The sequence below is a fragment of the Streptomyces sp. NPDC028298 genome, assembly GCF_055565895.1.
In genome coordinates this window covers 510,808-568,478 of the sequence record NZ_JBVHTL010000006.1, presented here as the reverse complement: position 1 = coordinate 568,478, position 57,671 = coordinate 510,808, and the positions used below count along the sequence as shown (strand labels likewise).

The 57,671-nt window shown below is 70.2% G+C and carries 46 protein-coding genes, 1 tRNA gene and 1 riboswitch (1 of these 48 running past the window's edge); of the genes, 16 read left to right on the top strand and 31 right to left on the bottom strand.

The genetic code is table 11. The annotated features are described in order from the left end of the window. The 3 genes from ACZ4TO_RS28130 to ACZ4TO_RS28120 all read left to right on the top strand — a co-directional run. Positions 1–485, top strand: the 3' portion of a protein-coding gene (locus ACZ4TO_RS28130) for an SGNH/GDSL hydrolase family protein (RefSeq protein WP_382791883.1). It extends 544 nt beyond the left edge of the window; only the last 485 of its 1,029 coding nucleotides appear in the window; its start codon lies beyond the left edge, outside the window; its stop codon occupies positions 483–485. A 557-nt stretch (positions 486–1,042) separates the two neighbouring features. Then, on the top strand, positions 1,043–2,263 hold the full coding sequence (locus ACZ4TO_RS28125) for an acetyl-CoA C-acetyltransferase (protein ID WP_382791880.1): 1,221 nt from the start codon (positions 1,043–1,045) through the stop codon (positions 2,261–2,263). Between the two features lie 292 nt (positions 2,264–2,555). Then, a complete protein-coding gene (locus ACZ4TO_RS28120; protein ID WP_382791878.1) occupies positions 2,556–3,353 on the top strand; it encodes a hypothetical protein in 798 nt (265 codons plus the stop codon). Positions 3,354–3,408: 55 nt separating this feature from the next. On the opposite strand, the gene ACZ4TO_RS28115 is transcribed toward ACZ4TO_RS28120, so the two are convergent. Then, positions 3,409–3,720 carry a hypothetical protein gene (locus ACZ4TO_RS28115; RefSeq protein WP_382791875.1) on the bottom strand — a complete coding sequence of 104 codons (312 nt, stop codon included), beginning with the start codon at positions 3,718–3,720 and terminating at the stop codon, positions 3,409–3,411. A gap of 104 nt (positions 3,721–3,824) precedes the next feature. On the opposite strand from ACZ4TO_RS28115, the gene ACZ4TO_RS28110 reads away from it, so the two are divergent. Beyond that, positions 3,825–4,055, top strand: a complete 231-nt coding sequence (locus tag ACZ4TO_RS28110) for a DUF4287 domain-containing protein (protein WP_363106326.1) — start codon at positions 3,825–3,827, stop codon at positions 4,053–4,055. Positions 4,056–4,204: 149 nt separating this feature from the next. On the opposite strand, the gene ACZ4TO_RS28105 is transcribed toward ACZ4TO_RS28110, so the two are convergent. Continuing rightward, positions 4,205–5,101 (bottom strand): Bax inhibitor-1/YccA family protein, encoded by an 897-nt coding sequence (locus ACZ4TO_RS28105; RefSeq protein WP_382791872.1) that lies wholly within the window; start codon positions 5,099–5,101, stop codon positions 4,205–4,207. A 278-nt stretch (positions 5,102–5,379) separates the two neighbouring features. After that, positions 5,380–5,462: transfer RNA gene (locus tag ACZ4TO_RS28100), tRNA-Leu, on the bottom strand. 449 nt (positions 5,463–5,911) lie between these two features. On the opposite strand from ACZ4TO_RS28100, the gene ACZ4TO_RS28095 reads away from it, so the two are divergent. Next, entirely contained in the window at positions 5,912–6,712 is an 801-nt protein-coding gene (locus ACZ4TO_RS28095; protein ID WP_385044481.1) for an ABC transporter ATP-binding protein, read from the top strand. Positions 6,713–6,775: 63 nt separating this feature from the next. Further along, the gene (locus tag ACZ4TO_RS28090) at positions 6,776–9,304 is read left to right on the top strand and encodes an ABC transporter permease (RefSeq protein ID WP_468025528.1); all 2,529 of its coding nucleotides are present in this window, start codon (positions 6,776–6,778) and stop codon (positions 9,302–9,304) included. 152 nt (positions 9,305–9,456) lie between these two features. Here ACZ4TO_RS28090 and ACZ4TO_RS28085 read toward each other — a convergent pair whose 3' ends face one another. The 9 genes from ACZ4TO_RS28085 to ACZ4TO_RS28045 all read right to left on the bottom strand — a co-directional run bounded on the left by ACZ4TO_RS28085 (position 9,457) and on the right by ACZ4TO_RS28045 (position 20,305). Beyond that, the gene (locus ACZ4TO_RS28085) at positions 9,457–10,746 is read right to left on the bottom strand and encodes a class I SAM-dependent methyltransferase (protein ID WP_382791863.1); all 1,290 of its coding nucleotides are present in this window, start codon (positions 10,744–10,746) and stop codon (positions 9,457–9,459) included. A gap of 265 nt (positions 10,747–11,011) precedes the next feature. Continuing rightward, positions 11,012–12,400: an NAD(P)/FAD-dependent oxidoreductase gene (locus ACZ4TO_RS28080; protein WP_326787331.1), complete on the bottom strand. Its 1,389-nt coding sequence runs from the start codon at positions 12,398–12,400 to the stop codon at positions 11,012–11,014. A 581-nt stretch (positions 12,401–12,981) separates the two neighbouring features. Then, complete coding sequence (locus tag ACZ4TO_RS28075; RefSeq protein WP_382791859.1) at positions 12,982–13,953, bottom strand: Ppx/GppA phosphatase family protein; 972 nt, start codon at positions 13,951–13,953, stop codon at positions 12,982–12,984. Then, positions 13,950–14,504: a DUF501 domain-containing protein gene (locus ACZ4TO_RS28070; protein WP_382791856.1), complete on the bottom strand. Its 555-nt coding sequence runs from the start codon at positions 14,502–14,504 to the stop codon at positions 13,950–13,952. Before ACZ4TO_RS28070 ends, ACZ4TO_RS28075 begins: the two co-directional genes overlap by 4 nt. A gap of 39 nt (positions 14,505–14,543) precedes the next feature. Then, positions 14,544–15,020: an FtsB family cell division protein gene (locus ACZ4TO_RS28065; RefSeq protein WP_382791853.1), complete on the bottom strand. Its 477-nt coding sequence runs from the start codon at positions 15,018–15,020 to the stop codon at positions 14,544–14,546. 119 nt (positions 15,021–15,139) lie between these two features. Beyond that, positions 15,140–16,426, bottom strand: a complete 1,287-nt coding sequence (eno, locus tag ACZ4TO_RS28060; protein WP_385044489.1) for a phosphopyruvate hydratase — start codon at positions 16,424–16,426, stop codon at positions 15,140–15,142. A 341-nt stretch (positions 16,427–16,767) separates the two neighbouring features. Next, positions 16,768–17,463, bottom strand: coding sequence for a transglycosylase family protein (locus ACZ4TO_RS28055; protein WP_468025527.1), 696 nt, complete (start codon positions 17,461–17,463; stop codon positions 16,768–16,770). Between the two features lie 4 nt (positions 17,464–17,467). After that, positions 17,468–17,661: riboswitch (cyclic di-AMP (ydaO/yuaA leader) on the bottom strand. 183 nt (positions 17,662–17,844) lie between these two features. Then, positions 17,845–18,717 (bottom strand): transglycosylase family protein, encoded by an 873-nt coding sequence (locus ACZ4TO_RS28050; RefSeq protein WP_468025526.1) that lies wholly within the window; start codon positions 18,715–18,717, stop codon positions 17,845–17,847. 316 nt (positions 18,718–19,033) lie between these two features. After that, positions 19,034–20,305, bottom strand: a complete 1,272-nt coding sequence (locus ACZ4TO_RS28045) for a cytochrome P450 family protein (protein ID WP_468025525.1) — start codon at positions 20,303–20,305, stop codon at positions 19,034–19,036. A gap of 218 nt (positions 20,306–20,523) precedes the next feature. Between ACZ4TO_RS28045 and ACZ4TO_RS28040 the strand changes: the two genes are divergently transcribed. Then, positions 20,524–21,735 carry a globin domain-containing protein gene (locus tag ACZ4TO_RS28040; protein ID WP_468025524.1) on the top strand — a complete coding sequence of 404 codons (1,212 nt, stop codon included), beginning with the start codon at positions 20,524–20,526 and terminating at the stop codon, positions 21,733–21,735. A gap of 10 nt (positions 21,736–21,745) precedes the next feature. Here ACZ4TO_RS28040 and ACZ4TO_RS28035 read toward each other — a convergent pair whose 3' ends face one another. The 5 genes from ACZ4TO_RS28035 to ACZ4TO_RS28015 all read right to left on the bottom strand — a co-directional run bounded on the left by ACZ4TO_RS28035 (position 21,746) and on the right by ACZ4TO_RS28015 (position 25,881). Beyond that, positions 21,746–22,747, bottom strand: a complete 1,002-nt coding sequence (locus ACZ4TO_RS28035) for a nucleoside triphosphate pyrophosphohydrolase (RefSeq protein WP_385044613.1) — start codon at positions 22,745–22,747, stop codon at positions 21,746–21,748. A gap of 177 nt (positions 22,748–22,924) precedes the next feature. Further along, entirely contained in the window at positions 22,925–23,584 is a 660-nt protein-coding gene (locus ACZ4TO_RS28030; RefSeq protein ID WP_382791836.1) for a SurA N-terminal domain-containing protein, read from the bottom strand. Positions 23,585–23,875: 291 nt separating this feature from the next. Continuing rightward, positions 23,876–24,538, bottom strand: a complete 663-nt coding sequence (locus tag ACZ4TO_RS28025; protein WP_468025523.1) for a hypothetical protein — start codon at positions 24,536–24,538, stop codon at positions 23,876–23,878. A 156-nt stretch (positions 24,539–24,694) separates the two neighbouring features. Then, on the bottom strand, positions 24,695–25,012 hold the full coding sequence (locus tag ACZ4TO_RS28020; protein WP_382791831.1) for a hypothetical protein: 318 nt from the start codon (positions 25,010–25,012) through the stop codon (positions 24,695–24,697). 41 nt (positions 25,013–25,053) lie between these two features. Further along, on the bottom strand, positions 25,054–25,881 hold the full coding sequence (locus tag ACZ4TO_RS28015) for a glycoside hydrolase domain-containing protein (protein ID WP_382791828.1): 828 nt from the start codon (positions 25,879–25,881) through the stop codon (positions 25,054–25,056). Positions 25,882–26,301: 420 nt separating this feature from the next. Here ACZ4TO_RS28015 and ACZ4TO_RS28010 point away from each other — a divergent pair, with 420 nt between their 5' ends. Both ACZ4TO_RS28010 and ACZ4TO_RS28005 read left to right on the top strand, forming a co-directional pair. After that, positions 26,302–27,021 (top strand): hypothetical protein, encoded by a 720-nt coding sequence (locus ACZ4TO_RS28010; RefSeq protein WP_468025522.1) that lies wholly within the window; start codon positions 26,302–26,304, stop codon positions 27,019–27,021. Positions 27,022–27,113: 92 nt separating this feature from the next. Further along, positions 27,114–27,491 carry a hypothetical protein gene (locus ACZ4TO_RS28005; protein WP_382791823.1) on the top strand — a complete coding sequence of 126 codons (378 nt, stop codon included), beginning with the start codon at positions 27,114–27,116 and terminating at the stop codon, positions 27,489–27,491. Positions 27,492–27,576: 85 nt separating this feature from the next. Here ACZ4TO_RS28005 and ACZ4TO_RS28000 read toward each other — a convergent pair whose 3' ends face one another. Beyond that, positions 27,577–29,304 (bottom strand): peptidase M16 family protein, encoded by a 1,728-nt coding sequence (locus ACZ4TO_RS28000; RefSeq protein ID WP_468025521.1) that lies wholly within the window; start codon positions 29,302–29,304, stop codon positions 27,577–27,579. Beyond that, positions 29,304–30,266 (bottom strand): hypothetical protein, encoded by a 963-nt coding sequence (locus ACZ4TO_RS27995; RefSeq protein ID WP_382791817.1) that lies wholly within the window; start codon positions 30,264–30,266, stop codon positions 29,304–29,306. Before ACZ4TO_RS27995 ends, ACZ4TO_RS28000 begins: the two co-directional genes overlap by 1 nt. Before the next feature lie 319 nt (positions 30,267–30,585). Here ACZ4TO_RS27995 and ACZ4TO_RS27990 point away from each other — a divergent pair, with 319 nt between their 5' ends. Next, a complete protein-coding gene (locus ACZ4TO_RS27990; protein WP_468025520.1) occupies positions 30,586–31,029 on the top strand; it encodes a hypothetical protein in 444 nt (147 codons plus the stop codon). On the opposite strand, the gene ACZ4TO_RS27985 is transcribed toward ACZ4TO_RS27990, so the two are convergent. Then, positions 31,019–31,504 (bottom strand): ATP-binding protein, encoded by a 486-nt coding sequence (locus ACZ4TO_RS27985; protein ID WP_382791812.1) that lies wholly within the window; start codon positions 31,502–31,504, stop codon positions 31,019–31,021. The genes ACZ4TO_RS27990 and ACZ4TO_RS27985 overlap by 11 nt on opposite strands. Before the next feature lie 241 nt (positions 31,505–31,745). On the opposite strand from ACZ4TO_RS27985, the gene ACZ4TO_RS27980 reads away from it, so the two are divergent. From ACZ4TO_RS27980 to ACZ4TO_RS27965, 4 genes are all read left to right on the top strand, one after another. Then, entirely contained in the window at positions 31,746–32,597 is an 852-nt protein-coding gene (locus ACZ4TO_RS27980) for a helix-turn-helix domain-containing protein (protein ID WP_382791810.1), read from the top strand. Positions 32,598–32,600: 3 nt separating this feature from the next. Then, a complete protein-coding gene (locus tag ACZ4TO_RS27975) occupies positions 32,601–32,813 on the top strand; it encodes a DUF397 domain-containing protein (protein WP_382791807.1) in 213 nt (70 codons plus the stop codon). Between the two features lie 34 nt (positions 32,814–32,847). Continuing rightward, positions 32,848–34,713 (top strand): hypothetical protein, encoded by a 1,866-nt coding sequence (locus ACZ4TO_RS27970; protein ID WP_468025519.1) that lies wholly within the window; start codon positions 32,848–32,850, stop codon positions 34,711–34,713. Between the two features lie 145 nt (positions 34,714–34,858). Continuing rightward, complete coding sequence (locus ACZ4TO_RS27965) at positions 34,859–35,410, top strand: hypothetical protein (protein WP_385044527.1); 552 nt, start codon at positions 34,859–34,861, stop codon at positions 35,408–35,410. A 71-nt stretch (positions 35,411–35,481) separates the two neighbouring features. Here the strand turns inward: ACZ4TO_RS27965 and ACZ4TO_RS27960 are convergent, their stop codons facing one another. From ACZ4TO_RS27960 to ACZ4TO_RS27920, 9 genes are all read right to left on the bottom strand, one after another. After that, positions 35,482–35,916 carry an Imm1 family immunity protein gene (locus ACZ4TO_RS27960; protein ID WP_468025518.1) on the bottom strand — a complete coding sequence of 145 codons (435 nt, stop codon included), beginning with the start codon at positions 35,914–35,916 and terminating at the stop codon, positions 35,482–35,484. A 150-nt stretch (positions 35,917–36,066) separates the two neighbouring features. Further along, positions 36,067–36,357 carry a hypothetical protein gene (locus tag ACZ4TO_RS27955; protein ID WP_385044533.1) on the bottom strand — a complete coding sequence of 97 codons (291 nt, stop codon included), beginning with the start codon at positions 36,355–36,357 and terminating at the stop codon, positions 36,067–36,069. Positions 36,358–36,390: 33 nt separating this feature from the next. Beyond that, on the bottom strand, positions 36,391–36,678 hold the full coding sequence (locus tag ACZ4TO_RS27950; protein WP_468025517.1) for a hypothetical protein: 288 nt from the start codon (positions 36,676–36,678) through the stop codon (positions 36,391–36,393). A 150-nt stretch (positions 36,679–36,828) separates the two neighbouring features. Further along, complete coding sequence (locus tag ACZ4TO_RS27945) at positions 36,829–37,272, bottom strand: Imm1 family immunity protein (RefSeq protein ID WP_468025562.1); 444 nt, start codon at positions 37,270–37,272, stop codon at positions 36,829–36,831. A 177-nt stretch (positions 37,273–37,449) separates the two neighbouring features. Then, a complete protein-coding gene (locus tag ACZ4TO_RS27940; protein ID WP_468025516.1) occupies positions 37,450–38,400 on the bottom strand; it encodes a DUF6881 domain-containing protein in 951 nt (316 codons plus the stop codon). Positions 38,401–38,633: 233 nt separating this feature from the next. After that, positions 38,634–38,756 carry a hypothetical protein gene (locus ACZ4TO_RS27935; RefSeq protein WP_468025515.1) on the bottom strand — a complete coding sequence of 41 codons (123 nt, stop codon included), beginning with the start codon at positions 38,754–38,756 and terminating at the stop codon, positions 38,634–38,636. A 358-nt stretch (positions 38,757–39,114) separates the two neighbouring features. Then, positions 39,115–39,339 (bottom strand): hypothetical protein, encoded by a 225-nt coding sequence (locus tag ACZ4TO_RS27930; RefSeq protein ID WP_385044548.1) that lies wholly within the window; start codon positions 39,337–39,339, stop codon positions 39,115–39,117. A 14-nt stretch (positions 39,340–39,353) separates the two neighbouring features. Further along, positions 39,354–50,438 (bottom strand): LamG-like jellyroll fold domain-containing protein, encoded by an 11,085-nt coding sequence (locus tag ACZ4TO_RS27925; RefSeq protein WP_468025514.1) that lies wholly within the window; start codon positions 50,436–50,438, stop codon positions 39,354–39,356. Positions 50,439–50,819: 381 nt separating this feature from the next. Continuing rightward, positions 50,820–51,554 (bottom strand): HNH endonuclease family protein, encoded by a 735-nt coding sequence (locus ACZ4TO_RS27920; RefSeq protein ID WP_382791784.1) that lies wholly within the window; start codon positions 51,552–51,554, stop codon positions 50,820–50,822. A gap of 161 nt (positions 51,555–51,715) precedes the next feature. Here ACZ4TO_RS27920 and ACZ4TO_RS27915 point away from each other — a divergent pair, with 161 nt between their 5' ends. Further along, positions 51,716–51,907, top strand: a complete 192-nt coding sequence (locus ACZ4TO_RS27915) for an antitoxin (RefSeq protein ID WP_361683983.1) — start codon at positions 51,716–51,718, stop codon at positions 51,905–51,907. 90 nt (positions 51,908–51,997) lie between these two features. On the opposite strand, the gene ACZ4TO_RS27910 is transcribed toward ACZ4TO_RS27915, so the two are convergent. Further along, positions 51,998–52,933 (bottom strand): SCO6745 family protein, encoded by a 936-nt coding sequence (locus ACZ4TO_RS27910; protein WP_468025561.1) that lies wholly within the window; start codon positions 52,931–52,933, stop codon positions 51,998–52,000. Between the two features lie 126 nt (positions 52,934–53,059). On the opposite strand from ACZ4TO_RS27910, the gene ACZ4TO_RS27905 reads away from it, so the two are divergent. Then, positions 53,060–53,650, top strand: coding sequence for a TetR/AcrR family transcriptional regulator (locus ACZ4TO_RS27905; protein ID WP_385044557.1), 591 nt, complete (start codon positions 53,060–53,062; stop codon positions 53,648–53,650). Positions 53,651–53,843: 193 nt separating this feature from the next. Here ACZ4TO_RS27905 and mfd read toward each other — a convergent pair whose 3' ends face one another. Further along, entirely contained in the window at positions 53,844–57,395 is a 3,552-nt protein-coding gene (mfd, locus tag ACZ4TO_RS27900; RefSeq protein WP_382791775.1) for a transcription-repair coupling factor, read from the bottom strand. Positions 57,396–57,671: the final 276 nt, after the last annotated feature.

Here is a 57,671-nt window from a genome sequence, read left to right as displayed (position 1 = left end):
TGGTCGTCGGCACGTGTCCCGACCTGGGCACGGTGGAGCAGGTCCAGCAGCCGCTGCGGTGGCTGGCGCGGCGCGCGTCCCGTCAGCTCGCCGCCGCCCAGACGATCGGGACGGTCGAGCAGGGCGGCCGTACGGTGTCGCTGGGCGACCTGCTGGGCCCCGAGTTCGAGGCGAACCCGCGTGAGCTGTTCGGGCCGGACCACTACCACCCCTCGGCCGAGGGGTACGCGACGGCCGCCATGGCGCTGCTGCCCACCGTCTGCGCGGCGCTCGGCCTGTGGCCGGCGGACGAGGAGCGGCCCGACGTCTCGCGTCACGAGGGGTTCCTGCCGGTCGCCCGTGCCGCCGCGGAGGCCGCGTCCGAGCCCGGCACCGAGGTCGCCGCCGCGATGCCCACCGGGCCCCGTGGCCCCTGGGCCCTCCTGAAACGCCGCCGCCGCCAACGCCTCCCGGCAACAGACCCGACCCCGACCCCCTCGAATTGACCCAGGTGCGGGCGCGCGGGGGCCGGCCGCGCAGTTCCCCGCGCCCCTAGGTCTCTCACCCCCGCCCGGCACCGAAATCCGAACCCGCTCCGGGCCGGACGCGACCGTACCCGGCTGCGGGCGCGTGGGGGCTAGCCGCGCAGTTCCCCGCGCCCCTGACCTTCTCGACCCCGGCCGGCACCGAAATTCGGACCCGGTCCGGGCCGGGCGCGACCGTAGTCGGCTGCGGGTGCGTGGGGGTCGGCCGCGCAGTTCCTCGCGCCCCTGGGGCCGTCGCCCTGGCCCGTGTCTGAAAGGTGCGGCGCGAATTTTCAGCCCCTCCGGCGATTGAGGAGCGGGGTCCGGGGCGGAGCCCCGGGGCGGTCACCGGAACGGGGGGTCACCTCCTCAGAGCGAGCCCCGTGCAGCGGACCACCCCCAAGGCGCCCCCGCCAGCAAAAAGCAAGCGCTTAGAAAAGTGCGGCCGGTGTCACACCCCCACACCGGTGACCCCGACGGTACGTACGGGTAACTTCCCAAGCAGCCCTGCACACTTCCCGTACGCCAATGGAGCCGTGATGCCCGAAGCCGTGATCGTCTCAGCCGCCCGCTCCCCGATCGGCCGCGCCTTCAAGGGCTCTCTGAAGGACGTGCGCCCCGACGACCTGACCGCCACGATCATCCAGGCCGCCCTCGCCAAGGTCCCCGAGCTCGACCCGAAGCTCATCGACGACCTGATGCTCGGCTGCGGCCTCCCCGGCGGCGAGCAGGGCCACAACCTCGGCCGCATCGTGGCCGTGCAGATGGGCATGGACCACCTCCCGGGCTGCACCATCACCCGCTACTGTTCCTCGTCCCTGCAGACCTCCCGCATGGCCCTGCACGCCATCAAGGCGGGCGAGGGCGACGTCTTCATCTCGGCGGGCGTCGAGATGGTCTCGCGGTCCGTCAAGGGCACCTCCGACGGCATGCCCGACACCCACAACCCCCTCTTCGCCGACGCCGAGGCCCGTACGGTCGAGGTCGCGCAGTCGGAGGGTTCGACCTGGCACGACCCGCGCGAGGACGGCCTGATCCCGGACGCTTACATCGCGATGGGCCAGACCGCCGAGAACCTGGCCCGCCTCAAGGGCGTCACCCGCCAGGACATGGACGAGTTCGGCGTGCGCTCGCAGAACCTCGCCGAGGAAGCCATCAAGAACGGCTTCTGGGAGCGCGAGATCACCCCGATCACGACCCCGGACGGAACGGTCGTCAGCAAGGACGACGGCCCGCGCGCGGGTGTGACGCTGGAGGCCGTCCAGGGCCTCAAGCCGGTCTTCCGCCCCGACGGCCTGGTCACCGCCGGCAACTGCTGCCCGCTGAACGACGGCGCCGCCGCCCTGGTGATCATGTCCGACACGAAGGCCCGCGAGCTCGGCCTGACCCCGCTCGCCCGCATCGTCTCGACCGGCGTCACCGGCCTGTCCCCCGAGATCATGGGCCTCGGCCCGGTGGAGGCCAGCAAGCAGGCGCTCAGCCGCGCCGGTCTCACCGTCGACGACATCGACCTGTTCGAGATCAACGAGGCCTTCGCCGCCCAGGTGATCCCGAGCGCCCGCGACCTGAACATCCCGCTGGAGAAGCTGAACGTGAACGGCGGCGCCATCGCCGTCGGCCACCCCTTCGGCATGACCGGCGCCCGCATCACCGGCACGCTCATCAACGGCCTCCAGTTCCACGACAAGCAGTTCGGCCTGGAGACGATGTGCGTCGGCGGCGGCCAGGGCATGGCGATGGTCATCGAGCGTCTGAGCTGACCGCGACGACCCGTTCCTGTGACGGGAATTGAACCCAGCGTGAACGAATCGGCCCAGAAGCCCGGAACCACCGGGCCTCTGGGCCGATTTGTGATCCAATCCCATCCAAGATGTGACCTATGTCCCTCTGGAGGGGTGTTTCCGCAGGTCAAGTGCACTGCGCAGCTAAACCTGAGGCCCAAAGTCCTGTCCTATTCGTGACGTTACGCACTGACAGTTTGATGGTTCGCCCTTCAAGCTGATGTAGGAAGTCGGGGGCCGACTTTGAACCGGGAGTACGTCAGTGAGCGCCATGCCGATTGCTCTGCTGCTCGCCACCGCCGCAAGCGCGGCCGTGGGCGTCGCCGTTCTGCGCACCCTGTGGGGTGTGCGTCGGCAGGTCGCAGCCCTGCACAGCGAACTCGTCGCGAGCCGCGCCGTCGCGGCGAGGGCCCTTGTGCCCGCGGCGCGAGGGTCCGCCGACGCGGACGAGATACGCACGGCCGTGGCCGACGCGCTGGCCGAGGAGCGCGAGCGGGAGCTCGCCGAGGCGCGGGCCTTCTGGGCCGCCCAGGAGGCGCGTGACGCCTCCGACGCGCCGTCGCTGCTCGGACTGCCGGACACCGAGCTGTTCCTGCCGCGCCACTCCGACTTCGTGGGCCTGGATCACCTGGAGCCGGTGGCCGAGACGGGCACGGAGCTGGAGGACCTCCAGCCGAGCGGCACCGCCGCCGACTCCCCCGAGCTCGCCGCGGCCCGCCGCCGCCACCCCTCGCACCCGGACTTCGTCCCGGTGCAGTCACCGGTGGTCGGCGACCACGAACGCACGGTGGCCCGCCTGGAGGAGCTCGCCGAGTCCCGTACGGAACTGGCGGACGTCCGCCCCGGCCCGCTCGGCACTCTCGACGTCTACGTCTTCGCCGACGGCACGACCCTGTGCATGACCCCCGGCCACCGCGAGACCGCGCAGCGGCTCGCCGCCGCGCTGACGGCGGGCGAGGCCCCGGTCCTGCTCGGCGGCTCCGGCGTCTCGGGCGCGTACGCGCTGACCTTCTCCTTCGGCGAGGAGAGCGTCTACATCCTGGCGGACCGCGTCATAGCGTCGCTGTAGCGGCCGCCCCGGGCGGACCGCGGGACCGCCCGCGCGCCGGAGTCGACCGACCAGGTCAGACCCCGGCGCGTTTCTGTGCCTCGGCCACGAGCGTCACCGCTTCGGCCAGTTCCTCCTCGTTCTTCAGTACGAGGGCCAAGTCGTGCGCGGCGACCGTGATTTGGTCGGCGGCGGCGAACATCCCGGCGTCGGGCATCTCCCGGGGCTCCCCCGACGGGTCCTCGACCCGCTGGGCGCGCAGGGCGAACTCCCTGGCCAGCCCCAGTGCCTCGGCCGCGGCACCGCGTTGCAGGCGGCTCTGCGGGGCGGCCCGCAACCGGTCGGCAAAGTGGTCCACGGCTCGGGTCAACGGCGTCGTATCCAGCACGCCGCGAGACTACGCGCAGCGGCGGGACTGTTGCCAACAACCCAACCCTCAGGCACGGTGGCGTGAAGGACCGGCTTACATCCCCTTTGCGTTCGGAGGCGCCGATGTCCCAAGTCTTCTCCGAGGAGACCCATCGCAACCTGCTCGCCCGCATCCCCCATTGCACCGGTCGTGAGATCTCCGACTGGCTGCGCACCGTCGACGAAGGTCCCTCCCTCTTCCGCTTCGAGGAGAAGGTGAGCTGGCTCCGCGCCGAACACGACCTCGCGTACGGCCACGCGAAAGCGATCATCCACGAGTACGACCTGAGGAGGGCCGCGCGCAAACTGCTGTGAGCGCGCACCACCGAGACGACCGCCAACCGACGACACGCACGTGCCTCACATCGCACGCGCTGACACCGGCACCCATGCCGAAGGGCCCGCGAACTGGTGGTTCGCGGGCCCTTCGTCTCACCTGACGGCCTGTCCGGCCGTCGTCGTGACTAGTCCCTGCCGCTGAAGATGGCGACCAGTCGCAGCATCTCGACGTAGATCCACACGAGGGTCATGGTCAGGCCGAACGCGGCCAGCCATGCCTCTTCCTTCGGCGCACCGTAGGTGATGCCGTCCTCGATCTGCTTGAAGTCGAGGGTCAGGAAGAACGCGCCGATCAGGATCGCCAGGATGCCGACGGCGATGCCCAGCGGGCCGCTGCTGCGCAGTCCGCCGTCGGGGGCGACCCCGAAGGCGACCAGCAGGAGGTTCACCGCCATGACGGCGACGAAGGCGATGGCGATGGTGATGCCGATGCGCGCGTACCGGGCGGTGACGCGGATCCAGCCCGCCTTGTAGACGAGGAGGGTGGCGCCGGCGACCGCCATGGTGCCGAGCACGGCCTGGAAGGGCGCGCCGTGCCACTGCGAGTTGTACATCTCGCTGATGACACCGAGGAAGACGCCCTCGAAGGCGGCGTACCCGATGATCAGCGCGGGCGAGGCGGCGCGCTTGAAGGACTGCACCATCGCGAGGACGAAGGCGACCAGGCCGGAGCCGATGGCCAGGCCGTAGCTCGTGCTGGAGACCGGCAGCAGCGCCCAGGCCAGGATGGCGCCGACGACGACCGTGCCGAGCGTCATCGCCGAGCGCACGACGACGTCGTCCATCGTCATACGGCCGGTGGTGACCGGGGCCTGCGGCGGAGCACCCTGCTGGAGGCCCTGCTGTGCGTAGGGGTTCTGCGCGTACGGGTTCTGCGCGTAGGGGTTGCCGCCCTGCTGGGCGTACGGGTTCCCCTGCGTGCCGACAGCGGGTCCCCCGGCCTGCGGCGCCGCGTTGAAGCCCGCGTAGCCGTTGTCGCGGCTGAACCCCCGTCGCGAGAAGACCGGGTTGCTGCTCCTCATCTCACTCCTCCATGGCCACACTGCGTGGCCTTGGCTCAAGGGTAATGGGTAGGCAAAGGAATGACCCTAGTGCTTGAGTAGGATCTTTCCCTCGTTGTGCCACCGTACGCGTGTGCCCCCTGGTGTGCCCGCACTGGTACGAAGCCGTGACACCGCTCTCCGCGGCGGCGGCCCGCGCCGCGGCCGGAGGGGGAGGAACGAGCGGAGGAACGGAGCCTGCGGGCCACTCCCGGAGAGGTCCGACCGTGGCCCGCGTCCTGCTTCACAGGGGCGGGAAGTGCCCGGAACCGGACTTGAACCGGTACGCCCGCGAGGGGCAGCGAGGTTTAAGCTCGCCGTGTCTGCATTCCACCATCCGGGCAGACCATGGGCTCCGCATCGAGGTTCCGAGCCTATCGGGGCGCATCCCCCGAACAGCGGGCGTGCGGACCGATGTTGTCTTATTTTATTGACGTCTGAGGGTGCATCAGTACGCCGCACAGGCCGTCAGCACTTGCCAACAGCCTCCCGGACCCGCGCGGCCCGCGTACGGGGATTGACGGAATTTCACCGTCCGAACGCGATCACGCCGAGCCCCGGGCCGGCTCCCGGGCCGGCTCCCGGGAGTGCGGCCGCCCGCCGCGCGCTCCCCGGCGGCGACCCGGACGGCTCTCAGGGCGTTCCGTCATCCCCAGGTATGACACGCCCGCTCGCGGTCCGACCCGAGACTGCCCCCGGAACCGGAACAGCGGGTGACTACAGGCCGCGGATCGGCACGGACGATGGAACACGTCCTCAGAAACGTCCTCGTCCCGACAGGAGCACCCTCCCGTGACCACCACTCCCCTCGCCGGCACAAGCACCGCGGTCGCAGCCCGCGCCACGGAACTGTCGAAGGTCTACGGGCAGGGCGAGACCCAGGTGGTCGCGCTCGACCGGGTCAGCGTCGACTTCCGGCGGGCCGAGTTCACCGCGATCATGGGCCCCTCGGGGTCGGGCAAGTCCACGCTGATGCACTGCGTGGCCGGCCTCGACACCTTCTCCTCCGGCTCGGTGCGCATCGGCGACACCGAACTCGGCTCCCTGAAGGACAAGCAGCTCACCAAGCTGCGCCGGGACAAGATCGGCTTCATCTTCCAGGCGTTCAACCTGCTGCCGACCCTGAGCGCCCTGGAGAACATCACGCTCCCCATGGACATCGCGGGCCGCAAGCCCGACAAGGAGTGGCTGGACCGCGTCATCAAGATGATCGGCCTCGCGGACCGGCTGAGCCACCGCCCCTCCCAGCTCTCCGGCGGCCAGCAGCAGCGCGTCGCCGTCGCCCGCGCCCTCGCCTCCCGCCCCGAGATCATCTTCGGCGACGAGCCGACCGGGAACCTCGACTCGCGCTCGGGCGCGGAGGTCCTCGGCTTCCTGCGCAACTCCGTGCGCGAGCTCGGCCAGACCGTGGTGATGGTGACGCACGACCCGGTGGCCGCCGCCTACGCGGACCGGGTCGTCTTCCTCGCGGACGGACGGATCGTCGACGAGGTGCACGAGCCGACCGCCGACTCGGTCCTCGACCTCATGCGGAACCTTCCCGGGGGAAACCCCCGGACCCCCGCACTCGACGGCGAGAACCGCACGAGCTGACGCGGGCCGAACCCTCCTGACGCGCCCCCACCCTCTCCTCGTACACCTGGACTGAGAAGACCCATGTTCCGTACCGCCTTGCGCAACGTGTTCGCGCACAAGGCCAGACTCCTGATGACCGTGCTCGCCGTCCTCCTCGGCGTCGCCTTCGTCTCGGGGACCCTGGTCTTCACCAACACCATCTCGGACGCCTACCAGAAGAGCTCCGCCAAGGGCTTCGACCAGGTCGACGTCGCGATCCGCCCGGAGAGCGCGGCCGACTCGGGCGACACCGTCGGCAGGACGCACAAGCTGACGCGGCCCCTGCTCGACAAGGCCGCCCGGGTGCCCGGAGCCGCCTCCGCGATCGGGGTCGTGAACGGCTTCACCGCCATCGCCGACAAGGACGGCAAGCTCATCGGCGGCGGCTTCCAGTCGCAGGGCGGCAACTTCTGGGGCGACAAGGACCCCCGCTACCCCCTGACGGCCGGGCACGCCCCGCACGGCACCGGCGAGATCGCGATCGACACCGAGACCGCGCGGCGGACCGGCTACAAGGTCGGCGACACCGTACGCCTGTCCGTCGACGGCCCCGTCCTCGAACCCGTCGTCGCCGGCATCTTCAGCACCGACGACGGCAACGTGGCCGCGGGCGGCAGCCTCGCCCTGTTCGACACGGCGACCGCGCAGCGGCTGTTCCACTCGACCGGCGCCTACGACGAGATCGACGTGAAGGCCGCGCCCGGCACCAGCCAGAGCGCGCTGCGCGAGGCCCTCGACGCCGTCGTACCGAAGGACACCGCCTCCACCGTCACCGGCCGGCAGCTCGCCGACGACCAGGCCGAGCAGATCTCCGCCGCGATGAGCGGCATGAAGACGGGCCTGCTCGTCTTCGCCGGCATCGCCCTGTTCGTCGGCACGTTCATCATCGCCAACACCTTCACCATGCTGGTCGCCCAGCGCACCAAGGAACTGGCGCTGCTGCGCGCCGTCGGCGCCTCCCGCCGCCAGGTCACCCGCTCGGTGCTGATCGAGGCGTTCGTGGTCGGCGCGGTGGCGGCCGTCGGCGGGCTCGCCGCGGGCATCGGCATCGGTGCCGCGATGCGCTCCCTGATGGGCACGCTCGGCGCCACGGTGCCGGACGGCCCGCTGGTCGTCTCGCCCGGCACCGTCGCCACGGCGCTGCTCGTCGGCGTCCTCGTCACCATGCTGGCCGCGTGGCTGCCCGGCCGGCGCGCCGCGAAGATCCCCCCGGTGGCCGCGATGAGCAGCCTCCACGCGAAGGCGACGACGAAGTCCCTGGTCCTGCGCAACACGATCGGCGCCCTGCTCGCGGCGGCGGGTGTCGCCGTGGTCCTGTACGCGACGACGATGGACGGCTCGGACGGCCAGGCCCCGATGGGTCTGGGCGCCGTGCTCCTCATCCTCGGCGTCTTCGTCCTCACCCCCCTGCTGTCCCGGCCGCTGATCGCCGCGGCGGCTCCGGTCCTGCGGGTCTTCGGGATCTCCGGCAAGCTGGCCCGGCAGAACTCGGTGCGCAATCCGCGCCGCACCGCCGCCACCGCCTCGGCGCTGATGATCGGTCTCACGCTGATCACCGGCATGACGGTGATGGCGGGCAGCCTGCAGAAGTCGATCGACAAGATGGCCAGTTCGGCGATCAAGGCGGACTACCTCGTGTCGATGGCGAACGGCAACTCGCTGTCCCCGGACGTCGAGAAGAAGCTCGCCGCGGTCGACGGGGTCACCGACACCAGTCCGCTGCGCAACGCGCCCTCCCGCATCGACCGGCAGACGGAGAACCTGACCGGTGTCAACGGCCCGGCCATCGGCAAGCTCACCGACCTCGACGTCACCGACGGCGCCTTCCAGGTCGGCGGCACCCGGGTCGTGGTCGACTCGGACACGGCGAAGTCCCACGGCTGGAAGGCCGGTTCGCGCTTCCAGGTCGCCTACGAGGACGGCGCGAAGCAGCGACTGTCCGTCGCCGGGGTCTACGAGGCCAACGAGATGATCCAGGGCATCATCCTGGACGACACCACCCTCTCCCCGCACCAGCGGGACGTCTCCGACATGCAGGTCATGGTGAAGACGGCGGGCGGCGCCTCGGCCGCGGCCAAGGACAGTCTGGAGAAGGCCCTCGGCGACAACCCCGCCGTCAAGGTCCAGGACAAGCACGACATCTCCGAGGGCATCGCCCAGATGTTCACGCTGATGCTGAACATGCTCTACGGCCTCCTGGCGATGGCGGTGATCGTCGCCGTCCTCGGGGTCATCAACACCCTCGCGATGTCGGTCTTCGAGCGCTCGCAGGAGATCGGGATGCTCCGCGCGATCGGCCTGGACCGCAAGGGGGTCAAGCGGATGGTCCGTCTGGAGTCCCTGGTCATCTCGCTCTTCGGCGGCGTCCTCGGCATCGGTCTCGGCGTGTTCTTCGGCTGGGCGGCCGGCGAGTTGCTGGGCAGCAGGATGTCGACGTACGAACTGGTCCTGCCCTGGGGCCGGATGGCGCTCTTCCTCCTGCTCGCGGCCACCGTCGGAGTCCTGGCGGCGCTCTGGCCGGCCCGCCGGGCGGCCCGGCTGAACATGCTGGGGGCGATCAAGTCCGAGTGACCGGGCACGGCGCCCGGGCCGCGGCGGCGGCCCGGGAAGCCAGGTGAGCCAGGCGGGCCCGGGAAGCCAGGTGAACCCGGAAGACGACCGAGGGGGTCCTGTTCCGTCCGGAACGGGACCCCCTCCGCGTGCGCGCCCGCGCTCCGGACGCCTCAGTTCCAGGTTCTCGCCCGCAGCGGCATCCCGGACGCGCCGGACGCGCCCGGAGTCTTCACCGCCAGCACCTGGTTGACGCCGATCTGGTTGCGCTCGAAGGCGACCGCGCTCGCCGCCATGTACAGCCGCCAGACGCGCGCCCGGCCGACACCGGTGAGCCGGACGGCACGGGACCAGCCCGCCTCCAGATTGGCGACCCAGCGGCGCAGGGTGAGCGCGTAGTGCTCGCGCAGGGCCTCGACGTCACGCACCTCGAACCCGGCCCGCTCCAGCAGCGCCACGGTCGTCCCGACGGGGGCGAGTTCGCCGTCGGGGAACACATAGGCGTCGATGAACGCGTCCACGGTGTACGACGACTCGTCGCGCTGCGGGCGCCGGCCGATCTGGTGGTTGAGCAGCCGCCCTCCGGGGGCGAGGAGGCGGCCGAGCACCTCGGCGTACTCCAGGTAGCGCTCGGCGCCGACGTGTTCGGCCATCCCGATGGAGGAGATCGCGTCGTAGGGCCCGTCGGTGACGTCCCGGTAGTCCTGCACCCTGATCTCGACCCGGTCCGTCAGGCCCTCCTCCGCGACCCGTTTACGGGCGTACGCGGCCTGTTCCTGCGACAGCGTCACCCCGACCACCCTCACGCCGTGGTCCCGGGCGGCGTGCACGGCCATCGAGCCCCAGCCGCAGCCGACGTCCAGGAGTCGCTGACCGGGCTTCAGGGCCAGCTTCCGGGCGACGAGTTCGAGCTTGTCGCGCTGCGCCTCCTCCAGGGTGCCGTCCTCCCGCCAGTAGGCGCACGAGTAGACCATGGACGGGCCGAGGACGAGCTCGTAGAAGTCGTTGCCGACGTCGTAGTGGTGGCTGATCGCGCTCCGGTCGGTGCGCCTGGTGTGCAGGTGGCGGCGCCTGCGCACCTCCTCGGGGGGCGGGGCGGGCGGCAGCGGCAGTCCCGCCATCCCCACCAGCCCGCGGACCGCGGCGCGCACCTCGGGATCACGCAGCGCCGCCCCGAGCCCGCGCGCGTCCTCGCCGCGCTCCCAGACGAGCCCGGACAGCAGGTCCAGGGCGGTGTACAGGTCTCCCTCGATGCCCAGGTCGCCGGAGACCCAGGCGCGGGCCAGTCCCAACTCGCCCGGCTTCCACAACAGTCGGCGCACGGCCCGCCGGTTGCGGACGACGAGCGCCGGCGCCGCGGGCGGACCGGCTTCCGAACCGTCCCAGGCGCGCACGCGCAAAGGGAGAGGGGCTCCCAGCAACTGTTCGACAAGGCCTTTGAGCCGCGGCGCGGCGTCCTGCATGGCGTACACCTCCGAGACAACACTCCCGAACGCTCCGACACCACGTAAACATCTACCCCCTCGCCGGGCAGTCCCCCCTTCACGACACAGATTCGCAAAATGTGTGTACGCACCATGCTTTACGTGGCGCCCCGGCGCCGCTTCGAACGGCGCCCAGGGCGCACCGGGCCGCCCCGGGGCGGGGAACGCCGAAGGGGCCGCCCGCACCACGGATGGCGGGCGGCCCCTTCGGGGCGTTCGGTGACCGGAGGTCAGGAGGCCTCGGTCAGGAGGCCTTGGCCTTCTCCTCGGTCTTGACGGCGGGCGCCGGGGCGGCCGGAGCCGGCTTGGCGGCCTCGTAGAACTCCTCGCGCGGAGTCTCCATGGCACCCAGGGAGACGACCTCGCGCTTGAGGAACATCGCGAGCGTCCAGTCCGCGAAGACGCGGATCTTGCGGTTCCAGGTCGGCATGGCCAGACCGTGGTAGCCACGGTGCATGTACCAGGCGAGGCGGCCCTTGAGCTTGATCTTCATCTTGCCCATGACGATCATCGCGACGCCCTTGTGCAGGCCGAGACCGGCCACGGCGCCCTTGTTGGCGTGCGCGTACTCCTTCTGCGGGAAGCCCCGCATGCCGGAGATCACGTTGTCGCCGAGGATCTTGGCCTGACGCAGCGCGTGCTGCGCGTTCGGCGGGCACCAGGCGTTCTCGACACCGGCCTTGCGGGCGGCGACGTCCGGCACCTGGGCGTTGTCGCCCGCGGCCCAGATGTAGTCCGTGCCCTGCACCTGGAGCGTGGTCTGGGTGTCCACGTGGCCACGCGGGCCGAGCGGCAGACCGAAGCGGGAGAGAACGGGGTTCGGCTTGACGCCGGCCGTCCAGACGATCGTGTTGGAGTCGACCTCGAGGCCGTTCTTCAGCACGACGTGGCCGTCGACGCAGGAGTCCATGGAGGTGGAGAGGTAGATCTCCACACCGCGGCTCTCCAGGTGCTCCTTGCCGTACTGGCCGAGCTTGGGGCCGACCTCGGGAAGGATCTTGTCCGCGGCGTCGACGAGGATGAAGCGCATGTCCTCGCGGGACACGCTGCTGTAGTACTTGGCCGCGTCACGGGCCATGTCCTCGACTTCACCGATGGTCTCGGCGCCGGCGAAGCCGCCACCCACGAAGACGAAGGTCAGCGCCTTGCGGCGGACGTCCTCGTCCGTGGTGGAGTCGGCCTTGTCGAGCTGCTCGAGAACGTGGTTGCGCAGGCCGATGGCCTCCTCGATGCCCTTCATGCCGATGCCCTGCTCGGCGAGGCCGGGGATCGGGAAGGTGCGGGAGACCGCGCCCATCGCGATGACGAGGTAGTCGAAAGGCAGCTCGTACGCCTCGCCCACGAGGGGGGCGACCGTGGCGACCTTGCGGTCCTGGTCGATGGTGGTGACCCGGCCGGTGAGGACCTCCGCCTTGGGAAGTACACGCCGCAGCGGGACGACGACGTGCCGCGGCGAGATGCTGCCGGCGGCTGCTTCGGGGAGGAAGGGCTGGTAGGTCATGTACGACCGGGGGTCGACGACCGTGACGGTCGCCTCTCCGTAGCGCATCTGCTTGAGGATGCGCCGAGCTGCGTACAGGCCTACGTACCCACCGCCTACTACGAGGATCCTGGGACGCTCCGTGGTGCTCATGCCATCGAGTATCCACCTGGTTCAGGGGGGTCGCTCGTGCGCCCCTTCACAAGCTCGGACAGGGGCTCTGCTACACTCCGCCGCCCTCGTGACCGGGGTCATGGCGGCAGGGGTGGACCGCCGTACGGTTCGTACCGTTGTCAACACCGCGTGAGCTGCGGCCCAACCCGTTCGGCCGAGCGGACCACACCTGTGTTTCACCGTCCTGAAACGCGGTCGCAACGCTTCACCGAGCATGCTTCCGGACCCGCCCGGCCCCGCGGAAGGGCCCAAGTGGCCCCTTCGTGGCCCGTTCGTCGCTCAGCAGGGCCATTTTCCTTGTGAAGAACTTCACGAACTTTCTCGACGGAGTCGCACGAGAGGGCGTCCAGGACCCCCTCCGGCACGCTCATACGCTATCCGACCCGCTCAGCCGAGGCTACCGACGAGTAGCAAAGGAGACCCGTGCCACGCCGTGCGCCACGGCCGCACACGGCGCTCCTGAGCCCTGTCCGGCCGCCCGGGGACGCCGACGGCCCCGGTTCCCTGGAAGGGGACCCGGGGCCGTGTCACACCCGCTCTCGACGCGTCGACGGATGGCGTCAGTCGCCCTGCCGGGCCGCTTCGGCTTCCTCCGCCACCTTGAAGGCGATGCCGTCGAGGATGTCGTGCTCGCTGACCACGACCTCCCCGGCCCCGGTCCGCTCCATGATCGAGAGCAGGACGAGGGCGCCGGCCCCGATCACGTCCACGCGGCCCGGGTGCATGGAGGGGACGGCCGCGCGCTCGGCGTGGGTGGAGCGCAGCAGCCACTCGGTGATCTCGCGGACGCGCGCGATCGGGACGCGGGAGTGGTGGATCCGCTCGGAGTCGTACTCGGCGAGGTCCAGCGCGATCGCCGCGATCGTGGTGACCGAGCCGGCCAGCCCCACCAGGGTGCGCGCCTCGCGCAGCGGGACCGTCTCCTCGGCGAGGTCGAGGGCGGCCTCGATGTCGGCGCGCATCGCCGCGACCTGCTCGGCGGTGGGCGGGTCGGTCACGACGCCGTCGCGCACGAGGTGACGTTCCGTCATCCGTACGCAGCCGACGTCCACGGAGCGTGCCGCGCGCACCCGGTCGGCGCCGACGACGAACTCCGTGGAGCCGCCGCCGATGTCCACGACCAGGTAGGGCGTGGCGAGGTCGTCGCGCCCGGCCAGTTCCCTGGTCGCGCCGGTGAAGGAGAACTCGGCCTCCTGGTCGCCGGTGACGACCTCCGGCTCGACGCCGAGGATGTCCAGCACCCCGCGCACGAACTCGTCCCGGTTCTCCGCGTCCCGGGAGGCGGAGGTGGCGACGAAGCGCAGCCGCTCGGCGCCGTGCTCCTTGATGGCCTCGGCGTAGGCGTGGCAGGCGGCGAAGGTCCGCTCCAGCGCCTCGGGGGCGAGCCGCCCGGTGCGGTCGACGCCCTGGCCCAGCCGGACGATGGTCATCCGCCGGTCCAGGTCGGTGAGTTCGCCCGTCCGCGGGTCCGCGTCGGCCACCAGGAGCCGGATGGAGTTCGTACCGCAGTCGACGGCGGCGACGCGGGTCACCGGCCGTCCTCGGCGGACTCGTCGCCGGCCGGCGCTCCGGCCCGGGTGACGCAGGCGCCCTTGCGCCACCACTCGGGCAGCATGGCGATGGCCTCGTCGCCGAGCGGGTTGACGCCGGGGCCGGCGGCCAGCGAGTGCGCCACCAGAACGTGCAGGCACTTCACCCGGTCCGGCATGCCGCCCGCGCTCGGGAAGCCCTCCAGGACCTCGATCGCGTCACGGCGCGCGATGTAGTCCTCGTGGGCGGCGCGGTAGGCCGCGGCCAGCTCGGGGTCGGTGGCCAGTCGTTCGGTCATCTCCTTCATGACCCCGTTGGCCTCCAGCGTCCCGATCGCGGACGCGGCCCGCGGGCACGTCAGGTAGTACGTGGTCGGGAACGGCGTGCCGTCGGGGAGGCGGGGCGCCGTCTCCACCACGTCCGGCTGGCCGCAGGGGCAGCGGTGCACGATCGCGCGCAGCCCGCGCGGCGGCCGGCCGAGCTGCTGCTTGAAGGCCTCGACGTCGGCGTCGGTGGGCTCGGTGCGCGGGGTGGTGGGCGGTGGCGTTTCCATGCCGTGAGTCACGTGTCTTTCTGGTCAGTTCATGGGGCGTCAGCGGTCGGCGGCGTCGGATTTGTCCACGCCGTCCCAGACATTGGTGTACCAGGGGCGGTCGGCGGTGCCCCGATCGGCACGGGACTGCTTCGCGGCGTCCGGGTCGATCACGACGTAGCCGGTCTCGCCCGGCATCACGTAGTGCAGCCGCTGCCGGATCTGCTGCTTCGCGTACGCGTCGTCCTGCCAGCGCGCCTTGAGGTCGCGAAGCTGCTCGACCCGCTGCCGGGCCTGCTCCCGCTGCCGCTCCAGATCGCCGATCTGGGCCCGCTGGGAGACGTACTGCCGCATCGGGTACGCGAGGGCGACGATCAGGGTGCACAGGACCATGGCGAGGAGCGCGGCCCGGCCGGTGAGCCGGGAGCGGCGCGCCTGCCGCTTGGTCTGGGAGCGGTAGACCCTGGCCGCCGTCTGCTCGCCGAGCAGCTTCAGCCTGGTCGAGGTGGAGAACCGGTCCCGGTCCTTCACGGCCATGAGTCCCGCCTCCCCAGTACCGGCCCGCCGTACGGGCCCGTCACGTGCGTACGTCCCCGCACACGGTACGGGACCGGGTACGGGGACGTACGGATGACGCTTCCTGAGACGCGCGGGGGTCAGCCCTTGAAGCGCGGGAAGGCGCTGCGGCCGGCGTAGACCGCGGCGTCGTCGAGGATCTCCTCGATGCGCAGGAGCTGGTTGTACTTGGCGACACGGTCCGAGCGGGCCGGGGCGCCGGTCTTGATCTGACCGCAGTTCACGGCGACCGCGAGGTCGGCGATGGTGACGTCCTCGGTCTCGCCGGAACGGTGGGACATCATGCACTTGAAGCCGTTGCGCTGGGCCAGCTCGACGGCGTCCAGCGTCTCGGTCAGCGAACCGATCTGGTTGACCTTGACGAGCAGGGCGTTGGCGGAGCCCTCCTCGATGCCGCGGGCCAGGCGCTCCGGGTTGGTGACGAAGAGGTCGTCGCCGACGATCTGGACCTTGTCGCCCAGCTTGTCGGTGATGACCTTCCAGCCGGCCCAGTCGTCCTCGAACAGCGGGTCCTCGATGGAGACGAGCGGGTACGCCGCGACGAGCTCGGCGTAGTACTCGGTCATCTCGGCGGCGGAGCGCTCCTTGCCCTCGAAGAGGTACTTGCCGTCCTTGTAGAACTCGGAGGCGGCGACGTCGAGGGCGAGGGCGATCTGCTCGCCGGGGGTGTAGCCGGCCTCCTTGATGGCCTCGAGGATGAGGTCGAGGGCGGCGCGGTTGGACTCCAGGTTCGGGGCGAAGCCGCCCTCGTCGCCGAGGCCGGTGGACAGGCCCTTGGTCTTCAGCACCTTCTTGAGGGTGTGGTAGACCTCGGCGCCCCAGCGCAGGGCCTCGGAGAAGGACTCCGCGCCGATCGGGGCGATCATGAACTCCTGGATGTCCACGTTGGAGTCGGCGTGCGAGCCGCCGTTCAGGATGTTCATCATCGGAACGGGCAGCAGGTGCGCGTTCGGTCCGCCCAGGTAGCGGAAGAGCGGCAGGTCGGACGCCTCGGAGGCGGCGTGCGCGACGGCGAGCGAGACGCCGAGGATGGCGTTGGCGCCGAGCGAGCCCTTGTTGTCGGTGGCGTCCAGGTCGAACATCGCCTGGTCGATCAGGCGCTGCTCGGTGGCGTCGTAGCCGACGAGCTCCGGGCCGATCTGCTCGATGACGGCGAGGACGGCCTTCTCGACACCCTTGCCCTGGTAGCGGTTCGGGTCACCGTCGCGAAGCTCGATGGCCTCGAACGCTCCGGTGGAGGCGCCGGACGGAACGGCGGCACGACCCGTGCTGCCGTCGTCGAGGCCGACCTCGACCTCGACCGTGGGGTTGCCTCGGGAGTCCAGGATTTCCCGGGCTACGACGACGTCGATGGACGGCACGAGCATCTCCTTATGGGATGTGACGCGGGTACGCGGGGCTCAGCAGTCCCGCGGGATGAGCCTAACCGGCTCAGGGGGATCGGCCGGCGATCGACCACCCCTTGAGCGGACTGAGCCTACATATTGTTCCTGAACGGAACAAAAAAAGAAATGAAAAACCCCGCTCCGGCGCGTGCGGGGGAACACGCGCCGGAGCGGGGAGCCCGTGGGGACGGGGAACCTCGGCGGGTCTCCGGTGCGTGCGAAGACCCCACGAGGGGCTGTTGCCTGCCGGGTGTCGCGGCGCGGTGCCGGAATCACCGCCGCCCTCCGCCGAAAGCGGCCGGTGGACCGGCGTGCCGCGCTGCTCAGCTCAGGTGGAGCTGCTGGCCCGGGTAGATGAAGTCGGCGTCGGCGACGATGTCCTTGTTCAGCTTGAACAGCTTCTGCCAGCCGCCCTTGACGTGCTTCTTCTCGGCGATCGAGCTGAGGGTGTCACCCTTGACGACCTTGTACTCGCCGTCGCCCTTCTTGACCTTCTTGCCGGTCGGGGTGGTGACGGTCTTCTGGGCGGGGCGCTCCGAGGAACGGGAGGCGGGCTGCTCCGTCGTCCGGGTGGCCGGGGCGCTCTGCGAGCTGCCGGCCGAGGAGGAGGTGGACGGGGCCGCCGGGGCCGAGCCGCCGCCGTACGGGGTGCTCGACAGGCCGGTGCCGCAGGTGGGCCAGGCGCCCTTGCCCTGCGCGGCGAGGACCTTCTCGCCGATGGTGATCTGCTGGGACTTCGAGGCCTGGTCGGCGGTCGAGGCGTAGGCGGTGCCGCCGTACGCGGCCCAGGTGGAGGACGAGAACTGCAGGCCGCCGTAGTAGCCGTTGCCGGTGTTGATCGACCAGTTGCCGCCGGACTCGCACTGGGCGACGGCGTCCCACTCGGAGGCGGTGGCCGCGGAGGCGTTGCCGGCCGCCATCAGCGGGGCGGCGATGGCGACGCCGGTGACACCGGCGAGCGTGGCGACACGGGTGGCCTTGTTCGGGCGGCGGTGCTTGCCCTTGCTGGAGAACAGCATGGAGAGATCCCCTCACCGACGCCTGCGAGGTGAGCTGTCGGGTTCGGGCCGAATGAGTTGCCCGGCCGCATGCCCTCGGTCCTGTCTCCAGGACGTCCGGCACGCGGCTTCACCCCAAGCCGTTCCCGGGTGTCTCTCGACTCCCGGACCCGGCACTTACCTTGGGTCCCCCGCTCCTGCCGACGGCGCATGACGCGACGACTGTTCCCGTACGGCCGTTGGCAGGATTCGGCGTTGCGACCGTCGGGGCCCGCTGTGGCGAGCGGTGACGACCGTAAGCAGTCGATTGCCGGAATTTCAAAGACGATCAGGGCTTCTGAGACCCATCTCTCACTTGCGCCAAATAGGACATTCCACAGCGAACCGTGACGCGAACTCCCGCTACTTCTGCACCGTTTCGGCCGTGTCCGCGATGCTTCGACCAGGGACGACGAGGCCCGGACCGCTGTCGGCCGGCGCCGCGTCCACGGTGGGCAGATCGCCCCATCCGCCTTCGAGGCCAAGGGCGTCGGAAACAGTCCAGAGGTTCCCGATGACCTCTGCGACGTACTCGGTGTCGGGGGCGTCGGCCTCGGGGCTCGCGGCATGACGCCCCGTGGACCCGTCGGTGCGGCTGCCGGCCGCGCTCTCCGCTGCGTCCCCGGCGCGGTGCCGCCCGGTACCGGTGCTCGCCGAGGCGGACGGGGTCGAAGAGGCTTCCTTCTGTCCCGACTTGGTCGATTTGTCACTCTTGTCGGCCGTCGCGTCGGCGCCGTCGGAGCTCTGCGAGGCGCTGGGCGTGGCGGAGCTGTCGTCCGTGCCGGAGGAGTCGGTCGAACCGGACGAATCACTCGAAGGGGACGAGCTGGGCGACGTCGCCAGACCGGACGAGATGTACGAACCCGAGTCGTTGCCGGTGCTCGACGAGTCGCCGGCCACGCCCGTGTCGACGCTGACCCCGGCGGAGGTCTTGCTGAGACCCGAGAGCGGCCCGCACGTCGGCCAGGCCGCGAGGCCCGAGTCGGCGAGCACCTTCTCGGCGACGGCTATCTGCTGCGAGCGGCTGGCCTGGTCGGCCGTCGGCGCGTACTCGAGGCCGCCGTGGGCCTCCCAGTTGTCCTGGTCGAGCTGGAGGCCGCCGTAGTAGCCGTTGCCTTCATCGGCGCTCCACGCGCCACCGCTCTCGCACTGTGCCACCCGGTCCCAGGTGGTCCCGTCGGCCGCGTTCGCGCTCGCCGCGGCGAGCAGGGGGATGACGATCGCGGATCCGGTCACCCCTGCGGCGACGATGAGAGCCGGGGCCTGGCGAGGGCGACGGTGACGGCCGTTCCCGGAGAGCATGCGAGAGCCTTTCGAGCGACAACGGGGAGCACGGCGACTCCTGCTGAACGAGTGGCGCAGGTGCCGCGTTGTTGATGGGTGAAGGTAGTCGCACTCGAACGCTGGTTACAAGTCGATGCAGTACTGATCACGTGAAGATCACGGATTTGACGGAGCGTCATGTTCCGGTGGCCCCAGAGGCCTTGTTCCGGTATGCGGAATCACCGCTTCGGCACGACCGCCGAAGGGTCGTCGTTGCACCGATCGCGTCCTATTTGACCGGGGTGAACTCCACCGGAAGCGTGCGCAATCCGCGCATAATGAGCCCTCCGCGCCAGCGCAAATCGGCCGAATCTCCGGCGAGTTGGATGTCGGGAAGGCGGCTGAGGAGCGTACCGATGGCGGTCTGCCCCTCCAGTCGGGCGAGCGGCGCGCCCAGGCAGTAGTGGATGCCGTGGCCGTAGCCCAAGTGCTGAAGGTCACGTCGTGACAGATCGAGCGTGTCGGGCTGTTCGAAGCGTTCGGGGTCGCGGTCGGCCGCCGCGAGCACCACGAGCACGGGGTCGCCGGCCGCGATGTCCTGCCCGCCGATCCGCACGTCCTCGGTCGCGAACCGCCACGTGGCCAGTTCGACGGGCCCGTCGAAGCGCAGGAGTTCCTCGACGCCGGTCTCCAGCAGTCCGCTCTCCCCGGCCGCGAGGGAGGCCTGCAGCCGCTCCCGCTGCCCGGGGTGGGTGAGCAGGGCGTGCATCCCGTTCCCGATGAGGTTGACCGTGGTCTCGAACCCGGCGAACAGCAGGATGAAGGCCATGGCGGCGGCCTCGTTCTCGGTGAGGTGCTCGCCGTGGTCGGAGGCGCGGATGAGACCGGAGATGAGGTCCTCGCCGGGCTCGGGCTCCGCGGTCAGGGCCTCGCGCTTGCGGTGGATGAGCTCGGCGAGATACCCGCGCATCTTCTTCACCGACCGGGCCACCCCGCCCCTCGGCCCGCCGCCGTGCCGGATCATCATGCCCGCCCAGTCCCGGAAGTCGTCCTGGTCCTCGCGCGGGACGCCGAGCAGGTCGCAGATGGCGTAGATGGGGAGCGGGAAGGCGAACTCGTGGATGAGGTCCGCGGAACCCCCGGCCGCGAACCTGTCGATGAGCTGATCCGTCAACTCCTGCACCCGCGGCGCGAACTCGGCCACGCGCCGGGGCGTGAAGGCCTTGCTGACGAGCTTCCGCAGCCGGGTGTGGTCCGGCGGGTCGATGTTCAGCAGATGCGTCATCAGCTCGGCCTTGCGCTCCCCGGGGATCCCGGTCCGGCCCTTCGCGTGCGCGGGCTCGTCGTGGTGCGCGGGGTTCTTGGACAGCCGCTGGTCGGCGAGCGTCTGCCGGGCGTCGGCGTACCGCGTGACGAGCCAGGCCTCCACCCCGCTGGGCAGCCGCGTGCGGTGCACGGGCGCGTTCTCCCTGAGCCAGGCGTAGGCCGGGTAGGGGTCGGTGGCGAACTCCCAGGTGAAGAGTTCGGGGGCGGCGCTGGCGGAGGCTTCGTGCTCGGTCACTCCTCGACGGTATCCGCACCGCACCGGAAGCCCCGGCCCACCGGGGTCGCCCGAGCCGGCACCGTCCGGCCACCGGGTCCGCGGGAGACGGCGGCCACCGGGCCGGTCCCGGCCGTCGGGCGGCGCCCGACCAAGGCGGCTCCGCCCGGTTCGCACCGGACCGTCCTGACATGCGCTGCTGTTTGACCCCGGCGGTCGGCGTCTCCCTACTTTCTGCCGTGGACCCCGAAATTCTCAGATCCAGCTTCGCGGTCGTGGAACGACGGGCCGAGTTCGCGGTCAAGTACTTCTACTCGCACCTCTTCCGCCACAACCCGCAGCTCCGCGCGCTGTTCCCGGCGGACCTCGCCCAGGACATGGAACGGCAGCGGGACCGGCTCTTCGCGGCGCTCACCTTCGTCATGGACAAGCTGGAGGATCCGGAACTGCCCCGGTACTTACGGAGCCTCGGCCGCGACCACCGCAAGTACCTGACCCGGCCCGAGCACTACGGGGCCGTGGGGGAGAGCCTGCTCGCCGCGTTCGCGGTCGTCTCTGGCTCGGCCTGGAACGCCGAGGCGGAGAAGGCCTGGACCGCCGCGTACGGATCGATCGCCCGGAGCATGCTGGAGGGCGCCTGGGAGGCCCGGCACCACGGCGAGCCGCTCTGGTGGGACGCGGAGGTCGTCTCCCGCACCCGGCACGGCGACGACCTCGTCGTGCTCACCCTGCTGCCGCGGCAACGCCTCACCTACTCCCCCGGCCAGTACGTCAGCGTCAGCGTGCCCCACCTCCCCCGTGTCTGGCGCCCCTACTCCCTCGCGAACGCGCCCCGCGCCGACCGCACCGTCGACCTTCACGTCAGCCTGGTCGAGGGCGGCGTGCTCTCCACCGCCCTCGTCCGGCGGACCCGGGTCGGCGACGGCCTGCGGCTGGGCCCGCCCGGCGGCGGCCTCACCCTGCGGACCCCGGCCGACCGTCCCCTCACCCTGATCGCGGCCGGCACCGGCTGGGCACCGGTGAAGGCCCTGCTGGAACAGCTCGAATCCGCCCACGAGGCCCGTCTGTTCCTCGTGGCCCGCGACATCGCGCACCTCTACGACCGGCCCGCCGTCGAACGCCTGCGGGCCTCGCTCCCCGGGCTCACCGTCACCTGCATCACCCCCGCGCCCGGCCGCCCCAAGGCCCAGGCGACCGAACGGCTGCTCACCGCGCTGGGCAACCGGGCGGGCTGGAGCAGACACGACGTCTACGTCGCCGGTCCGCCCGACCTCGTCGAGGAGGTCGGCGACGTACTCCCCCTTCTGGGGACACCGGCCGAGCGGGTCTTCCACGACCCGCTCCCGCCGACCGGCGAGAGCCGTCCCCGTCCGGTGGGCGCGGCCCAGTGGCTCCTGGACCGCCCACCGGCCGCCTGGCACAACCCCGCGGACCGCACCCTCGGCCCCTGACCCGGCTCCCTCAGTCCCGCCCGCCCTTCTCCTCCGCCCCGCGGATCGCGTCGCGGTACGTGCGGGCCGCCGCGCGCAGGGCGGCCTCGGGGTCGATGCCCTCGGACTCGGCCCGGACGGCCATCGCCAGCAGTTCGTACCCCACGCCCTCGCCCGAGGGCAGCGGAACGTCCAGCCCCGCCGTACGCGCCCGGGACGAGAGCTTGGCCGACAGGGCCAGGCCCGGCTGACCGAGCGGCACGCCCTCGGTGACGGAGGTGCGCCGCTTCTCCTCGGCCTTGGTGCGCAGCCAGTGCTCCTTGACCTCCTCGGGCGTCGTGGCCGTCTCGTCACCGAACACATGGGGGTGCCGGTGGATCAGCTTGGCGACGATCCCGCCGGCCACGTCGTCGATGGAGAACGGGGCGTCCGCGTCGTCCTCGGCGATCCGGGAGTGGAACACGACCTGGAGCAGGACGTCACCGAGCTCCTCGCGCAGCTCGTCCCGGTCCCCCTCCTCGATGGCCTCGACGAGCTCGTAGGCCTCCTCCAGCCCGTACTTCGCGAGACCCTCGTGCGTCTGCCGGGACGACCAGGGGCACTCCGCGCGGATGCGGTCCATCACCTGGACGAGATCGAGCAGGCGCGCGCCCGGCAGGTCGTACGAGGCGGGCAGCAGTTCCAGGTCCGGCATGCGTATGCGGCCGGACCCCGCGAGACGGGCCAGACCGTCGGTGAGCCGGGGTTCGCCCTCCCCCGTGGCCACGACGACCACCGTGCGGCCGCCGGCACACGCGTCGACCAGCTCCCGCGCGCTCGGGGCCTCCTCGTCGACGCCGACCCCCGCCTCGCGCAGATACGGCACCTGCGGGTGCGCGCCGTCCGAGCACAGCACCCGGTCCGCGCCGTGCAGCGCCTGCCAGGCGGGCCAGGAGAGCAGGCCGGGCGCGACCCGGTGGCTGGTGGTGAGCAGGACGATGCGGCCGGGGTCGGCGGCGCTCGCGCCGTCGGCGGCCACCTCGGCCGCGGTCACGTCGCCCGAGGTGGCACCGGCCGCGGCGGCGTCGGCCGCGGTCCCCTCGCCGCCCTGAGCGGCCCCCGTCGGTTCACTGGTTGCGTTCACCCCTCGAACGTAACCCACGCCGCCGACACCCCCGGAGTTGTCCACAGGGCCCGGGGAGGCGGCCGATCCTCAGGCCCGCGCGTCGGGTTACGCGGGCTGCGGGGTCGCGGTCGCGGTCACCTCGCGCACCCACGGCGTCTTCGCGTCGACACGGCTGCTCTTCTGGACGTCCCAGGTGCCGTAGCGCGGGTTCAGGTCGACGTGGAGTTCCTTGGACGCGCCGGACATCGCCTTCCAGAAGGCGGCCTTGCCGTCGGTGGTGTTCATGTCGGCACCGAGCGCGGCGGCGAGCTTGCGCGCCTCGATCTCGGTGCGCAGGCTGTCGTCGAGACGCTCGGGCGCCACGCCGTAGTTCGACAGCCAGGCCGTCTCCAGCGCCTTCGGGCCGCCCGCCTGCTGTTCGAGGGCCGCCCGCATCTCCTGCGAGTCCTTGCGGGTCACCTTCACACCGGCGTTCTTCGCCGCCCGGTCCAGCACCCGGTCCAGCACCATGCTGTGCAGCGTGTCGCGGGTGAGGGTGCCGGTGCTCGCGACGACCTGCGCGTACTGGGCGTCGTCCTTGCTGGCGGCCCGCTGCGCCGAGCGCACCTCGTCCACCCGGTCCTGCAACTGGGCGACGGTGATCCGGCTGTCGCCGACGACGGCCGCCGCACCCGGATGGGCATCGCTGCCGCACGCGGTGAGCAGAGGGGCCGCGGCGACGATCGCGGCGGAGAGGACGAGCGCGGTGCGACGGCGGCGGTGCAAGGAAGCCTCCCGAGGAGATTGTGCGACGGTGCACAAAGTCTTGCGGTGATCGATGGTAGGCAGTGGCCCGCCTCTCGGCCAGCCATTCGACCAACGATTCACGACGACTTCAGGCACCGCCGAAGGTTCCCCGCCTCCCGGAACGCCCAGGGTCCGCCCGTACGGGTGACCGCGGCGGCCCCGGCGCGACCTCCCGGAGGTCCCGGCGAAGCGGGGGACACCCGAACGGCACCGCCCGGAACACCCGAACGGCACCGCCCAGGGCGCCCGGACCGTATCCCCGGCCGCGGACTAGTCCCGCGCGTTCACCTCGCGCTCCACGACCCGGGCGACCTCCGCGCGCAGTCCGTCGCCCGTGTGCGCCACGGTGACGTTCGCGGGGTTCTTGGTGCCGCTCTTCCCGTCGGCGGTGGAACCGGCCTGGCCGCCCACGAGCACGAAGCCGACCTTCCTGTACTGCGGAGCGGCCTGCCCGGCCGCCGTGGCCTCGGGCTTTCCGGCCGCGACCACCACGTCGCAGGACCGCTGGAGCAGGCCGTTGAGATAGGGCCGCGCGTTGGCCGCGGACTGCTCACCCGTCACCGGGACGTAGCTCACGCGCGCGTGTGTCGTGAGGGACGCGTCCTGCATGCCCTGCCAGACCTCGGCCGCGGTGGTCCCTGCGGTGATGCCGTCCTTGCCCGTCAGCAGACAGGCGTCGACGTCCGTGTAGTGCCGGGCCCTGGTGTCGGGCAGTCGCTGCTCGGAGTCGCCCCGGGAGAGGAGGTACCAGGTGACGGTGACCGCGACGGCGGCGATCACGGCACCCGCCGCGAGGACGGTCCTCCTGCCACCCGGCACACGCGACCGCAGGAGTACGGTCCGCGCTCCGGCGGCGAGCCGCGTCCTCCAGCCGGTGCCGGCCCCGGTCCTGGCCCGCTGCGCCGCCGACACCTGTCTGACCCGCTTCGCCACGTCGTCGTTCCCGTACTTTCGTCGTGCTGTCCACCGATACGCCCATGGTGACGGGTGATTCCGGTGGCTGGTTCTGGTGGTCGGCGGATCCGATGACCCGGCGCCTTGGAGCCGGGGCACCCTCGCCATCGGGTGTGCCCTGACCGCCTGGGCGGTCTAACGCCCTGACCGCCGGGGCCAGGCCGTCCAGGCGTGCAGGGCCGCACCGGCCATCGACGCCCCGACCAGCAGCACGTCGTCGACGAACTGCAGCCCGTGCGTGGTCTCGGGGGTGAGCGAGAGCTGCATGATCCAGGCCACCAGCACCGCGCAGAACGCCCCGAAGGCGGCCCAGTTCGCGCGCGTGCCTCTGCGCAGGGCGATCAGGAGGGAGGGAACAGGACACAGAAGTCCCATGCTGACGACCGGAATCGCCGCCAGTCCGGCACGGGCGACGGACGGACCGACCAGTGCCGGCAGTCTCTCGACTCTCATGTCCTGCTCCTCCTCGGTGTCTCTCTGAACGGTCGCCTGCGTCAGCCGGTGATGGCGACGGGCGCGTCCCAGGCGTCGCGGTCCACGGTGATCGTGACGCCGCCGATGGTCTCCTTGCTGTTCACCATGTACTGGTGCGCACGGCTGTGGTCGGTGAACTGGGTCGCGCCCCAAGGCCAGTCGCTGGTGGTGGTGTTCGTCTTGTCCCACAGGGCGTACCAGAGGTTGCCCGGCAGGTCCGTCTTGTCGGTCGCGGTCGCGATGGCCTTGGCGCTGGAGCTGGTGAAGCCGTAGTACCCGGAGCGGTACGTCTTGGCGCGCAGTGCCTTGTCGAAGGAGCGCACGTAGGTGAGCACGGCGTCGTTGCACGCCTTGTTCGTGATGTCGTACGACTCCATGTCGAGGTAGACCGGGCTGCCGGCCTTCATGCCGAGCGCGGAGGCCTTGGCGACCGCGTCCGCTCCGTCGGCCGCGCCGAGCGAGGCCGCGGTCGCGGCGGTGATCTTCTCGGGGCTGGTCCCGGTCTGGCAGGACGGCTGGGCGCCGACGTACAGCGGGATGAGCTTCCAGCCCAGCGTGCTGACCGACTTCACCCAGGACGCGGTGAGGTTGGGCTGGCTGCACCCGCGGTTCTTGCCGCCGATGTAGACGGCCGCGGCACCGTAGAAGCCGGTGTGCCAGGCCTTCATCGCGGTGAGCGAGGGCGCGGCGCAGGTGTCGAAGGCGCGGCCCGTGTACGTCTTCTGGGCGGGCCAGACGGTCGCCGCCATCGACGCCTGTGCCGCGATCCCGGCGCCGGCGACCACGGCAGCACCTGCCGTCGCCCACGCGATGTAGCGGCCCTTCTTGGACATCCGATGGCTGGACATTCCCACCCCATTCATGACATGAACATCACAGCGCCCGGAACATGGGCGTCCGTGAGATCCAGGACAACAAGAAAGCAATCGATCACACAAACAGATGAGCCCCAGATGCGGCGCCCTCATCCGGTCCGCCCGCGCGGGGCGCCGACCCCCGGCGCCGGGAGCGGATCGCACCGTAACCGATGCCGCCCATCGTCTCGGGAAACCCCGGACCTTGTGCACCACAAGATTCGCTCAAAGGTCGGCAAAGACGGCCGAGTTCACGGCTCTCGGAGCCGCCGACCAGCTCCTTTGCCCAGACTTGATGCGAACACGCCTATGCGTTTGCTGTGCACCCATAGAGTCCGCTCGGGCCGAAAGCGCCCTCCCCGGACGGCACTCGACTCGTCCGGACCCTCACGACGAAGGACAACGAAGATCCCGATGCGTCATCCCTCCCTCGCGGCCAGGACCCTGCTCGCCGCGACCGTGCTTCCGCTCGCCCTGACGGCCTGCGCGTCCGCGACCGGCACCTCGTCCTCGTCCGCCACCGCGCCCAAGCCGTCCAAGGACCCCGACGCCGGTCTGCTGACCGGAGCGCAGCTCAAGAAGGCGCTGGCGCCCGCTTCCTTCTTCGCCTCCGGCTTCGCCGTCGACCCGAAGGGCGCCCGGGACTCGGGCACCACCTACGCCGAGCCGAGCTCCTCCCCCGCGGCGAAGCCCGACTGCACCCTCCTCGGCGGCACGAGCTGGATAGCGGTCACCGGCGACTCGGGCGTCTCCTTCGCCCAGGACGACTACGTCAGCAAGGACACGTCCGAGGACATCGCCCAGGAGGTCGACACCTTCCGCGGCACGACCGCGGCGAAGGTGATGACGGACCTGAAGAAGGCCGTCGCCGCCTGCGCGTCCTACACCGACGCGGACACGCACACCAAGGTGAAGGTCGGCGGAGCCGACACCCCCGGTCTCGGTGACGCGGCGTACACGATCACGCTGACCAACAGCGCCTGGCAGAACGGGTCGACGCTGATCGCCGCGCGGTCCGGAACGGACGTCGTCACGGTTCTGTCCACGGACGGACACGACAACGGCGCGGCCACGGCGAAGAAGCTGACCGCCCGGATCGTGACCTCCCTGAAGGCCGAACACGCGCACGTGTGACCCGCCGGATGGGACCATGACGCCCCCGAGCGGTTTTCCTCGGGAGCCCGGGGATGCTCTCGGGGGGTACATGGGGTCATCGGGGGTGTGTGATGGACAAGCGCCTGGAAGCGGGCTGGTTCCAGCGGGTGGCATGGTCGGTCCTGGCGGTCGCGTCGCTGGGGATGCTGGCGTGGGTGCCGTTCCTGTACGTGGGGATCCGCCGGGGGCGGCCCTCCGACTGGGGGCTCTTCGCGTCGTTCGTGCTGTACGAGGTGGTGACGCTCACCTGGAACGTCACCGTCCACTCCGACCAGGGCGACCCCGTCCTCGGGGCGACCGCGATAGCCGCCATGGCGGTCGGCGTGTGGCTCCTGCTGTTCCCGGTGTTCGACAAGCCCACACCGCGCTCCGCCATGGCCGGCGCGGGCCAGATGCACGGCGGCCCCTGGCAGACCGCCCAGCCGCCCGGGAACCCGTACCTGCGCTGACACCCGCTCGGGCGACGGCGGCACCCGGCGAAGCGCCGGGGCCGGCAGGCACGTGCAGTGCCGCGGCCCCGGCGCGTCGGCTCGTTCAGCCCTTCCGGGTACGGCGCTTGATCCTGACGGCGGGCCAGGCCAGCAGCCCTCCGACGCACCACAGGAAAACGGTGAGCGCGGCCCACGCCCCGAAGCTGGTCTCCGGGTCGGCGAGGCCGAACACGGTGTACATCAGGGCCAGCAGGGACCAGAGTCCGGCGAGGATCCCGAAGAGGACGAGGACGGCCGTCTGGCCGATGGTCCGCCGAGGTCCGGCCACTCCTTGCCGACCGGAGGCGGAGCCGGAGTCCCGGCCCTGCGCCTCACGCTCCGGGGCCGGGCGTTCGGGCCGCCGCTGCCGGGGCGGAAGCTGCACCGCCGTGCCCGCGGGCACCGCCGCGTCGATCGTCGCCATGGTGTGCGCGTCGACCCCGTAGTCCCCCGGCTCCACCTCCACACAGATCCCGTCGGTGCCGATGAGCCGGCGTCCGCCGTCGGGGAAGCTCAGCACGGCCGCGCAGGAACGGTAGAGCACGGTGACGGCGTCGCCGCCCGCCGTCAGGCTGACCCCTTCCCCGCCGACGACCAGGGCCGGCCCGTCCTTGCGCACGGACGGGAACCGTTTGCCCGTGACGGCGTACGACGAACTGGTCGGAGCGGCCGTGTAACCGGCCCAGTCGGCCGTGTGCCCCGAGGGCGCCTGGAGCAGCGCCGTCCCGGCCGCCTCCAGTGCGACGGCGTGCACGTGCTGCGGAGTCACCGCCCACAGTTCGCCGCGCAGTTCGTCGAGGGTGGGCGGCCGCCGGTGGGCCAGCAGGTCCTCCGCCGCGCCGGGCAGCCGTCGTACGGCGGCGTCGGGCGCGGTGAGCGAGGCGTCGGCGCGTCCGCGGATCGCGTCGAGGTCGGCCGCCGCGATCCGGCCGGCCTGGAGTCCGGCGAGGACGTCGACGAACCCGCCGAGGACCGCGTCCTGCTTGGCGGGCAGGGCGTCGGCGAAGGCGGTGACGGTCGCGAAGCCGTCCCGGCGGGAGGTGTGGTCGGCGGCCGCCGTGTACGAGTAGCCGCCCTCCTGACGCAGCGAGCGGGACAGTTCGCGCTCCAGGACGCCCGCGTACATCCGGGCCGCGGTGGTGTCGGTGACGACGGCGTCGAGCAGGACTCCGCCCTGGCCGTCGGAGAAGTAGGCGGGAGCGGTGGGCAGGGCGGAGGTGACGCGGGGCATCGGACGGCGCTCGCCGTCGGGCAGCTTGAGCGAGAGCCCGGCGGGCAGCCGTTCACCGGCGACCCACAGCACGGCGTTGTCCCGGGTGAACCAGGTCTCCGCCCAGCGTCGTACGTCCTCGGGCCGCGCCTGCCGTACACCCCACTCGGGATAGCTGCTGAGCCCGTACCCCTGGGCCCCGTACCGCCACAGCGGGAGCTGGCCCGGCTCGCGCCGCGCCTCCTCGGTGCGCAGGATCTCCTTCTCGGTCTCCAGCCGCTCCATGGGCAGATCGAGGAGGGAGGCGCACACGCCGTGGAGGTAGGTGACGACCTCGTGCTCGACGCCCTCCACGTGGAAGTGGGTGAACGCGGCCTTGGTCGCCCCGTTGAAGTGGTAGTCGGCCAGGCCCTGGCGGTGCAGGGCCAGATGCTCGACAAGGTGGGTGACGCCGGCACCGGCGAGCGTCTCGTCGGCGACGCCGACGCGGAAGACGAGTCCGGCGCGCATCGGCCCGGCGGCGTACGCGAAGAGGGTCGGTATGCCGTCGATCTCGGTGTGGTGGATGACCTGGCTCATCATCAGCCTCTTCCTGCGCGCCCGAGGGCGGCTGCGCGGTGCCGTACGAACTGCTCCCTGGCGTTGCCGAGATAGCCCCACGGGTACTCGGAGGCCAGGTTGCCGAGCGCGCGGAAGTGCGGGGCGGCGCGGGCGGTGTCCCCGGCCAGCGAGAAGAAGGCGGCGAACTCGCCCTGCACGGTGACCCAGCCGTACGCCGGCCGGTGGTTCGGATGCAGGACGGACCGCTCGGCGGCCTCGACGACTTCGGCGTGGACGTCCGGCCTGCGCACGTACTCGGCGCGGGCGTTGCCGCTGGAGGGCAGATCGAGCCAGTGCTCCACGTGCGCCTCGGCCACCAGACCGCCGTTCAGCGCCCCTTCGGGCGAGCTGAGCAGGCACTCGCGCGCGAACCCGTGCGCGGCCTCCCAGGTTCCGCCCCACTTCGGGCAGAGCTGCTGGAGGAGGCGGGCCTGTCCGGTGAAGTGGTGCGGGTGGTGGGCGGCCAGCCGGTCGTATCTGCGCCGGGCCTCGTTCTGCCCGAGCTGAAGTCCCCTGGCCGTGTTCAGGCGCTCGGCCCAGGCCGCGTGAAAGGTCGGATCGAGGGCCGTCGCCCTGATCAGGGCCTGTTCGCCCACCCGCAGGTGTTCGTGCATCTGCCGGAACTGCTCCCTGCTGACCTGATCGGCCCGCGCCGCCGTCCGGATCTCCCAGCCGATCGCGACCTCGCGGCTTCCGAGCATCGTCAGGGCGAGCACGTCGTCGGGCGCGGCCGCGACGACGTCCCGCAGGAAGTCCTCGACACCGGGCAGCTCGGCGACCACGCGGATCAGGACGGCCCGGTCGGTCTCGTAGGGCAGTCCGTCGAAGTAGGTCCGGATCGCCGCCCAGTCCCGTGCGCCGGCGACCTGCCGCAGCCATCCGGCCTCGGGGTAGGCGGAGGCGAGCTCGAAGTCGGGGGGCGGGAGGGACGCGTCGGTCGGCATGGAGCGGATGTTAGGGGGAGGATCTGACGCGATTTCCACGGAGGTAAGGGGAGCCTGTGGGGACACAAGAGCCCAAACAGCGCATACGGAAACCGTTTTGACTCCCTCCTGAACGATCTTGACTTGCTCATGACTCGAACTTGAGTTCGCCATAGGACAAGTGACCGTTCACCTTGTCCCTGGCTTGAAAGACTCCCCCGTCAAGCGCGGGGAGTCGGGCGAGGGCCGACGGACGGGGGGTCGAGGGCGGCCACGACGGCGACCTGCGCGACCGGACCCGACGCCTCGCTCGTCCCCACCCCGCATCAGGAGCTCATCCATGGCCATCAGCGCCCGCCGCGACAGACAACTGCTGGAGACCGCGGCCCCCTTGCTGCTCCCGGGCGAGCAGGTCGAACTCACCAGCCTCGCCTCCATCGGCACGGTCTCGGTGCGCAAGCAGGCCCTCACCACGATCGTGGTCGCGGTGCTCACCCTCGGCATGGTGATGGCGACGGTCCGGCCGCGTGCGGCCTACGTCGTCCTGACGAACCAGCGGATCCTGTTCTTCGACGCCAACCAGGGCGGCAAGCCGGGCAAGCTGCTGATGAACATGGCCCGCCCGTACGTCACCGCGACCGCGGCAAAGAAGGCGTCCCTCGGCCTGAAGACGGTCACCCACCTGAGCGTCGAGGGCCAGGAGGGCACGCTCAAGGTCGACTTCCCGGTCCAGACCCGCGCCGACGGGCGCGTGTTCGCCGGGGCGCTGCCGGTCACCCGCTGACACCCGCTGGGGCTGCCGCGGGCGGCGGCCCCAGCTCGCACCACAGCAGCTTCCCGCTCGTGCCGAACAGGTCGTCGCCGAGCGGGTGGCCGCCCCAGGCGTCCGCGTAATGGGATACGAGGAAGAGCCCGCGCCCGCCGTCCGCCTCGGCCGGCACGGAGCCGAGCACGCCGTGCCGCTTGTCGAACGGGGGCGGGATGTGCGGGTCGGCGTCCCAGACGCTGATCCGCAGCCGGCTCCCGCCGAGGGCGCGGAGCCGGAGCGTCGCGGGCCCGCCGGAGTGCCGGTAGGCGTTGGTGACGAGCTCCGAGGCGAGCAGTTCGGCGGCGTCGACGATGCCGGACATCCCGTGCCCGCGGAGAACCGTCCTGAGGGTGACCCGGGCGACGCGGGGCGCGAGCGGATCGTACGGAAGCTGGAGGGCGTACGCCCAAGAGGGGGACGCATCGGACTTCTGCGGGGATACGGTGACCATGAACGCCTCCTGCGGTGGGGGTATTCGGGTTCGCTCCACCGGTCCGGCCGGGCGGTGGCATGTCGCGCGAGTACTTGGGCGCGGTGCGCTTCCGACTTACGGGCGGGGGGAGTTGAGCGACGTGGACTCCATGACCGTAGAGCCAGAAGTGATAGAGCTACTACCTCCACCGTGATAATCCTGGCGTATTCACTCATGTGAGGGACCGCAGCCGAATCGTCGTCCGACGAGAGGAACGTCAGTGCCGCCCACCAACACCCCGACCCTGCGGCAACGGCGTCTCGGCATCGAACTGCGCAAGCTCCGCGAGCACGCCGGACTCACCTCGACCCGGGCTGCAGGCACCCTGGGCCTTCAGCAGGCGCGGCTCAGCATGATCGAGGCCGGCCGCTACCCCGTGAGCGCCGACCGCGTACACGCCATCGCACGGGCTTACGACTGCGCCGACGAATCGCTGCTCGACGCGCTGACGGCGATGACCGGGCGACGCACCCGCGGATGGTGGGACGAGTACCGCGACCATCTCCCTGCCGATCTGGTCGACCTGGCCGAACTGGAGCACCACTCCTCGCAACTGAGGGTGTCCCTGGCCATCCACATTCCGGCGCTGCTCCAGACTCCGGACCACACCCGGGCCATGCTGCGGGAAGCCGTTCCCGCCTTCCGCCCCCATGAGATCGAACACCGGCTCTCTCACCGCATCAAGCGCCAGACCGTCCTGCACCGCACCGACCCCCCGCCGTACACCGCGCTGCTCCACGAGGCGGCCCTGCACATCCAGTACGGCGGACCCGCCACCGCCAGGGACCAGTTGACCCATCTCCTCGAACTCGGCGAGGAGGAGCACATCACCCTCCGCGTGATTCCCTACGCCTGCGGCGGCTTCCCCGGAAACGGGCAGTCGATCAACTACGTACACGGCGTCGACCCTCACCTCGACACGGTGCAGCTCGACACCCACCACGGCTGCGACTTTCTGGACGCACAAGCCCAGTTGACGAAGTACCGAACTATCCTCGACCGCATGGAAGCCGTCGCGCTCAAGCCCGCGCCCACGCGCGACCTCGTCAACGACATCATCCGGAGCCTGTGAGCGGTGCCCTCCATAACCCCGTACACCTGGCAGAAGTCAACGTTCAGCCCTGACGGATCAGACTGCGTCTACCTCGCGACCACCCCCAGCGGAACGATCCTGCTCCGTGAGAGCGACGAACCGGAGACCGTCCTCGCCACCGGGCCACGCCAGCTCGGTGCGCTGATAGCCGCCCTTCGCGACCAGCCCCCGGGCGTTGTCACAGGGGGTCGGTAGGGTCGGCGCAGCTGATCAGTCGAGGAGCGTGCGCATGAGATCTCCGGCCGAGCTGGACGACGTCCCGTGGTCCGAACTGGACCACGCCTACGGCCCCGCCGAGGACGTGCCGGAGCTGATCAGGGCGCTCTACGGTCACGATGAGGAGGCCGCCGACGAGGCGGTCTACGAGCTGTACGGCAACATCCACCACCAGGGCACGATCTACGAGGCCTCGGCCCCGGCGGTCCCCTTCCTCGCGCACGCCGCACTGCACGCGCCGCGCAAGCGCGAGGACCTGCTGATGCTGCTGGCCGTCCTCGCCGACCACGACACCGCCGCCGTCGAGCTGCCGCACTGGCCCCGCAGCCACAGCGCCGCGATCTGCGGAGAACTCTGCGCGGTGCTGCCGGAGTTGCTTCCGTGCCTGATGGACCCCGAGCGCGGGGTACGCCGGGCGGCGCTCCGGACGGTCGCCGCCGTGGCCGACGTACTGCCGGACGAGCAACGGGCCCCGGCCATCGAGCAGGTCGAGGCGCTGTACGCCGACGACCCCGTCCCGGCGGTACGGGCGGACGCGCTGGTGGTCCTGGACCGGTTCGACCGGGCGCCGGCGGCCCTGGACAGCCCGCTGCCGGAAGTGCGGCTCGCCGCCGCCCAGTTGGCCCTGGAACGGTCCGGACCGCCGTACGCTCCGGAACTCGTGGAGATCCTCACCGAGGACGGCGCCGAGCCGGACCCCGGGGAGGACGACTTCCCCTGGTCGGACACCACCACCCAGGAGCAGCGGCTCACCGACCTGCTCGCCCAGGACCCGGACGCGGGCCTCACCGTGGCCGCGGGCTGGATCGACGCCGGGGACATCGGCTCGCGCGGTTCCTGGCTGGCGGAAGGGATCGCCGCTAGCTGGCGTGACAAGGAGCGCGAGGTCCTGAGCCTGTCGCTGGCCGCCCTCCCCCACGCCAAGGACACCGCCGCCCTCCGCACCCGCTTCCGCGTGATCGGCCACTGGATCGACCTTCTGCCCGAGCCGGACGCCGGCCTGCGGGACGCGCTCCACCGCTACGCCGGCGCCGACGACGAAACCGCCGAACCGGCGCTCCTCGCCCTGACGCACTCCCGCGACCCCCGCGCCCTGGACCTGGTGACCGAGCGCCCCACCGCCCGGCTGCTCGAAGCGGCGGCCGGGCGCTTCCCGGAGGCGGCCGACCGACTGATACCCGTGATACGCCGAGAGCTGGCCGCGGGCGCCACCGGCAACGACGGCATCGCCCTCATCCGGGCACTGGACGCGTTCGGCGCCGAGGCCCGCGCGGCCCAGCCCGAGCTGATCGACTGCCTCAGGACCCGCCGCGCGGCCATCGTGGCCGCGCGGCGACTCGGCGCCGACGCGGTAAGCACACCGGAGCTCACCGACCTGCTGCTGGAGGCCACGCGGAGCACGGACGCCTCCCTGAGGGCTGCGGCTGCCGTGGCCCACCACCGCCTGACCGGCGACCCCGAAACGGCACTCCGCACCTACGAGGAACTGCTCTCCTCCGGGGGCCAGTCCCACTGGTACCTGAGCGGCCTGGAGCCGATGGGCGCTGCCGCCGCTCCGCTGCTCCCCCGTATCGAGTCGCTGCTGGAGTCCGGCCACGACTGGACGCGCAAGGCGGCCGCCGAGGCCCACCACTGGATCACCGGCTCCCCGGACCGCGCGGTCCCCGTCCTGGCCGACCTGGCCGGCACGAGCCCGGTAGGCCTCAGCGCTCTCAAGTCCCTCGCGACGACGGGCCGTTCTCCGGCCGAACTCCACCCGTCCCTCGACGCCTACGCCTCCTCACCGAAACGCCTCCTCACCGACACTCCCTTCTCGGGCCAGGGCCACCCGGACGAAGAGCTCCGCACCGTCTCCCGACTGCTGCTCACGATGGGCTGACCGGTTCCGGCGGGGCGCCCGGGGCCGTGTGCGGGGCCTGGCGGCCGTCCGTGCGCAGGTCGAACACATCCTCGACCATGGGAACACCCCGTAACAGCTCCGCTACACAGACACGCCACGGCGGCACGGCCGCGAGCATCTGCCCATGCACAGAACCACCTCTGCCACCGCCGCGTCGGCCGTAGCACCCGTCGTCGCCCTTCTGACGATCCTGACCCTCCTGACCGCGTGCGGCAACGCGCCCGCCGACCCCCGGGCGGACGCGCACGAACCGGCGAGGGCGAGCACGCGCACGAACGCCCGTCCCGCCACCGCGAGCACGGCGTTCCGGGCCATGTCCGCGCAGGTCCGGACGGCGACCCTCACCGGGACCGTCACGGCGGAGAACGACCCCAACCACCTGCTGGGCCGCCCGGGCGAGTACACGTCCAAGGTCACGTTCTCGGACAGTTGGGTGCAGGCGTCCCAGGTGACCGGCGCGGACCCCGGGGCCGTCGAACGCGGCGGCGCGATCGAGGCGTTCGCGAATCCGTCGGACGCGAAGGCACGCGCGGACTACATCCGCACCGTCACCAAGTCCTCCCCGGCCCTGGCCGAGTACGACTACGTCCACGGCTCGGTCCTGGTACGCGTCTCCCGCTACCTCACCCCGAAGCAGGCGGCGGCATACGAAACGGCCGCGGCGGAACTGGACTGAGGGCCAAGCGTTTCGCGCGCCGCAGGGCCGAACGCGAGGCCCTCCGCAACGAGGGCCTCGCCGGCCGACACTTAGAACTCTTCCTCTTTCCATTCAATGCACGTCGGAATCCGGCCGCCATTTTCGAGAAATTCCTTCAACCCCCGACGGACGAGCTCGAGAGAGATTTCCGAGCCGGGCACAAACTCTCTCACATGACCGAGAAGCATATATTCAAGAATTCCGCGATCGATCGACCCCTTCGACACATGGTTGACATCTTCGACGAAGGTCAACGCACCCATCTGCACGACTCTGTCGACTCCGACCGAGAACTCGTGATCGTAATAACCTGACGGCAGCGTAGTGCGGTCGAGCGAATAGACAACGGCACAGTTCCGATCATACGGCCCGTTCAACAGACACTCGACGAAGGAATCCACGTCATCCGCACTCCGAAGAACATCGACAGTACGCCGATCACGCGTGGAAGCAAATTGCACCTGGATCCCTTTGACCTTTTTCACCCAACACCTCCAAACGCCGAATCGCCATCCCGCCCGCACCTGGCAGAGCGAACCACGCGTCGGAAGCCCCGCGTCACTCACTAGCGCCAGAGGAGGCCCGCCCAGGACCCTCGTGACCTCTCAGCTCGCGGAAACCGCCATCGATGTCAATCAGTCGCCGATGAACCACAAGAACCGATGCGGTGAACCGAGTGCCAGGGCGCACAATTCTCTGAGCCGCTGGAGGAATTCCTCGGAGTCCTCCAGTGGATACTGCTCAAGCTCGACAAGCAGGCGCCTCACCTGCAAGTAGTTGAATACGGTGTCCCCATAGGGGTCGATGGATGCCAACATCGGAAGGGACTGCGCATCGACGCCCAGAAGTACCGGATTGAAGTGAGGTGAAACTGGCGCTTGCCCCAGGACCTCACCTTTCGCGTTTCGCACCTTCACACTTATCATCTGCGCTACTCACTGGCTCCTGAGAGTCGTCAATCACCGGAATTTACCTTCGACTTCACACGCCTTTGCTACGGCATCGCTTCCCAGGTCTTCCTCGTCTTCCGGCCAGACCTCTCGGAACAGCACGTCGGCACACCAACCGCCTGCGCCTTCAAAGACGTTGAACCGGATTCCTTCAGCTTCCCAGTGCCGACTGTACGGCGGCGCAATCGATCCCGCGGCCGCCCAGCCCAGGTCGAGCATCGCCTCGTTGATTTCTTCGAGGTTGCCGCCGAGGCCCGACCGTGCAGCACGGATCAGTGTTTCCACAAGTGCGTTCACCGAGTTGCATCCCTGTTCCCGGAACATGCCGGACCGATCTGCTCGGGCGCGCCGACATCGGCATCACAGCCACGGTCGTGCTCTTCGTTGAAAACGGCTTAAGCAGCCCGCCCTCGGCATCTCCTGGCCTCATCGAGATCACACCGAGGTTCACCGGCCAGTCGTGGACCCCCAAGGGTCATCCTCTACACCCTCATCGGCAATTTCAAAAGGCTTCCATTCAATGCAAGCAGGAACAGTTCCTCCGGAGTGCAGGAACTCCTTGAGCGCCTCCCGAACGAGAACGATTGGAATCTCAGAATCATCCGGGAACTCAGTCCAATGCCCGGCGACATGGTAAGCGACACCGCTGCCGGAACCAGGGTTGCCCGCAGAGGCGACGTGCCCAACCTCGGGTGCCGTCAGAGCTAGTGCACCTACATTGGCGTCCCTGCTGACTCCGACATAAAGCCCGTGATCTGGAAATTCTACCGAAACTCGCGACCGAGCCCTTGACAGGATATGCGCTGCGTCGTGGAGTGTCGGCCCCGTCAACAAGGCGTCAACGAGACGATCCACGTCTCCCGACGTAGAGAGGAGAACGGGGTCCTGCATATCAGTGCGCCGATAGCGCGCCTCCAGCCGGATATCGGCCACCATTGCATATCCCTTCACCTCAGGTCGACATCGACATCGTCCAACCTGACTGTCCAACGGCCGTCGCCCCATGTACATCGAGTGGCAGGAAGAACCCTGGTGATCCCGAAACAGGCCTGGCGCGTCGGGTGAGGATCAGTGACCCGACGCCCATTGCTCCTCGAAGAACTGCTCGGAGAGCTCTTCCGCGAAGACTTCCAGGAGCCGCCACTCCGCCAGAGGCCGGAACGGCTCCGTCTCCAGGCCGATGCGGGCGTTCGTGCTGCTCGCGTCGACCTGGACCCGTGTTCCGTCGATGTAGCTGACGATCTTCCTTGTCTCGACGCCCGTCTCGCCGACCTCACTCAGGATCTCGAACGGCTCGTCGTCCGGCGCCTCCAGGTACATGACCCGGACGAACCAGGGCTTCGAAGGCCGGCCCTTCTTCCGACGCAGTACCGCCCCGAGGGTCTGCTGCGGCTGGAACCCACGGCGGTGAAGGCAAAGGGGTTCTTCCGTCTCGGAGCTACAAGAGGGCCAGTCGCACGCGGTGCCACGGCACGGGCCCATCGGCTGCCATCCGAGTTCCGCGACAAGCTCCTCGAGTGCGGACCTGTTGACCGAGCCAACCGTCCGCAATCTCGCGAGATGTCGGTCGAGCAGCCCTGGATCCCCCTCCGCGGCCGCGGCAACCTGTGCGTCTTCCTCCTGCCAGGCTTCTTCCGTGGCCCGAAGGCCCACCGCCGTAGCCGTCCGTGACACACCGGCAGCAAGTGTCGAGAGCTCTCCCCAGACGGCTCGCGCGTCCCGCAGGGCGGTCTCGACCGGCGGACGCCCTGCCCGGGCCTCGGCACCGGAAGCAAGGATCGCGATCTCACAGACCCACACTTCAAATCCCACCGGCGGCAGATCGAACCCGATCTGCTCGCCGGCGGCCTGCCGATAGTCGTCGAGAAGAATCACCAGGTCGTCAGACACACCGCCTCGCGCCACAAGGCCTTCAATCACACCGTCGACCACCGACGCGAGCGGGGACCCAACGGCCTCAAGAAGCGGAAGCAACCGCATCAGGCAGAAGACAGCGCGCAACTCATCGGTACCTGACATCACTCATTCACACCCAAGGACTCCCGGCCCGTACGTGCGCCGGCCTTGCGCGGCCCGAAGAACTCCACAAGGCAGGCCAGTACGAATCCGCCACGACAAACCTCGATTGACCCCGGGCGGAAGATTCGGCACGGGCGGCACTCCTCGAGCGGCGCTCACACGTTCCGGTCAAGTGGCCGCGCCACACCGGCCTTCGTGACCTCTCAGCTCGCGGCAACCGCCATCCACGTCAATCAGTCGCCGATGAACCACAGGAACCGGTGCGGCGAGCCGAGTGCCAGGGCGCACAACTCTCTGAGCCGCTGAAGGAACTCCTCGGACTCCTCCAGCGGATACTGCTCAAGCTCGACAAGCAAACGCCTCACCTGCAAGTAGTTGAATACGGTGTCCCCATAGGGATCGATGGATGCCAACATCGGAAGGGACTGCGCATCGACACCAAGAAGTACCGGATTGAAGTGAGGTGAAACTGGCGTTTACCCCAGGACCTCACCTTAACCGTGCATAACCTCGCGAGATACCGATCGAGCATCCCCCGATCCTCTTCCACGGCCACGACAACCCGCGCGTCAGCTTCCTGCCAGCCTTCCTCTGTTACCCGAAAGACGTCGGAGCCCCCACCGCGAACTGCGCATGGGAACTCCGACGTCCGGTGGCGTCGCAGCCAAGGGCCCTGAGCGGCACTTCGCCCAACTTGTTACCGCTGCCGATTCGTCAAATTCCTAGGTTCTCCGGAATACTTCGAATCCACTCTCGCTGAGCAGGATCCGCCGATTCCGCAATGCGGTTAATGGCCTCCGCGAATTCCGTGCGCTCGGAATCATTCATCTGATCGAGCTCAAAAGCCACACCCTCTAGGGCATTAACCGCCGCATGAGAGTCCATGCCAAACTTGACCGCATCCTCAAGCATTGCAATGACCGAGAGAAGCGCCTTCAAGAGACAATCCGTCATCACAAGGACCAGCTCCCGATTCGAGTAATGATTCCCTTTACTCCCCAGCCAGATAGGAGTTTGTTTGCTGCATCGACCTTCGCCTGAGATGGCAACTCGTAGACGGCTTGGAACCCATGATGAGCGGCTACGGCGGCTTGCCGCACTGCCTCATCCTGGCCAAATTTGGTCAACCCGAGCTTCCGATCGATTGCCTCGTCACCGAATGCAGAGTCAAACTTCGCGGTGATGACGCCGCCAGCTCCGTCCGGCGCACTGTATTGAGGAACCAATGCCCTTCCCCCGACACCCGATCTCGTGCCAGCGGCGGCACTTTGGTACCTGAACCAGCCACCCTGCGTGCTGGGAGCGGGCGGCGACGAATTCTGGAACCCTCCTTCGGGTACCCAGTTTGCCGGACACACAGCGGATCCTGAGGATCCGGGGCTGCTAATAAAGTTGGTGTTGTGGACCAGGACCGGCGTGTAGCCAGCCTCCACATAGTAGGTGTGGAGGGACCCGATGGTCAGGTCGTACGTCGTGGTGTTCGCGTGGTACAGGCGGACGCCTGTGACCTCGGCCGTGCCGGTCGGGGTCTGGAGGACGTCGCCGGCCTTCAGGTCCTTCGCGTCGACGAACGCAGACCGGGTCTCGTCGTAGAACGGGTGGTGGAACGTCGTGGTGAGCTTCGCGGACGAGGTGTCCGCGACCGCCGCGCCGGCCGGGGTGGCCTTCGTGTCCTGCGTCGAGGCCGCATCCCTGACCGCGGCCACCGGAGCCGTCGCCGGCTCCTGGCCGTGGTGACCGTGGCTCGCCGTCAGCGCACCCAGCACCGCCGCCGACGCCGCCAGACCGAAGGCCGCCTTGCGGGCAACCTTCCGGGCCAGGGACGACTTCGTCCCGGTCTTGGCGCCCTTCGCGGCCGTCGACCTCGCCGCCTTGCCCTCCGCCGCCTTGATGGTCAGATCCACGAAGTCGTGGTCCGTGCGCGTCACGATCACCGCGGTGACCTTGTGCGACTCCGTGGCCGCGACTCCCGGCACCGAGTTGGTGATCGTGTCACCCACGCGCACCTGGTCGATCGCCTTGGCCGTGCCGTCGGCCATCAGGACCCGGGTGGAACCGGTGAAACTGTGCGTCGTCGGGCAGCCAGGAGACTCTTCCTTACCCGAATGCGACTGACTCCGGGTCCCCGCCCCCTCCGACTCCGCCGCCGAAGCCGCCTCCTCCGTGGCGTCCGCCGCCGCGGAGTCTCCGGCCTCCGTCACCCCCTTGCCGAACAGCCCGCCGACGACCTTCATCGCCTTCGGGGCCACCTTCGCCAGGAGCTTGCCGCCGAGTTCGCCCAGCTTGCCGCCGATCGCGCCTGCTATCGCGCCGGTCACCGCGGAGCCGACGAACGCCCCCGCGCTGCAGTCGTCGCCGCCGTTCTCCGCACAGGCGAAGCCCTGCTCGACCAGCGAGCCCGCCGCGCCGGCCATCGCCGCGCAACCGACCGTGCCGACACCCCAGGTCGCCGCCTCGCACCCCGCGAACACCGCCGTCGACACCACGAACGAGGTGATCGCGGCCGCGTGGTGCTTCACGAACGTCGCTGTCGCCTTCGCCGCCTTGACCGTCGCGTGGTACGCGGTCCTGGCCACGTGGGCGGCCGCCTTCAGGCCCTTCTTGGCCACGGCCGCGGCCTTGTGAACCACCTTCTTCGCCGCGTGCACCACGCGGTGCACCACACGTGAGGCCTTGTGGTACGCCGTATGCACCGCGTGGACCGCCGCGTGATAGACGCGTCTGACGTGCCGGGCCGCGTAGTGGTACACGCGCCGCGTGTAGCGGACCGTCGCGTGGTACACGTCCTTGACGTGGTGGACGATCTTCTTCGCCGCGTGCTTGACCGCGTGGACGACCTTGCGGGCCACGTGCTTCGCCGCGTGGTAGACCTTGTGCGCCACGTGCTTGACCACGTGCTTGGCCTTGTGCGCCACCTTCTTCGCGCCGCACACCACGTCGTACCAGGAGCAGTTGCCGGACTCGTCCGTGCCCGCCATCGGGTTGTCGTCGACGTAGGCGAAGGGGTTCGCCGCCACCGAGTTCGGCACCGCGTTGAGCGAGATGCTGTCCTTGTTCAGGAACTGGCCGGTGTCCGGGCTGTACCAGCGCGAGGCCGTACCGACGTCACCCGTGCCGGGTTCGGTCCAGCCGGACTGGAAGCCCAGGTGGCCGGTCACCGTGTTCGTCGGTGAGACCACCTTGCCCAGCGGGTCGTACGAGGCCGAGCCCGCCAGCGAGGTGGCACCCGAGGTGAACGTCCCGACCACGTCGCTGTGCTGGTCCGTCAGGGCCAGCACCCCGCTGCCGCCGGCCGGCTTGACGCCGATGACGCTGCCCGACGGGTCGTAGGTGTACGTGTTGTCGCCGTCCGAGGCGATCGTGTTGTCCGCGCCGGAATAGGCGAACGTCCGCTTGGCCCCCGACGTCGTGTCCGTGTCGCTGATGTTCCGGCCCGTCGCGTCCAGCGTGTAGGACTGCGTGCCGGCCGCGATCTGCCCGCCGAACGCGTCCGTCTTGTACGCCACCGAGCCCGACGCCTGCGACTCCTGCGTCATCGTGCCGCGGGCCGAGTAGTCGTAGGTGTGCACGCCGTCCGAGGTCAGCTCGTCACGGGCGTCGTAGGTGTAGACGTCCGAGCCGTTGCGGATGCGGTTGCCGGAGGCGTCGTACGCGTAACTCTTCGTCGTCGAGCCGTTGTTCCACGACGTGAGCCGGTCGGACCAGTCGTAGGTGTACGTGTTCGAGGACGCGCCCGAGACACCCGCCGTCGTCTTCGACGTCAGGTTGCCGTTCTTGTCGTAGCCGTAGCCGAAGCTCGCCACCGTCGACGCGCCCTGGACCAGGACGTCGCTCGTCAGCTCGTGCGCGCTGTTGTAGCCGAACGTGCGCGTCTGGCCGGTCGCGCCGTACTTGAGCGACTTGATCTCGTTCAGCGATCCGTAGCTCGCGGTGATCTGCGTGCCCGTCGCCGCGTCGTTCAGCGTCGACATCCGGCCCGCGGTGTCGTAGCCGTACGACGTCGTGCCCGCCGCGTCGGTCCGCGTCAGCATCGACGCGTCGTTGTTGTAGGTGAAGCTGGAGGAACCCGCCGATCCGCTCGTCGTCAGGACGTCGCCGCGGTCGTCGTAGGTGAACGCGTCGTGCGTGGCGTCCTGGTGGTCCACCGCGCCCGCGATGCCGGCCTCGTCCGTGTCCGCCGACATGACCCGGCCCGCGGCGTCGTAGTCGAAGCTGCGCTTGGCCGTCGCCGCGTCGGCGCCCGTGCCGGACATCGTCTTGAGCTGGCCGTCGAGGTCGTACGTCATCGACGTCGTGGTGCCGCCCGGCAGGGTGGCCGTCGTCATCTGACCGTCGGCGTCGTAGGCGTAGGTCGTGGTCGAGTCGGCCGCCGAGGTGTACTTGGCGGTGGTCGGCTCGATCACCTTCTCCTGCTGGCCCCACGGCGTGTACGTGTAGCGCCAGGAGTTGCCGCGGCCGTCGGTGAAGCGGGTGCGGTTGCCCGCGGCGTCGTAGCCGAAGGTCGTCGTGATGGACGTGGAGGCGTCCACCGGCTCCACCTGCTGCGTGATCGCGCCCGACGCGTCGTACGTCCAGCGCGAGGTGTGCTGGTTGGCGTCGGTGGAGGAGATCATGTTGCCCACGCCGTCGTAGCTCTGCGTGATCTCCGACAGCTTGGTGCCGCTCGCGTCGTACTGGCGCGTGGCGACCGGGTCGTCCGAGGCGTTGTAGTCCGTCTCGGTCCAGGTGCCGTCGGCCAGCGTCGTCTTGGTCCGGTTGCCCTCGAAGTCGTAGCCGTAGCGGGTGGTGTTGCCCGCGCCGTCCGTGACCGAGGTGACGTCACCGGCCCGGTTGTAGGCGAAGGAGCTGGTCACCCCGCCCGCGGAGGTCGTCGACGAGGTGTGCGCGCCGTACGGGTTGCCCGTCGTGACCGCGTACGAGTTGGTGGTCGTCAGCGTCCTCGTCGAGGGGTAGCGCTCCATCGTCGTGGAGGTGAGCTGACGGCCCAGGTAGTCGTAGGTGGCCTGGGACTGGGCGCCGGTGGCGTCCGTCGCCGAGAGCTGGTCGCCGTTGGCGTCGTACAGCGCGTGCGTCTTGGTGTTGTCGGGCGCGGTGATCTGGGCGAGGTTGCCCATCTGGTCGTAGAGCGAGGAGGTCGTCTTCCCGCCCGGGCTGACCTGGGAGATCTGGTTGCCCTCGCTGTCGTACGTCCACACCGTGGTGCCCGCGTTGGGCTGGGACGCGCCCGAGGGGGTGTACGCCGGCAGCGTCTCGGAGACCTTGTTGCCGTTGGCGTCGTAGACCGTGCTCGTCACCAGGCCGTTCGGGTCCTGCTCCTCGACGCCCTCGCCGAAGGTGTTGAACCCGCTGGTGGTGACCGGGTGGATGGTCGTCGCGGTGGTGCCGTCGGGCTCCGACTGGACGGCGGGCGCGGTGGAGACCGCGAGGTTGCCGGCCTCGTCGTAGGCGTACGTCGTGGTGTTCTGCTCGGCGTCCGTGGTGGACGTCGGCAGACCGCGCTTGTCGTAGGTGTACTTGGTGGTCTGCTCGGTGGAGGAACCGACCGTGCCGCCGGTGCGGCCCTTGCCGTACAGCGAGGTGACGTCGGTGGCGGACAGGGCCCGCTGGTAGACCTGCACGTCCCCGACCGACCCGGCGACGACGTCACTCGTGGTGCCGCTCGCCGTCTCCGAACCGCCGATGGACAGCGGTCCCGTGCCGGTCCAGGGCGCGCTGTTGGTGCCCGAGCCCGCCTGCGTGCCGTTGACGTACAGCTTCATCGAGCCGGTCGTCGCGTCGAAGACGCCGACCAGGTGGGTCCACGTGTTCAGCGCGGGCGCCGTGCTCGCCGTGGCGTCGTAGAACGCCGTCGGGGAGGTGACGTCGGCGTTGGCCGCGTGGAAGCGGTAGGCGTTGTCGGTCTTGGAGTACTGGAGGTAGAAGGACGGCCGGTTGGTGCCGCCCTGCGCCACGAAGGTGCGGAAGGTGGAGGTGTCGCCGAGGTTGACCCAGGCGGAGACCGTGTAGGACGCGCTGGTGTCCAGGACCGGGCCGGTGGTGTCGACGACGCTGCCGGTGCCGGTGGTCGTGCCCGCGAACTTCGCCGCGTCGTCCGACCAGGTGACGCCCGAACCCGCGGTGGCGGTGTTGCCGGTGCCGGACGAGTCGGTGATGTTGGTGCCCGAGTTCTGGTTCAGCTTCCACCAGCCGGCCGGGTGCCCGGAGGCGTCCCCGTACAGCGTCTCGCTGAGCACGTTGCCCATGGCGTCGTACGTGCTGGTGGTGGTGCGGTCGAACCCGGTGGAGTCGTGGTCGTTCTCGGAGGCGACCTGGTCGTCCGGGGTGTAGGAGACCGTGGTGACGCGGTTCACGCCGGTCGGGTCGACGGTGGTGGAGGTGGTGCGGGAGGCCGCGTCCACCTTGTAGTTGGTGACCGTCTCGCCGTTGTCGGACGTGGCGGTGAGCAGGTTGCCCGCCGCGTCGTAGGTGTCGGACTCCAGGACGTAGGAGCTGGTGCCGTCGGGGCTGGTGCGCTTCACCGACGCGGTCAGACCGTCGTCCAGGTAGGTGTACGACGTCTTGGTGCCCATCGCGTCCGTCACGGACGCGAGCCGGCCGGCCGGGTCGTAGGCGCGCGAGGACTCGGTGAGCAGGGTCGGCGTAGCCGGGTTGACCGGGTCCCCGGTGTACATCAGCGCCTGCGTGAGCAGGTTGCCGTTGTCGTCGTAGGTGTAGCGGGTCTCGTTGCCCGCCGAGGTGACTTCCTTGGTCTTGTTGCCCTGGTTGTCGTAGGTGTACGTGGTGGTGTTGCCGTTGCTCGCGCCCGCGGACGTGTTGGCGTCCGACTCGGTGAGCAGGTGGTTGTAGGCGTCGTACGTCTGCGTCTCGGTGCGGGGCGAGTCGCCGCCGCTCGCGTCGGAGACGGTCTGCGAGGTGGCGTTGCCGTCCTCGTCGTAGACGGTCGTGGAGACGGCCGCGTGGGTGGCTCCGGTGACGCGGTCGGTGAGCTGCGGGTCGTGCTCCTCGACGACCTGGCCGTTCCCGTCGTACTTGTACGTCGTGGTCAGGCCGTTGGGGTAGGTGTCCGAGACGACCTTCTGGCTGAGGACCTGGCCCAGACCGTCGTAGGTGTACGTGCTCACCAGACCGATGGCGTCGGTCGTCGAGGCGACGTCACCGTTCTTGAAGTAGCCCACCTGGTTGACCGCGCCGCCGGGGCTGACGGTCTTCACCGGCAGGCCCTTGGGCACCACACCGCCGTCGGTGGACGGGTAGGTGCTGGTGCCGTCGCTGAAGACGGTCGAGGTGGTGCGGCCCTTGGAGAAGCCGGGGACGGCCGGGCCGGTGATGGCGGTCTGGTTGCCCTGGGCGTCGTACGTGTACGAGGTCAGGTAGGTGTTGTCGGTCGCGGAGGCGGAACGGCCGTCGCGCTCGGTCAGGAGCTGGTCGTTGCGCGGGTCGGCCGTGGTCAGCTGGGGGGTGGTGTCGTCCGGGTAGTACGCGTAGTACTCGGTCGAGCACTTGTTGGCGGACTCGTCCTGGCAGGCGGTCGAGGAGACGATGTTGCCGCGGACGTCGTGCCCGGTGACGGTCATCGAGCCGTTGGGGTCGGTGACCGTGTGCTCGAACCCGGCCGTGTCGTAGCCGAAGCTCGTCTTGTTGCCGAGACCGTCGGTCTCCGTGAGCGCCCGGTTGTTGTTCGTGACGTCGTAGGTGTAGGTGAGCGTGGCCGTCGCCGGCGTGGTCACCTTGACCGTCTCGACCGGCAGGAGACCGGTGGAGTTCTTCGCGGCCTCCCACTGCTGCGCCACGTCCTGCGCGGAGAGCTGCGAGCGGTAGACGGCGGCCTCGGCGATCGAGCCCTTGAAGTAGGTCGCGTAACCGGTGCTGCTGGTGGTGCTGGAGTGCGATTCGTCGGGCCAGTTGCCGCCGATGTAGCCGCCGCCGACGTACTGGTTGGTCTGGACGCTCATCGCGGCCGTGCCGGTCTGCGAGGCGACGAGCGTGTCGTCGAGGTACAGCGCCTGGCTGTCGGAGGCCGTGGACAGCACGACGTGGTGCCACTTGCCGTCGGTCACCGCGGTGGCGGAGCCGACGGGTTTGGTGGATCCGCCGGAGAAGTAGAACTCGCCGTACAGCTTTCCGCTGGTGCCGACGTAGAGGACCGGCGTGTAGTTGCCGGTGGTGGTGGCCGCGCTCAGCGGGTCCTTGGACGCTCCGAGCAGCACGCCGTTCGCGGTGGTGGTCTTGAACCACATGCTGACGGACTCGGCGCCCGCGCCGGGCAGGATGCCGCTGGGCAGCGCGACGGTCGAGGTGGTGCCGTTGAAGGCGGCGGACTTCTGGTCGGTGAACGGTCCGGCGCCGCCCAGGGTCACCGCGTTGTACGTGCCGTTGCCGCCGCGGACCTCGTCGACCGCGGTGGTCGCGCCCGCCGCTTCACCGAGGCGGAAGTAGCCCGCGGGCGCGGCGCCAAGGAGCGCGCCGCGGTAGGTCTGGCTGGAGCCGGCGACCGTGGGCGCCCCGAGCTTCCACACCCCGCCGTTCTCGTCGGTGAGCTGGGTCAGGGTGGTGCTGGCCGCGTCGTACTGCATCGCCGCGTACGTCTTGCCGGACGGCCGCGTGATGGAGGTGAGCAGGCTGGAGGCGTGCGTGCCGTTCTGGTAGAGGGCGCTCACGTCCGCGGCGACCAGCGGCCGGCCGTACCAGGCGGCCTGGGCGATGGAGCCGTTGAAGTAGGTGGCGTAGCCGGTCTTGTCGCTGGCGTTCTGGTGCGCCTCGTCGGGCCAGTTGCCGCCGAGGTAGCCGGCGCCGAGGTAGTTGAAGGACTGGTTCTTGCCGAAGGCGACGGCGCTCTGGATGGAGACCGTGCCGGTGCGCGAACCGATCTTCGCGTTGTCGACGAACAGCGTCTGCGAGTTGCCCGCGGCGGACAGCACCACGTGGTGCCACTTGCCGTCGGCGACGGACGCCGTCGTCACGATCGGGTTGATGCCGCCGCTGTACCAGAACTCGGCGTTCAGCTTGCCGTCGGTACCGACGTAGACCGACGGCGTGTAGAAGCCGGCGGCCTTCCCGGAGCCGATGGGCTGGGAGGCGTAGGAGTACAGGACGCCGCCGGGCGTGGAGGTCTTGAACCAGAGCGAGAGCGCGCCGGAGTCGGTGTCGTTGCCCGTGTTCTTCGGCAGCGCGACGTCGGACGACGTGCCGTTGAACTGGGCCGCCGTGGCGGAGGAGCCGGTCAGCGGGCCGGCCGCGCCCAGCGTCACGTTCTCGTAGGTGGCGTTGTTCGTGCCCTGGTTGGCGAGGACGGCGTCCTTGGCGGTGGTGCCCGAGGCCTCCGTCAGCGGCCACATGCTGTGCGGGTCGAGGTCGAGCGAGGCGTTCTGGTACTGCGAGCCGGTCTGGTAGCCGTACGTCGTGCACTTGGTGGACGACTGCGGCGAGCACACCTTGGTGAGCTGGTCGCCGGTGTAGCCGTACGTCCAGGTCTGCGTGCTGGCGGAGTCGCCGGCGGTGACCGGGTCGGTGACGACGGTCTGGACGTGCGCGGCGGACGCGCCGGACGGCGTGGCCCAGGTCAGGTTGAGCGAGCGGCCGGAGACGGCGGACGCCATCTTCGAGACGTGGCCGCCGGTCCAGGTCAGGTTGATGGAGCGCCCGTTGGCGTCCGTCACCGCGGTCAGGCCGTAGCCGCCCGAGCCCAGGGACTGGGTGAACGTGTAGACCGTGTCGTCCTTGTCGGTCAGCGTGTAGCCGCCCGTGACCGTCTTGAAGGTGGCGAAGCGCCCGCTGCCGGGGGCGAAGGTGCCGTCGCCGTTCTTGCCGTAGCCGACCTGCGAGCCGTCGGGGTAGGTGACGTTGACGCTGGTCACCGCGCCGGCGGCGTTGTACTGCTCGGTGGCGCGGGAGTCGAAGATGCTCGACCATCCGGAGCCGAACGCGCCGGTCCAGCGCGGGTCACGGGAGTTGTAGTCGCGCTCCACGTCGAGCGAGGGGCCGACGGTGGAGATGGAGGCGTCCGTGTCGGAGGTGGTGTAGTTGCCGATCGACGCGTCGAAGCCGTGGTCGCTGCTGTTCTGCGACAGACCCGAGGTGATCACCGGCTGGGGCACCTGCACGGAGAGCTGGTAGGTCTCCGCGTCCGAGTACAGCCCGGTCGTGGCGTCGTACGCCTGGACGTTCCACGTGTACGACTTGCCCCAGGCCAGTTTGCCCGCCGGGACGATCCAGTCGCCGGTGGTGATCAGACCGGAGGTGGCGACCTGGGTGTTCGTCTCGTCGTAGACCTTGAAGACGTACTTGCCGGCGCTGCCGCTGGAGTTGGCGCCGCCGGCCCACGCGGTCAGCTCGGGCGTGGTGGTGCCCACGACCGCGTTGTCGGCGGGGAACTGCTCGTAGAGCTGCGGGGCGGTGTTGCCGGTGTAGGTGACGACGATGTACGGGCCGAGGCTCGGGTCGTTGAAGGAGCCGAACTGCTTCCAGTGCAGGGCGTCGGCGTTCGACGCGTACACGGCGAGGCCGTTGTCGGCGGTGGTGCCGTTCATCCAGCCCTGGATCGCGGACGCGGACAGGGTGACGGTCACGTTGTCGCCGACGGTGCGGTCGGCGGCGGTGTTGGCGCAGGCGTTGGGCACGCTCGGCGTCGCGCTGCCGATCGAGGAGCCGTACGTCGGGCCGGGGTAGGCGGTGACGCCCTCCGGCGTCCAGGCCTGCGTCACGAGCGCCACGTCGAACTTCTCGGCGGTGCAGGTGGAGGCCCAGGTGTCGAAGAGGTGCAGGGTCGCGGAGGAGACGGTGACGCCGCTGCCGTCCCAGGCGGTGTCCCAGTGGTTGATGTAGCCGACCGCGGAGTGCGTGCCGGAGTCGTACGAGCCGATCTTGATGGTCTGCTCGTAGGAGTGGTCGCCCGGCTCCCCGGACTCGGCGTAGGTGGTGGTCCAGCCGTCCGTGACGGTCGGGTCGACGGTGACCGGGAAGACGCGGCGCGAGTCGTGCAGCCAGCGGTCGTCGAGGGTCACCTTCAGCGCGTAGCCGTCCTGGTCGTGGACGAGCTCGGTGGTGACGTCGTGGGTGGTGGCCGGGTCCCCGGAGCGCGGGTTCACCTTCGAGTCGTAGGCGTACGACGAGGGGATGCGCTCGACGGTCTTTCCGGCCGAGTTGCGCAGGTCGATCGACCCGCTCTTGGTCTGGACGGGCGTGAGGCCCTTGAGCTTCAGCGGGAAGGTCCAGGTGTTCCCGGCGTCCGCGTCGTGCAGGACGATCGCTTCCTTGACACCGGTCGCGGTGGGAGCGACCTCCAGGTCGGTGCCGGTGAGAACGTTCCCGTACGTGACGAGCGAACCGTCCGCCGCGCCCTTGACCGAGGCCGCGCCGTCGAGCCCGTAGGAGACGGAGTGCGCGCTGTCGGCGGCGAAGGTGACGAGGCCGGAGTCGGTTGCCTCGGCGGCGAGGTCGACGCCGACGGAGTTGGCCTTCTCGTGCCAGCGGCCGTCCGGTCCGGCCCGCACGTCCACATCGATGGGAGCCCATCTCCCCTTGCCCACCTGGTAGTTCACAGGTGTCGGAGACATGCGGCGGGTGGTGCTGCCGTCGGCGTTGTCGTAGACGGTGTCGGTGCGCGAGGACTTGGCGGCGTTGCGCTTGCTGGTCTTCGCACTGAAGGTGCCGCCGCCGTGGCTCCTGCCCTGCTGGACCGCGGACTTGTGCGGGTGGTAGGCGCCGAGTTCACCCTTGCCCTTGCCCGGCTTCCTGCCGACGCCGCGCCCGGCGTCGGTCGTCTTCGCGGACACGTGGTGCCTGTGCCCGGCCGCGGTGCCCGACTCCTGGTGCGGCACCTTGCCCCAGTGCGGGTCCTGGAGCCAGTCCACCATGGAGGACAGGCTGGGCAGGGAGAGCGACACCTCGCCCAACTCCCGCCCCTCGGCGACAGCCTGTTGGGTCGTCATCATCAGGGCGAGCGCTGTCAGGGCGACCGCGGCCACGTGTCGCCGGATGCGGTGCATCCGGCCGCCGGAGCGGCGGGGGCGGCTGGAACGGCGGGCAGGCCGAAGGCGCACGGCTGGGACTCCAACAGTCAGGAAAAACAGGCGAGAAGATCGCACAGGCGAAAGACAGAAACCTGTTGATCTTGACTGTTATGCACATGCCACGGAAGGGTCGAGAAGGACTCTTGATCCGCGCTTGACCATCTCTTACTGAACCCGACCGACTTGTTTCGACTTACCCCTTTGCTTCTTTCAACTTTCTTTGCAAGTTGAACATTTTGGCGATCGCAATTGTTCACTCGCCGGACGGCGCCCCCTCCACGGACGGGCCGGGGACCGTCGGCGGGCAGGGCGAAGCGAGCCCGCCCCCGTCATCACGTCCCGGACGGCCGGGGCGGTCGCGGGCGGCCAGGGCGGCCGGGGGCGGTCGGAGACGGCCGACGCCCCCTCACATCACTTCGCGTGGAACCTCGCCGGCGCCTCCGTCGGGTTGCCGCCCGAGGGCAGCTTCTGGCCCGGGCATCCGCCCAGCACCTTCTTCATGGCCGCCTTCTCGGCGGCGGTGACCCAGAGCGCGTACTTCTTCTTCACCGCCACCTGCGCGGCGACATACGTGCAGCGGTAGGCCTTGTTCGGCGGGAGCCAGGTCGCGGTGTCGCCGTCGCCCTTGCTGCGGTTGGCGCTCGCACCGACGGCACGGAGGTTGAGCGGGTCGTTGGCCAGCGCTATCCGCTTGCTCGCGTCCCAGTACTTGGCGCCCGTCTGCCAGGCGTCCGAGAGCGCGACGAGGTGGTCGATGTCGACCAGGCTGCGGCCGCGGACGAACGTGACCTCCTTGCCGCCGTACGGATCGGGGTCGAGGACCCCCCGGGACACCCTGCACGTGCCGCCGCTGTACTTCACGTCCTTCAGGTCCCGCTTGAGGATGTCGTCACGGGTGTCGCACGAGTTCGCGTCGGTGTCGGCCCAGGCCGTACCGAACCGCTCCCTGCTGTACCCGGTCTTGGGCGCGCGCCCCTTGACGGTCAGCGAGTCCACGGCGGAGAGCGCGGCCCCACCACCACCTCCGGCGGCCGTCTCCTGCGGCCCCTCCGAGCCCAGCGCGTCCTTCTTGCAGCCGCTGAGCCCGGCACCCATGACGAGCACCACCAGCGCGGCGGCAGCCGCCCCACCCCTCACACGCAGCACGACGCCCCTCCCCTTCGCCTCCCGGGATCCGCCCCGACCGGACGTGATTCCCGTCTGCCCAAGGTAGTGGCCGCCATGCTCCTGCCATACCGGGCATCGATGGGCAAGAGGCGCATGCCGGGCGTATCGTCGATCGTGAGTCACCCCGGAAGGAGCTCTGGATGGGCATCTTCGACAAGTTCAAGCACAACAAGACGGCGCAGGACAAAGCATCTGACATGTCCGATGCCGCTGAGAAGCAGGTCAACCAGAGGACCGGCGACAAGTACACGGACAAGGTCGACGACGCGCAGCAGAAGGCCGAAGGCGCGATGGGCATGGACCGCAACCGCGACCGGCCCCCACAGTCATAGCCGGAGCGATCCGAGCAATCCCCTCCAATCCGAGCCCCACCGCGGCATCCCCGCCGGGTGGGGTTGGGGTCGTTGACCTGACCCCCGGCCTCAGACCTTCCCGATCCCCAGCGTCGTCTCCGACGGCAGCAGCCCCGAGCCCAGCACCGCGACCCAGAACTCGCCGAGCAGATCCGTGAGACGGGTGACCGATTCCGGGGCGAGCGCCTGCCAGGGGGCCGCGGCGAGCTGATCGGTGCGGCGCTCGACCCGGCGGCGGAGCTCGCGGCCGGCCTCGGTGGCGATGCCGTCCTCGTCGACCAGGCCTCTGGCGGTCAGCCGGTCCCGGGCGGCGGTCCACTCGTCGGGGCTCCAGCCACGGCTCTCGAACCGCTCCACCGAGGCCGCGCCTATCGCCGCGAAGGAGACCAGTGATGCGGCCGGGTCCAGGCCCGCGACGAGCAGGGCAGCGAGATGACCGTCACCGCGGTGCTCGCGCAGGATCGTCGCCGCGTGCCAGAGCTGGAGGTGCGGGGCCTCGGGCCAGGGCAACGCGGCGTTGGCCGCGGCGAGCTGACGGCCCGCGGTGTCCGCGGCCTCGGCGGCCCGGCGGGCCAGCGCGGCCGCCTCGGCCAGCTCGGGACTGGCCACGCGGTCGCCGAGGATCGCCCGGTACGCGCGGTCGACCGCGCGTTCACGCGCCGCGAGCACCTGCTCCGGACTCGCCTTCCGCCACGCGGACCCGATGTGTTCTTCGACCATGCGCGGGCTGAAACTGTAGAAGGCGGAGGCCACCCGCCCGCCGCCGACCGCCCCCAACGGCGCCGCACGGTAGGGGAAGTAGCTGGGCCAGCGTTCCTCGGTCCCGTACCCGAGCGCCGCCGCCTCCTCGAAGGCCTCCGGCGCGTAGTACAGCACGGCGTGCAGGGGCTCCAGCAGATGCCAGAGCTGACGCACCCGCCCGAGGTCGGCACCCCCGGCCCCCGCGGGCCCGTGCCCCTGCCCGGACGCCTCGCCCACCGCGCCCGCTCCGCCGGCCCCACTCATCCCGCTCACGTTCCCGGACATGACTCCACCCCTCGTCACGTATCGACACGCTCACAACTTGACACTGACAAGATTGCACCGGCCGACCGAACTTGTCAACGACTAGATTCGGCGTACGCTGCTGTCATGGATCCCGCGAAGACCAGCGGCTCAGCTCGCCCCTATCACCACGGGGACCTGCGCCGCGCCATCCTCGGCGCCGCTCTCGACGTCATCGCCGCCGAAGGGCCCGCCGCCGTGAGCCTGCGCGACCTGGCCCGCCGCGCGGGCGTCTCGCACGCGGCACCGGCACACCATTTCAAGGACCGGGTCGGCCTGCTCACGGCCATCGCCGCGGAGGGCTTCGGGCTCCTGGCGACCGCCCTGGACGACGCCGAGGACCTGCGGGACGCGGGCGTCCGCTACGTACGCTTCGCGCGGGAGCATCCCGCCCACTTCCAGGTCATGTTCGCCCCGGAGCTGCTCCGCGCGAACGACCTGGAGCTCGCGACGGCCCGGACACTCGCGGGCGCGCGGCTGCGGGCCGCCGTGTCCGCGATCCCCTCGGAGGGCCGCGGCCCCGACGCCCGCCTCGCCGGCATCGCGGCCTGGTCCCTCGCCCACGGCTTCGCCACACTCCTGATCAGCCACAACCTGGACGGCCAGGTGGACGGACAGGACGCGGACGAGGTCTTCCACGCCCTCACGGGCATGCTGTTCCGCTCCCCACAGCCCTGACCGCCCCCTCCCACGGGCGGCCACGACGGCCCACACCGGCGACCGCCCGCCTCGGCCCCGAGCCCGGCACCACCACCGCCCCGACCCGGGCGGCCGCACCCCACGGCCCGGCGCCCGATCCCCCCCCCAGCCCAGACGCCGACCCCGGCCCCGGTCCGCCCCCGCCACGACGCCGGCACAGGTCCGCCCCTTGCTACGACCCCAGCACCGAAGCCAGGAACTCCCCGGTCCAGCCCAGCAGTTCGCGGCCCACCAGCGGCCGTCCGCCGACCTTCGCGGTCTTCGGGCGCGGGACGAGGATCTGGTGGGCCGTCGGCTTGATGACGGTCCCCGGGTACAGGCGCTTCAGCCGCAGCTCCTGGGACTCCCTCAACTCCACCGGCGCGAACCGGACGTTGTTGCCCTGGAGGACGATCTCTCCGACCCCGCAGGCACGCGCCAGCATCCGCAGACCCGCCACCAGCAGCAGGTTCTCGACCGGCTCCGGCAACTTGCCGTAGCGGTCGACGAGTTCCTCGCGTACGGCCCTGACGTCCTCCTCCGTGTTCGCGGAGGCGATGGACCGGTACGCCTGGAGGCGCAGCCGCTCGCCCGGTGCGTACTCGTGCGGGACGTGCGCGTCGACCGGGAGCTCGATCTTGACCTCCAGCGGCGGCTCCTCCTCCACACCGCCCTCCAGCGAGGCGCGGTAGTCCGCGACCGCCTCACCCACCATGCGCACGTACAGGTCGAAGCCGACGCCGGCGATGTGACCCGACTGCTCGCCGCCGAGGAGATTGCCCGCGCCGCGGATCTCCAGGTCCTTCATCGCCACGTACATGCCCGCGCCCATCTCGGTGTGCTGGGCGATCGTCGCGAGCCGCTCGTGGGCGGTCTCCGTCAGCGGCTTCTCCGGCGGGTACAGGAAGTAGGCGTAGCCGCGTTCCCGGCCGCGCCCGACCCGGCCGCGGAGCTGGTGGAGCTGCGACAGGCCGAAGTTGTCGCCGCGCTCCACGATGAGCGTGTTGGCGTTCGAGATGTCGATGCCGGACTCGACGATCGTCGTGGAGACCAGCACGTCGAACTTCTTCTCCCAGAAGTCGACGACCACCTGCTCCAGCGCCTGCTCCGACATCTGGCCGTGGGCCGTGGCGATCCGCGCCTCCGGGACGATCTCCCGGAGACGGGCGGCCGCCCGGTCGATGGACTCGACCCGGTTGTGGATGTAGAAGACCTGGCCCTCGCGCAGCAGCTCACGGCGGATCGCGGCGCCGATCTGCTTCTCCTCGTACGGGCCGACGAAGGTCAGCACCGGGTGCCGCTCCTCCGGCGGGGTGGTGATCGTGGACATCTCCCGGATTCCCGTCACCGCCATTTCGAGCGTACGGGGGATGGGGGTGGCCGACATCGTCAGGACGTCGACGTTGGCGCGCAGCTTCTTGAGCTGCTCCTTGTGCTCGACGCCGAAGCGCTGCTCCTCGTCGACGATGACCAGGCCCAGGTCCTTGAACTTCGTCTCCGAGGAGAACAGGCGGTGGGTGCCGATGACGAGGTCCACCGAGCCCTCGCGCAAGCCCTCCAGGACCGCCTTGGCCTCGGTCTCCGTCTGGAAGCGGGACAGGGCGCGGACGTTCACGGGGAACTGCGAGTAGCGCTCGGAGAACGTGCCGAAGTGCTGCTGCACGAGCAGGGTCGTGGGGACCAGGACCGCGACCTGCTTGCCGTCCTGCACCGCCTTGAACGCGGCGCGGACCGCGATCTCCGTCTTGCCGTAGCCGACGTCGCCGCAGATCAGGCGGTCCATCGGGACCGTCTTCTCCATGTCCTCCTTGACCTCGGCGATCGTCGTGAGCTGGTCGGGGGTCTCCGCGTAGGGGAACGCGTCCTCCAGCTCGCGCTGCCAGGGCGTGTCGGCGCCGAAGGCGTGACCGGGGGCCGCCATGCGCGCCGAGTAGAGCTTGATCAGGTCGGCGGCGATCTCCTTGACCGCCTTCTTGGCGCGCGCCTTGGTCTTGGTCCAGTCGGCGCCGCCGAGCCGGTGCAGGGTGGGGGCCTCGCCCCCGACGTACTTGGTGATCTGTTCGAGCTGGTCGGTGGGGATGTAGAGGCGGTCGCCGGGCTGGCCGCGCTTGGCGGGGGCGTACTCGACGACCAGGTACTCGCGGGTCGCGGACTGGACGGTGCGCTGCACCATCTCGATGTAGCGGCCGACACCGTGCTGTTCGTGCACGATGTAGTCGCCGGTCTCCAGGGTCAGCGGGTCGATCGTCTTGCGGCGGCGGGCCGGCATCCGGGCGCCGTCCTTGCCCGCGGCCTTCTGGCCGGAGAGGTCGGTCTCGGTCAGGACGGCCAGGCGCAGCGCCGGGTCGACGAAGCCGTAGTCGATGGAGCCGCAGGCCACGTGGACGACGGAGGGGCCGATGTCGGTGAGGTCGGTGTCGAGGCGGGCGGCGATGCCCTCGCCGCCGAGCACCTCGACGGTGCGGGCGGCCGGGCCGTGCGCCTCGGTGACGTAGACCGTGTGCCAGCCCTCGGCCAGCCAGCCCTTGGTGTCGGCGAGCGCGCGGGCGGTGTCGCCGCGGTAGGTCTCGGGGGCGTGCATGCCCAGCTTGAGGGTGTCCCCCACCCCGCCGGCGAAGGCGTCCGTGAGCTCTCCGTCGGCGGCGAACGGCGACACCGACCACCACATCATGTCCAGCTCGCGGGCCCGGTCCCGTACGTCCGCGATGGACCACAGGGAGGCCGCGCCGACGTCGATGGGGGCCTCTCCGCCGCCGGCCGTGGCCGCCCAGGACGCCTGGAGGAACTCCTGCGAGGTCGCGACGAGGTCCGCGGCCCGGGTCCGTACCCGCTCGGGGTCGCACACGATCGTCATCGCGCCCTCGGGCAGGACGTCCAGGAGCAGTTCCATGTCGTCGACGAGGACCGGGGCGAGCGATTCCATGCCCTCCACGGCGATGCCCTCGGCGATCTTGCCGAGGAGTTCACCGAGCTCGGGGTGGGCCTCGGCGAGGGCCTCGGCCCGGGCCCGGACGTCCTCGGTGAGCAGCAGCTCGCGGCAGGGCGGGGCCCACAGGCCGTGTTCGGCGACCTCCAGCGAACGCTGGTCGGCGATCTTGAAGTAGCGGATCTCCTCGACGTCGTCGCCCCAGAACTCCACGCGCAGCGGGTGTTCCTCGGTGGGCGGGAAGACGTCCAGGATGCCGCCGCGGACGGCGAACTCGCCGCGCTTCTCGACGAGTTCGACACGGGAGTACGCGGCTGCCGCGAGCGCCTCGACGGTCTCGCCCAGGTCGGCGCTCACACCGGTGCGCAGGATGACGGGCTCCAGGTCGCCCAGGCCCTTGACCTGCGGCTGGAGGACCGAGCGGATGGGGGCGACGACGACGGACACGGGGCCGGTCTCGGGGTCGTCGGGGCGCGGGTGGGCCAGGCGCCGCAGGACGGCCAGGCGCCGGCCGACGGTGTCGGAGCGGGGCGAGAGCCGCTCGTGGGGCAGCGTCTCCCACGAGGGGTACTCCGCGACGCCGTCCGGCGGGAGCAGGGTGCGCAGGGCGGCGGCCAGGTCCTCGGCCTCGCGGCCCGTGGCGGTGACCGCGAGGACCGTACGGCCGGTCTCGCGGGCGAGCGCGGCGACGGCGAACGGGCGGGCCGCCGGTGGGCCGACCAGGTCGACGTGCATCCGGTTGCCGTCGGCGGCGGCCTTCGCCGCCTCCGTGAGGGCGGCGTCCTTGACGACGGCGTCGAGCAGACCGTGCAGGCTCATGAAGGGCTTCCATCCCGGGGAGTGGGCAACGCGAGACGCCCGACACGTGGGACGGGCCGGGGGCATCCAGCCTACGACTCCGGGCCCGCCCGCGCGTGACCGTCCACCGAGGGCCCGCCCCAGCCCGTACGCGTGGCCCGCCGGCGCCCGGACACACCGCGGGCCCGGGGGGGGGGGGGGGGGGGGGGGGGGGGGGCGTGGGGGGGGGGGGGGGGGAAAACGAAGCGGAGCGAAGAGTCTATCACCCCCTACTACCCCCAACCCCAGCGTCACCAT

Coding starts and splice junctions, on each gene's coding strand:
- ACZ4TO_RS28125 (WP_382791880.1), top strand. CDS start 1,043: ATGCCCGAAGCCGTGATCGTCTCAGCCGCCCGCTCCCCGATCGGCCGC.
- ACZ4TO_RS28120 (WP_382791878.1), top strand. CDS start 2,556: ATGCCGATTGCTCTGCTGCTCGCCACCGCCGCAAGCGCGGCCGTGGGC.
- ACZ4TO_RS28110 (WP_363106326.1), top strand. CDS start 3,825: ATGTCCCAAGTCTTCTCCGAGGAGACCCATCGCAACCTGCTCGCCCGC.
- ACZ4TO_RS28105 (WP_382791872.1), bottom strand. CDS start 5,101: ATGAGGAGCAGCAACCCGGTCTTCTCGCGACGGGGGTTCAGCCGCGAC.
- ACZ4TO_RS28090 (WP_468025528.1), top strand. CDS start 6,776: ATGTTCCGTACCGCCTTGCGCAACGTGTTCGCGCACAAGGCCAGACTC.
- ACZ4TO_RS28085 (WP_382791863.1), bottom strand. CDS start 10,746: ATGCAGGACGCCGCGCCGCGGCTCAAAGGCCTTGTCGAACAGTTGCTG.
- ACZ4TO_RS28080 (WP_326787331.1), bottom strand. CDS start 12,400: ATGAGCACCACGGAGCGTCCCAGGATCCTCGTAGTAGGCGGTGGGTAC.
- ACZ4TO_RS28070 (WP_382791856.1), bottom strand. CDS start 14,504: ATGGAAACGCCACCGCCCACCACCCCGCGCACCGAGCCCACCGACGCC.
- ACZ4TO_RS28065 (WP_382791853.1), bottom strand. CDS start 15,020: ATGGCCGTGAAGGACCGGGACCGGTTCTCCACCTCGACCAGGCTGAAG.
- eno (WP_385044489.1), bottom strand. CDS start 16,426: ATGCTCGTGCCGTCCATCGACGTCGTCGTAGCCCGGGAAATCCTGGAC.
- ACZ4TO_RS28055 (WP_468025527.1), bottom strand. CDS start 17,463: ATGCTGTTCTCCAGCAAGGGCAAGCACCGCCGCCCGAACAAGGCCACC.
- ACZ4TO_RS28020 (WP_382791831.1), bottom strand. CDS start 25,012: ATGAGAGTCGAGAGACTGCCGGCACTGGTCGGTCCGTCCGTCGCCCGT.
- ACZ4TO_RS28015 (WP_382791828.1), bottom strand. CDS start 25,881: ATGTCCAGCCATCGGATGTCCAAGAAGGGCCGCTACATCGCGTGGGCG.
- ACZ4TO_RS28010 (WP_468025522.1), top strand. CDS start 26,302: ATGCGTCATCCCTCCCTCGCGGCCAGGACCCTGCTCGCCGCGACCGTG.
- ACZ4TO_RS28005 (WP_382791823.1), top strand. CDS start 27,114: ATGGACAAGCGCCTGGAAGCGGGCTGGTTCCAGCGGGTGGCATGGTCG.
- ACZ4TO_RS28000 (WP_468025521.1), bottom strand. CDS start 29,304: ATGATGAGCCAGGTCATCCACCACACCGAGATCGACGGCATACCGACC.
- ACZ4TO_RS27995 (WP_382791817.1), bottom strand. CDS start 30,266: ATGCCGACCGACGCGTCCCTCCCGCCCCCCGACTTCGAGCTCGCCTCC.
- ACZ4TO_RS27990 (WP_468025520.1), top strand. CDS start 30,586: ATGGCCATCAGCGCCCGCCGCGACAGACAACTGCTGGAGACCGCGGCC.
- ACZ4TO_RS27985 (WP_382791812.1), bottom strand. CDS start 31,504: ATGGTCACCGTATCCCCGCAGAAGTCCGATGCGTCCCCCTCTTGGGCG.
- ACZ4TO_RS27970 (WP_468025519.1), top strand. CDS start 32,848: ATGAGATCTCCGGCCGAGCTGGACGACGTCCCGTGGTCCGAACTGGAC.
- ACZ4TO_RS27965 (WP_385044527.1), top strand. CDS start 34,859: ATGCACAGAACCACCTCTGCCACCGCCGCGTCGGCCGTAGCACCCGTC.
- ACZ4TO_RS27955 (WP_385044533.1), bottom strand. CDS start 36,357: ATGATAAGTGTGAAGGTGCGAAACGCGAAAGGTGAGGTCCTGGGGCAA.
- ACZ4TO_RS27945 (WP_468025562.1), bottom strand. CDS start 37,272: ATGCAGGACCCCGTTCTCCTCTCTACGTCGGGAGACGTGGATCGTCTC.
- ACZ4TO_RS27940 (WP_468025516.1), bottom strand. CDS start 38,400: ATGTCAGGTACCGATGAGTTGCGCGCTGTCTTCTGCCTGATGCGGTTG.
- ACZ4TO_RS27915 (WP_361683983.1), top strand. CDS start 51,716: ATGGGCATCTTCGACAAGTTCAAGCACAACAAGACGGCGCAGGACAAA.
- ACZ4TO_RS27910 (WP_468025561.1), bottom strand. CDS start 52,933: ATGAGTGGGGCCGGCGGAGCGGGCGCGGTGGGCGAGGCGTCCGGGCAG.
- ACZ4TO_RS27905 (WP_385044557.1), top strand. CDS start 53,060: ATGGATCCCGCGAAGACCAGCGGCTCAGCTCGCCCCTATCACCACGGG.
- mfd (WP_382791775.1), bottom strand. CDS start 57,395: ATGAGCCTGCACGGTCTGCTCGACGCCGTCGTCAAGGACGCCGCCCTC.